62 protein-coding genes (1 of these 62 cut by a window edge) are annotated in these 55,693 nt (G+C 68.9%); 45 read left to right on the plus strand and 17 right to left on the minus strand.

Going from position 1 to position 55,693, the window contains the following annotated elements; all coding sequences use genetic code 11:
* From ACLJRL_RS40335 to ACLJRL_RS40355, 5 genes are all read right to left on the minus strand, one after another.
* On the minus strand, positions 1–676 hold a 676-nt coding region (locus tag ACLJRL_RS40335), incomplete at its 3' end, for a DUF222 domain-containing protein (RefSeq protein WP_410661692.1).
* Positions 677–1,115: 439 nt separating this feature from the next.
* Positions 1,116–1,601: a GNAT family N-acetyltransferase gene (locus tag ACLJRL_RS40340; RefSeq protein WP_410661693.1), complete on the minus strand. Its 486-nt coding sequence runs from the start codon at positions 1,599–1,601 to the stop codon at positions 1,116–1,118.
* Positions 1,602–1,610: 9 nt separating this feature from the next.
* On the minus strand, positions 1,611–2,228 hold the full coding sequence (locus ACLJRL_RS40345) for a DsbA family protein (protein WP_410661694.1): 618 nt from the start codon (positions 2,226–2,228) through the stop codon (positions 1,611–1,613).
* Positions 2,229–2,263: 35 nt separating this feature from the next.
* Positions 2,264–2,746: a MarR family winged helix-turn-helix transcriptional regulator gene (locus ACLJRL_RS40350; protein ID WP_410661695.1), complete on the minus strand. Its 483-nt coding sequence runs from the start codon at positions 2,744–2,746 to the stop codon at positions 2,264–2,266.
* 1 nt (position 2,747) lies between these two features.
* The gene (locus ACLJRL_RS40355; protein WP_410661696.1) at positions 2,748–4,166 is read right to left on the minus strand and encodes a PucR family transcriptional regulator; all 1,419 of its coding nucleotides are present in this window, start codon (positions 4,164–4,166) and stop codon (positions 2,748–2,750) included.
* A 136-nt stretch (positions 4,167–4,302) separates the two neighbouring features.
* On the opposite strand from ACLJRL_RS40355, the gene ACLJRL_RS40360 reads away from it, so the two are divergent.
* The 6 genes from ACLJRL_RS40360 to ACLJRL_RS40385 are packed head-to-tail and all read left to right on the plus strand — an operon-like array spanning position 4,303 to position 11,286.
* The gene (locus ACLJRL_RS40360) at positions 4,303–5,172 is read left to right on the plus strand and encodes an FAD binding domain-containing protein (protein ID WP_410661697.1); all 870 of its coding nucleotides are present in this window, start codon (positions 4,303–4,305) and stop codon (positions 5,170–5,172) included.
* Positions 5,163–5,633: a (2Fe-2S)-binding protein gene (locus ACLJRL_RS40365; RefSeq protein WP_410661698.1), complete on the plus strand. Its 471-nt coding sequence runs from the start codon at positions 5,163–5,165 to the stop codon at positions 5,631–5,633. The genes ACLJRL_RS40360 and ACLJRL_RS40365 overlap by 10 nt, the downstream gene beginning before the upstream one ends.
* A complete protein-coding gene (locus ACLJRL_RS40370; RefSeq protein ID WP_410661699.1) occupies positions 5,630–6,979 on the plus strand; it encodes an 8-oxoguanine deaminase in 1,350 nt (449 codons plus the stop codon). The genes ACLJRL_RS40365 and ACLJRL_RS40370 overlap by 4 nt, the downstream gene beginning before the upstream one ends.
* Positions 6,976–9,273, plus strand: a complete 2,298-nt coding sequence (gene pucD / locus ACLJRL_RS40375) for a xanthine dehydrogenase subunit D (protein WP_410661700.1) — start codon at positions 6,976–6,978, stop codon at positions 9,271–9,273. Before ACLJRL_RS40370 ends, pucD begins: the two co-directional genes overlap by 4 nt.
* Before the next feature lie 36 nt (positions 9,274–9,309).
* Positions 9,310–9,804 carry a nucleoside deaminase gene (locus tag ACLJRL_RS40380; RefSeq protein WP_410661701.1) on the plus strand — a complete coding sequence of 165 codons (495 nt, stop codon included), beginning with the start codon at positions 9,310–9,312 and terminating at the stop codon, positions 9,802–9,804.
* Positions 9,805–9,843: 39 nt separating this feature from the next.
* Positions 9,844–11,286 carry an NCS2 family permease gene (locus ACLJRL_RS40385; RefSeq protein WP_410661702.1) on the plus strand — a complete coding sequence of 481 codons (1,443 nt, stop codon included), beginning with the start codon at positions 9,844–9,846 and terminating at the stop codon, positions 11,284–11,286.
* Between the two features lie 75 nt (positions 11,287–11,361).
* Here the strand turns inward: ACLJRL_RS40385 and ACLJRL_RS40390 are convergent, their stop codons facing one another.
* The gene (locus tag ACLJRL_RS40390) at positions 11,362–11,913 is read right to left on the minus strand and encodes a TetR/AcrR family transcriptional regulator (protein WP_410661752.1); all 552 of its coding nucleotides are present in this window, start codon (positions 11,911–11,913) and stop codon (positions 11,362–11,364) included.
* Between the two features lie 156 nt (positions 11,914–12,069).
* On the opposite strand from ACLJRL_RS40390, the gene ACLJRL_RS40395 reads away from it, so the two are divergent.
* Positions 12,070–13,068: an SGNH/GDSL hydrolase family protein gene (locus tag ACLJRL_RS40395; RefSeq protein ID WP_410661703.1), complete on the plus strand. Its 999-nt coding sequence runs from the start codon at positions 12,070–12,072 to the stop codon at positions 13,066–13,068.
* A gap of 120 nt (positions 13,069–13,188) precedes the next feature.
* Complete coding sequence (locus ACLJRL_RS40400) at positions 13,189–14,730, plus strand: alpha/beta hydrolase (protein ID WP_410661704.1); 1,542 nt, start codon at positions 13,189–13,191, stop codon at positions 14,728–14,730.
* Here ACLJRL_RS40400 and pucL read toward each other — a convergent pair.
* The 4 genes from pucL to ACLJRL_RS40420 form a co-directional block, all read right to left on the minus strand.
* Complete coding sequence (gene pucL / locus ACLJRL_RS40405; protein WP_410661705.1) at positions 14,727–15,605, minus strand: factor-independent urate hydroxylase; 879 nt, start codon at positions 15,603–15,605, stop codon at positions 14,727–14,729. The two genes, ACLJRL_RS40400 and pucL, sit on opposite strands and share 4 nt — an antisense overlap.
* A 6-nt stretch (positions 15,606–15,611) precedes the next feature.
* Complete coding sequence (gene uraH, locus ACLJRL_RS40410; RefSeq protein WP_410661706.1) at positions 15,612–15,929, minus strand: hydroxyisourate hydrolase; 318 nt, start codon at positions 15,927–15,929, stop codon at positions 15,612–15,614.
* On the minus strand, positions 15,926–16,417 hold the full coding sequence (gene uraD / locus ACLJRL_RS40415; RefSeq protein ID WP_410661707.1) for a 2-oxo-4-hydroxy-4-carboxy-5-ureidoimidazoline decarboxylase: 492 nt from the start codon (positions 16,415–16,417) through the stop codon (positions 15,926–15,928). Before uraD ends, uraH begins: the two co-directional genes overlap by 4 nt.
* Positions 16,418–16,486: 69 nt before the next feature.
* Positions 16,487–16,966, minus strand: coding sequence for a helix-turn-helix domain-containing protein (locus ACLJRL_RS40420; RefSeq protein ID WP_410661708.1), 480 nt, complete (start codon positions 16,964–16,966; stop codon positions 16,487–16,489).
* 102 nt (positions 16,967–17,068) lie between these two features.
* Here ACLJRL_RS40420 and allB point away from each other — a divergent pair, with 102 nt between their 5' ends.
* Both allB and alc read left to right on the plus strand, forming a co-directional pair.
* Complete coding sequence (gene allB, locus ACLJRL_RS40425; RefSeq protein WP_410661709.1) at positions 17,069–18,397, plus strand: allantoinase AllB; 1,329 nt, start codon at positions 17,069–17,071, stop codon at positions 18,395–18,397.
* Between the two features lies 1 nt (position 18,398).
* Entirely contained in the window at positions 18,399–19,415 is a 1,017-nt protein-coding gene (gene alc / locus ACLJRL_RS40430) for an allantoicase (protein WP_410661710.1), read from the plus strand.
* Between the two features lie 194 nt (positions 19,416–19,609).
* Here the strand turns inward: alc and ACLJRL_RS40435 are convergent, their stop codons facing one another.
* The 3 genes from ACLJRL_RS40435 to ACLJRL_RS40445 are packed head-to-tail and all read right to left on the minus strand — an operon-like array spanning position 19,610 to position 21,313.
* Positions 19,610–19,786, minus strand: coding sequence for a hypothetical protein (locus ACLJRL_RS40435; RefSeq protein ID WP_410661711.1), 177 nt, complete (start codon positions 19,784–19,786; stop codon positions 19,610–19,612).
* Between the two features lie 49 nt (positions 19,787–19,835).
* Positions 19,836–20,453 carry a (2Fe-2S)-binding protein gene (locus tag ACLJRL_RS40440; RefSeq protein ID WP_410661712.1) on the minus strand — a complete coding sequence of 206 codons (618 nt, stop codon included), beginning with the start codon at positions 20,451–20,453 and terminating at the stop codon, positions 19,836–19,838.
* Positions 20,453–21,313, minus strand: coding sequence for a putative RNA methyltransferase (locus ACLJRL_RS40445; protein ID WP_410661713.1), 861 nt, complete (start codon positions 21,311–21,313; stop codon positions 20,453–20,455). The genes ACLJRL_RS40440 and ACLJRL_RS40445 overlap by 1 nt, the downstream gene beginning before the upstream one ends.
* Before the next feature lie 175 nt (positions 21,314–21,488).
* Between ACLJRL_RS40445 and ACLJRL_RS40450 the strand changes: the two genes are divergently transcribed.
* From ACLJRL_RS40450 to ACLJRL_RS40555, 22 genes are all read left to right on the plus strand, one after another.
* A complete protein-coding gene (locus ACLJRL_RS40450; RefSeq protein ID WP_410661714.1) occupies positions 21,489–22,883 on the plus strand; it encodes an ammonium transporter in 1,395 nt (464 codons plus the stop codon).
* Positions 22,880–23,218 (plus strand): P-II family nitrogen regulator, encoded by a 339-nt coding sequence (locus ACLJRL_RS40455; protein ID WP_410661715.1) that lies wholly within the window; start codon positions 22,880–22,882, stop codon positions 23,216–23,218. Before ACLJRL_RS40450 ends, ACLJRL_RS40455 begins: the two co-directional genes overlap by 4 nt.
* Positions 23,219–23,227: 9 nt before the next feature.
* Positions 23,228–25,543: a [protein-PII] uridylyltransferase gene (locus tag ACLJRL_RS40460; RefSeq protein ID WP_410661716.1), complete on the plus strand. Its 2,316-nt coding sequence runs from the start codon at positions 23,228–23,230 to the stop codon at positions 25,541–25,543.
* 79 nt (positions 25,544–25,622) lie between these two features.
* A complete protein-coding gene (locus ACLJRL_RS40465; protein WP_410661717.1) occupies positions 25,623–26,024 on the plus strand; it encodes a hypothetical protein in 402 nt (133 codons plus the stop codon).
* A gap of 49 nt (positions 26,025–26,073) precedes the next feature.
* Positions 26,074–26,940: a Ku protein gene (locus ACLJRL_RS40470; protein WP_410661718.1), complete on the plus strand. Its 867-nt coding sequence runs from the start codon at positions 26,074–26,076 to the stop codon at positions 26,938–26,940.
* Positions 26,941–27,301: 361 nt separating this feature from the next.
* Positions 27,302–28,852 (plus strand): signal recognition particle protein, encoded by a 1,551-nt coding sequence (gene ffh, locus ACLJRL_RS40475; protein WP_410661719.1) that lies wholly within the window; start codon positions 27,302–27,304, stop codon positions 28,850–28,852.
* Positions 28,853–28,855: 3 nt separating this feature from the next.
* Positions 28,856–29,929: an amidohydrolase family protein gene (locus ACLJRL_RS40480; protein WP_410661720.1), complete on the plus strand. Its 1,074-nt coding sequence runs from the start codon at positions 28,856–28,858 to the stop codon at positions 29,927–29,929.
* A 45-nt stretch (positions 29,930–29,974) separates the two neighbouring features.
* Positions 29,975–30,724 carry a CPBP family intramembrane glutamic endopeptidase gene (locus ACLJRL_RS40485; protein ID WP_410661753.1) on the plus strand — a complete coding sequence of 250 codons (750 nt, stop codon included), beginning with the start codon at positions 29,975–29,977 and terminating at the stop codon, positions 30,722–30,724.
* 57 nt (positions 30,725–30,781) lie between these two features.
* On the plus strand, positions 30,782–31,588 hold the full coding sequence (locus ACLJRL_RS40490) for a CPBP family intramembrane glutamic endopeptidase (RefSeq protein ID WP_410661721.1): 807 nt from the start codon (positions 30,782–30,784) through the stop codon (positions 31,586–31,588).
* Positions 31,589–31,775: 187 nt separating this feature from the next.
* A complete protein-coding gene (gene rpsP / locus ACLJRL_RS40495; protein WP_410661722.1) occupies positions 31,776–32,222 on the plus strand; it encodes a 30S ribosomal protein S16 in 447 nt (148 codons plus the stop codon).
* Positions 32,219–32,458: an RNA-binding protein gene (locus ACLJRL_RS40500; RefSeq protein WP_003103110.1), complete on the plus strand. Its 240-nt coding sequence runs from the start codon at positions 32,219–32,221 to the stop codon at positions 32,456–32,458. Before rpsP ends, ACLJRL_RS40500 begins: the two co-directional genes overlap by 4 nt.
* A gap of 26 nt (positions 32,459–32,484) precedes the next feature.
* A complete protein-coding gene (rimM, locus tag ACLJRL_RS40505; protein WP_410661723.1) occupies positions 32,485–32,997 on the plus strand; it encodes a ribosome maturation factor RimM in 513 nt (170 codons plus the stop codon).
* On the plus strand, positions 32,997–33,761 hold the full coding sequence (trmD, locus tag ACLJRL_RS40510; protein ID WP_410661724.1) for a tRNA (guanosine(37)-N1)-methyltransferase TrmD: 765 nt from the start codon (positions 32,997–32,999) through the stop codon (positions 33,759–33,761). The genes rimM and trmD overlap by 1 nt, the downstream gene beginning before the upstream one ends.
* Positions 33,762–33,943: 182 nt before the next feature.
* On the plus strand, positions 33,944–34,312 hold the full coding sequence (gene rplS, locus ACLJRL_RS40515) for a 50S ribosomal protein L19 (protein WP_410661725.1): 369 nt from the start codon (positions 33,944–33,946) through the stop codon (positions 34,310–34,312).
* 31 nt (positions 34,313–34,343) lie between these two features.
* On the plus strand, positions 34,344–35,273 hold the full coding sequence (gene lepB / locus ACLJRL_RS40520; protein ID WP_410661726.1) for a signal peptidase I: 930 nt from the start codon (positions 34,344–34,346) through the stop codon (positions 35,271–35,273).
* Positions 35,274–35,331: 58 nt separating this feature from the next.
* A complete protein-coding gene (locus ACLJRL_RS40525; protein ID WP_410661754.1) occupies positions 35,332–36,111 on the plus strand; it encodes a ribonuclease HII in 780 nt (259 codons plus the stop codon).
* Positions 36,108–36,431, plus strand: coding sequence for a DUF2469 domain-containing protein (locus tag ACLJRL_RS40530; protein ID WP_378241162.1), 324 nt, complete (start codon positions 36,108–36,110; stop codon positions 36,429–36,431). The genes ACLJRL_RS40525 and ACLJRL_RS40530 overlap by 4 nt, the downstream gene beginning before the upstream one ends.
* A gap of 233 nt (positions 36,432–36,664) precedes the next feature.
* On the plus strand, positions 36,665–37,051 hold the full coding sequence (locus ACLJRL_RS40535) for a YraN family protein (protein WP_410661727.1): 387 nt from the start codon (positions 36,665–36,667) through the stop codon (positions 37,049–37,051).
* A complete protein-coding gene (locus ACLJRL_RS40540; RefSeq protein WP_410661728.1) occupies positions 37,051–38,562 on the plus strand; it encodes a YifB family Mg chelatase-like AAA ATPase in 1,512 nt (503 codons plus the stop codon). The genes ACLJRL_RS40535 and ACLJRL_RS40540 overlap by 1 nt, the downstream gene beginning before the upstream one ends.
* On the plus strand, positions 38,559–39,698 hold the full coding sequence (gene dprA, locus ACLJRL_RS40545; RefSeq protein WP_410661729.1) for a DNA-processing protein DprA: 1,140 nt from the start codon (positions 38,559–38,561) through the stop codon (positions 39,696–39,698). The genes ACLJRL_RS40540 and dprA overlap by 4 nt, the downstream gene beginning before the upstream one ends.
* A gap of 105 nt (positions 39,699–39,803) precedes the next feature.
* Positions 39,804–40,808 (plus strand): tyrosine recombinase XerC, encoded by a 1,005-nt coding sequence (locus ACLJRL_RS40550; RefSeq protein WP_410661730.1) that lies wholly within the window; start codon positions 39,804–39,806, stop codon positions 40,806–40,808.
* Between the two features lie 107 nt (positions 40,809–40,915).
* Positions 40,916–41,770: a FliA/WhiG family RNA polymerase sigma factor gene (locus ACLJRL_RS40555; RefSeq protein WP_410661731.1), complete on the plus strand. Its 855-nt coding sequence runs from the start codon at positions 40,916–40,918 to the stop codon at positions 41,768–41,770.
* A 9-nt stretch (positions 41,771–41,779) separates the two neighbouring features.
* Here the strand turns inward: ACLJRL_RS40555 and ACLJRL_RS40560 are convergent, their stop codons facing one another.
* Complete coding sequence (locus ACLJRL_RS40560; protein WP_410661732.1) at positions 41,780–42,316, minus strand: murein hydrolase activator EnvC family protein; 537 nt, start codon at positions 42,314–42,316, stop codon at positions 41,780–41,782.
* A gap of 377 nt (positions 42,317–42,693) precedes the next feature.
* Here ACLJRL_RS40560 and rpsB point away from each other — a divergent pair, with 377 nt between their 5' ends.
* From rpsB to ACLJRL_RS40590, 6 genes are all read left to right on the plus strand, one after another.
* Entirely contained in the window at positions 42,694–43,596 is a 903-nt protein-coding gene (gene rpsB, locus ACLJRL_RS40565) for a 30S ribosomal protein S2 (RefSeq protein WP_410661733.1), read from the plus strand.
* 90 nt (positions 43,597–43,686) lie between these two features.
* On the plus strand, positions 43,687–44,511 hold the full coding sequence (gene tsf, locus ACLJRL_RS40570; RefSeq protein ID WP_410661734.1) for a translation elongation factor Ts: 825 nt from the start codon (positions 43,687–43,689) through the stop codon (positions 44,509–44,511).
* 93 nt (positions 44,512–44,604) lie between these two features.
* Positions 44,605–45,348 (plus strand): UMP kinase, encoded by a 744-nt coding sequence (pyrH, locus tag ACLJRL_RS40575; RefSeq protein WP_005154669.1) that lies wholly within the window; start codon positions 44,605–44,607, stop codon positions 45,346–45,348.
* Between the two features lie 51 nt (positions 45,349–45,399).
* Positions 45,400–45,957, plus strand: a complete 558-nt coding sequence (frr, locus tag ACLJRL_RS40580) for a ribosome recycling factor (RefSeq protein WP_410661735.1) — start codon at positions 45,400–45,402, stop codon at positions 45,955–45,957.
* The gene (locus ACLJRL_RS40585) at positions 45,957–46,871 is read left to right on the plus strand and encodes a phosphatidate cytidylyltransferase (protein WP_410661736.1); all 915 of its coding nucleotides are present in this window, start codon (positions 45,957–45,959) and stop codon (positions 46,869–46,871) included. Before frr ends, ACLJRL_RS40585 begins: the two co-directional genes overlap by 1 nt.
* Positions 46,872–46,940: 69 nt before the next feature.
* Entirely contained in the window at positions 46,941–48,473 is a 1,533-nt protein-coding gene (locus ACLJRL_RS40590) for a carboxylesterase/lipase family protein (RefSeq protein WP_410661737.1), read from the plus strand.
* A 65-nt stretch (positions 48,474–48,538) separates the two neighbouring features.
* Here the strand turns inward: ACLJRL_RS40590 and ACLJRL_RS40595 are convergent, their stop codons facing one another.
* Positions 48,539–49,384, minus strand: a complete 846-nt coding sequence (locus ACLJRL_RS40595) for a VOC family protein (RefSeq protein WP_410661738.1) — start codon at positions 49,382–49,384, stop codon at positions 48,539–48,541.
* Positions 49,385–49,499: 115 nt separating this feature from the next.
* Here ACLJRL_RS40595 and ACLJRL_RS40600 point away from each other — a divergent pair, with 115 nt between their 5' ends.
* Positions 49,500–50,354, plus strand: coding sequence for a class I SAM-dependent methyltransferase (locus tag ACLJRL_RS40600; RefSeq protein ID WP_410661739.1), 855 nt, complete (start codon positions 49,500–49,502; stop codon positions 50,352–50,354).
* Here the strand turns inward: ACLJRL_RS40600 and ACLJRL_RS40605 are convergent.
* Positions 50,285–50,923: a PadR family transcriptional regulator gene (locus ACLJRL_RS40605; protein ID WP_410661740.1), complete on the minus strand. Its 639-nt coding sequence runs from the start codon at positions 50,921–50,923 to the stop codon at positions 50,285–50,287. The two genes, ACLJRL_RS40600 and ACLJRL_RS40605, sit on opposite strands and share 70 nt — an antisense overlap.
* 150 nt (positions 50,924–51,073) lie before the next feature.
* On the opposite strand from ACLJRL_RS40605, the gene rlmN reads away from it, so the two are divergent.
* Entirely contained in the window at positions 51,074–52,180 is a 1,107-nt protein-coding gene (gene rlmN, locus ACLJRL_RS40610; protein WP_410661741.1) for a 23S rRNA (adenine(2503)-C(2))-methyltransferase RlmN, read from the plus strand.
* A 32-nt stretch (positions 52,181–52,212) separates the two neighbouring features.
* On the plus strand, positions 52,213–52,485 hold the full coding sequence (locus tag ACLJRL_RS40615) for a hypothetical protein (protein ID WP_410661742.1): 273 nt from the start codon (positions 52,213–52,215) through the stop codon (positions 52,483–52,485).
* Here the strand turns inward: ACLJRL_RS40615 and ACLJRL_RS40620 are convergent.
* Positions 52,475–52,960, minus strand: a complete 486-nt coding sequence (locus ACLJRL_RS40620; protein ID WP_410661743.1) for a hypothetical protein — start codon at positions 52,958–52,960, stop codon at positions 52,475–52,477. The genes ACLJRL_RS40615 and ACLJRL_RS40620 overlap by 11 nt on opposite strands.
* 125 nt (positions 52,961–53,085) lie before the next feature.
* Here ACLJRL_RS40620 and ACLJRL_RS40625 point away from each other — a divergent pair, with 125 nt between their 5' ends.
* The 4 genes in view from ACLJRL_RS40625 to ACLJRL_RS40640 are tightly spaced (at most 4 nt apart) and all read left to right on the plus strand, a layout consistent with a single transcriptional unit that may run on beyond the window.
* Entirely contained in the window at positions 53,086–54,735 is a 1,650-nt protein-coding gene (locus tag ACLJRL_RS40625) for a fatty acyl-AMP ligase (RefSeq protein WP_410661744.1), read from the plus strand.
* Complete coding sequence (locus ACLJRL_RS40630) at positions 54,728–54,991, plus strand: acyl carrier protein (protein WP_410661745.1); 264 nt, start codon at positions 54,728–54,730, stop codon at positions 54,989–54,991. Before ACLJRL_RS40625 ends, ACLJRL_RS40630 begins: the two co-directional genes overlap by 8 nt.
* Positions 54,992–54,995: 4 nt before the next feature.
* Entirely contained in the window at positions 54,996–55,307 is a 312-nt protein-coding gene (locus ACLJRL_RS40635; RefSeq protein ID WP_410661746.1) for a hypothetical protein, read from the plus strand.
* Positions 55,307–55,693: the beginning of a WXG100 family type VII secretion target gene (locus ACLJRL_RS40640; RefSeq protein ID WP_410661747.1), read on the plus strand. It continues 2,640 nt past the right edge of the window; 387 of the gene's 3,027 nt are visible here — the first part of the coding sequence; the start codon lies at positions 55,307–55,309; its stop codon lies off the right edge, out of view. Before ACLJRL_RS40635 ends, ACLJRL_RS40640 begins: the two co-directional genes overlap by 1 nt.

The raw sequence follows: 55,693 nt of genomic DNA on the forward strand, positions 1-55,693 counted from the left end.
ATTCGTCGACCGGGCGGGGTTTGGCGTAGGCCTCGATCGCCGCTGCGGTGCGGGCGCCTGCTTCGTCGTCGAGCAGGCCGGTGAGTTTCCAGTACCCGTCTTTACGACGGTGCACTCTCAACTCACGACGCGGCTGGACGGGTTCGGGATCTTTCGGCTCAGCGCCATCCGGGTCCAGCCAGGCGATCAAGCCTTCTTCAGCGGCCGCGATCTGCCCAGGACCCCCATCACGAGCAAGATCGGCGAGAATCTTTTCGGCGGCGTCACGGTTCTCAACCGACACATGCACGGGGATCTTCTTCAGCACTCCGATGATCTGGTCGATGTGCTGTTCCCCGACAGCGCCTTCCGCAGCCGCGACAGCCGTCGCAGGTGCCAACGCTGGAACCTCGGTGCCGTCGAGTGCACGGGTCGGGCTCAACGCTACCGCGCGATCCACGAGCTTCTTCGCCTCAGCCGGAGAAATCCGCGCGACATCAGCAAGCCACATTTTCGTATTGGCATACCCGTACAAGTCTTTCGCGCCCCGAGACTCGATCTCCGCAAGGTACGTGCCCAGCACGGCGGACGCGGCACGCATCAGCGTCAACGCCTCAGTCGCTCCGTGGGCAAGCTCCAGTTTCCCGGCACGCCACAACTCCTGCGGGAACTGAGGAAGAACGGAAGTCTCGGACACCCCTCCACAATACCGCACATTTGTCGAACTCGTGTTCGTAATTATCTGCAACAATGAACCGGCACGGATAACACTAAAGGGCGATCGAAGCACGTGCCCAGATTGTCTGACGGTTAGCGGGAGGAGGACATCGGAAGGGGTGGTCGTGAGTGGCGATTCGGGTTATTCGAGGGGTAGGGCAAACGTGGTGTGGTCTTGTTCTGGGTGGGCCGTCTGCGGTTTCGCGTGACTGGATGGACGACACGTGTCCGGCCGGACGGCACGCGGCCGAAGGCTCGGTGCAGAGATCGCCATCCTTCTGCCGGCGGATGACGTGAGACAAGCAGACCTTGCCTCACCACAGGACCCCGACGCGAAGGGGCCTTTCCCCGCATCTGATACGGCGAAAGACCCCTTCACATCACTCAGCACAGACCACCTGAGACGTCACCATTACCACTCACGACAACGTCTTCACATAACGTTGACAAGGAACGGAAATCGCTCCATCCGGCCCCGAAGCCCGATACTCGAACCCGCCCGCGTCGACCCATTCGCTCCGCTCATAGAATCGCCGCGCCCGCGCGTTTCCCGGCGCCACCGCGAGCCAGGCGAGAGAATGCCCGCCGGCCCCGACAAGCCGTTCGGCCTCCGCGAGCAACACCCCGGCCACGCCGCTGCCACGATGCGCCGAAGACACGTAGACCTGCTCGACTTCATCGCCGACGACCATTACGAACCCTGCCACCTCGCCGTTCACCCAAGCGACAGCCGTGTCACCGACCCGCGCCGCTGCCCGCTCCCAGAATGACTCGCGAGTGCGGACCCGTAAAAGCGCGTCCGGCACGTTGCCGAGGTGGCCGTCCCGCCAGCCGTGATACCAGATCTCGGCGACGGCCCTGGCGTCTTCGGCGACCGCGGGCCGCAAGGTCACATCGTTCGGCATTCGCGGATTCTAGGCGGGAGAACCGCTGGAAACGAGCGTTCCGATCCGCCGCTCCACCTCGTCCGCGCTCGCGTTGCCGGAAACCAGTGTCACCACTCGTTCCCCGTCGTCGGCGAGCAGTGTCGGATATCCCGTGACGCCCAAATCCCGTGCCCGCTGGAAATCGGTGGCCGCGGACACGCGGTCGAGTGCGGCTTCGACGTCGTCGCCGTCGAGTCCTCCTCGCTGCGCGACGATGCGGTAGGTCGAGACTTCGGACAGGCTCAGCCCGTCGAGGTAGAAAGCCTCCTGCAGCAAGGCCGCGAGCCGCACCGCGCGGTCCGGCGCGACTTCTCGCAACGCCGCCATGCCGCACGCGGCGGCTTCGGAATCCATGACGAACGCGCCGTCCGCGATGAGTCGTTCGTAGCTCTCCCCGAACGGTGCGCCCGTGCGCGCGGTGATCTCGGCGTTGGCTCCCTGGACGTAGCCGAACTGCCGGATCGGTACCCGGCGCCCGCCGAGGAACAGGCCGCCCGACACCACCTCGACCAGGAGGTCCGGGTGCCGGTGCGCGACGTCGGCCATCGTGCGGGCGAACCCGTACGACCAGCCGCAGTACGCGTCGAAGACATAGATGAGCTTCATAACGAACCCAACGATGTCTGACCTGTCAGATATTCCTAGCGGAGCCGGGGGAGCGCGTCGCGGGCGAAATGGCTCAGCGTTCGGAGGTCTTGGGTGAGCTGCTTGCGATGATCCGAGGGCAGCGGGTCGAGGAAGAACCGCTGGATGTTCTCGACGTGCACCCGCGCCGCCCGCACGGTCGTCTCCTCGCCCGTCTCGGTCAGCCGCACGAGCTGCACCCGGCGATCGTCGGGGTCGGAGGCGCGGATCACCAGCCCGAGCAGGGTCATCCGGTCGACCAGCCGGGTCGCGCCGCCGGTGGTCAGCACCTGCTCCTGCGCGATCGCGCGCATGCTCATCCCGGCCTCGCCCGACCGGCCGACGATCAGCAGCACCTCGAACATCAGGTGCGAGATCCCGCATTCGGTCTCCAGCGCCCGTCCGAGGAGGTACTCGAGCCGGTTCGCCGCGCCCATCAGCCGCCCGAACGCGACCACACGCGGGTCGTAGGCGGCTTCCTTCGCCGTGGTGATGCCCATTTCAGCTCCCTGCCGACAAGGCCAAATAGACGTCCAGCTGCTCGGTGAACTCGGTCAGATCGGCGCCGAGCAGTTCGCTCGCGCGCCCGATCCGGTACCGCAACGTGTTGACGTGGACGTGCAGCGCCCGCGCCGCTCGCGTCGGCGAGCCGGAACATTCGAGGAAGACGCGCAAGGTGTGCACCAGATCGGTGCCCTGTTCGGCGTCGTAGGTCAGCAGCGGGCCCAGTACCCGTTGCCGCAACGCGGCTCGCAGGGCGTCGGGCGCTCCCGCCAGCAGCAGCCGGTGCATGCCGATCTCGCCGCCGGGGACGACCTCGATCGTGCCCGGCCGTTCCGCCGCCACCGCCAGTGCGTAGCGCGCAACCTGCTTGGCGCCTCGCAGCATCGAAACCGGTGTGCGGTCGCTGATCCCGATCAGCACACGGCGGCAGGGCAGTAGCGATTCCACTCCCGCCAGAGAGGCCGACGTCGCCGCGGTCCAGTCCTCCGGCCACTCGCCGTTGTCCTCGGCGATCGCCCACGTCAGTTCCCCGGCCGGGCCGACGAGCGCGTCCGGAAGGAGTTCGGTCAGGATCGCGCGGGCGCTCGCGGTGCCCTCCGTGCGGGCGACGACGACGCGCAGATCGCCGCGCAGTCCGGTCGCGGTCAGCGCGGCATGCGGATCGCCGCCCTCGTCGAGCGCCGCCAGCAACGGTTCGAGCACGCGGTCGGTGACCGCGCGCACCTCGTCCGTCCGCGTCCGCGCGAGGCCGATCAGGCCGGCCAGTTCTTCGGCGATCTCCGCCTGCGCCGCGGTCAGCGCGCCACCGATCGCGAGCAGCCACGGCACCGCGTTCCTGCCGCCGACCGGCCGGAGCGACACGTCGTCCGCCTCGACCGCGCGTCCGCCCGCGGCGACGAACCGCCGCACCAGGTCGCCCGGCGCGGTGGCGGGAACCACCCAGCAGGGCAGGCCGATCTCGGCCCGCCCCCGCTCCAGGAGCGTTTCCACCGACGCGTCGTCGGTCGCCGCTGAAAGCAAACGCTTGCGCGCGCCTTCCCCGGCGGCGGCCAAGGCCAGCACGACGCGTTCGGTGACGACCGAGAACGAGAGGTCCGCGGGTACTTCCAGCAACGGGATCCCGTGCCGCGTGCAGGCTTCGACGAGGTCGCCGGGAATCCCGTCGGAATCCGCGCCGGACGCCGCCAGTGCCGCCGCCCCCGCCTTCGCCAGCGCGGCGACGAAGGCCTCGGAGTCGCCCGGCCCGCGCCACCACAGCAACCCGCTCAGCACGAGCTCGCCCGCCGACACGTATCGCCCGGGGTCGGGCAGTTCGGTGACGTAGATCCGGGACACCGAACGGTCGAGCAGACCCGTTCCGGCGCGCAGGCGCAAGCGCAACCCGGGAAGCGCCAGCAGAGTTTTCACGGTCGTCATCAGGTTTGTAGGAAACCACAAATCGACCGGCCCGCGCTGGGGAGATTTCATGCTTCGGCACCGTTGCCGCCATACGGGCACGGGGCGTCTACTGAGTCAGCCGTCACAGCCCAATGCCGAACCGAGGAGCCCGAGAGTGGATTTCCTGCGCCCCAGCTCGCTGACCGAGGCGCTCGCCGTCAAGGCCGAGCGGCCTGACGCGGTGCCCATCGCGGGCGGTACGGACATCATGGTGGAGCTGAATTTCGACCACCGCCGTCCGGACGCGCTGCTCGATCTCAACCGCGTCGGCGAACTCGCCGAGTGGTCCGCGGCCGACGGCCGGATCCGGCTCGGGGCGTCCGTGCCCTACGTCCGGGTGATCGCTGAGCTGGGTGAAGTTCTGCCCGCGCTGGCGATGGCCTCGCGCACCGTCGGCTCGCCGCAGATCCGCAACCGGGGCACCGTCGGCGGCAACCTGGGCGCCGCGTCGCCCGCCGGGGACACGCATCCCGTGCTGCTCGTGCTCGGCGCCGAGGTCGAAGTCGCGTCGGTGCGCGGAACGCGGCTGATCCCGGCCGAGGAGTTCTACCTCGGGGTCAAGCGCAACGCCCTCGCCCCGGACGAGCTGATCACCGCCGTGCACCTGCCCGCCGACGCCGGCCCGCAGCAGTTCGCCAAGGTCGGGACGCGCAACGCGATGGTCATCGCGGTCTGCTCGTTCGCCTTGGCGCTGCACCTCGACTCCGGCGAGATCCGCGCCGCCGTCGGTTCGGCCGCGCCGACCCCGCGCCGGGCGACCGCGGCGGAGGAGTTCCTCTCCGCCGAACTTCCCTGGTCCACCAAGGCTTCCATCGCGGATTCGGTCAAACGCCGGTTCGGTGAGCTGGTCTCGCAGGCGTCGTCGCCGATCGACGACGTCCGTGGCAGCGCCGACTACCGCAAGCACGCGTTGTCCGTCCTGGCCCGCCGGACGCTGACCTGGGCGTGGAACGACTTCCAGAAGGGTGAACGCGAGTGCGCGTGAACGTGACGATCAACGGCGAATCCCACCAGGCCGACGACGTCTGGGAAGGCGAGAGCCTGCTCTACGTACTCCGCGAGAGGCTCGGCCTCCCGGGTTCGAAGAACGCCTGTGAACAGGGCGAATGCGGTTCCTGCACGGTCTATCTCGACGAGGTCCCGGTCTGTTCGTGCCTGGTCGCGGCCGGTCAGGTCGAAGGCCGTGAGGTCCGGACGGTCGAGGGACTCGCCGACGGCGACGTGCTCGACCCGGTCCAGCAGTCCTTTGTGGACGCGGGCGCCGTCCAATGTGGCTTCTGCACGCCCGGTCTCGTGGTGGCCGCGCACGATCTGCTCAACCGGGTCGAAAGCCCGAGCGACGAGGAGATCCGCGAAGCGCTGGCGGGGAATCTGTGCCGGTGCACCGGGTACGAGAAGATCCTCGACGCAGTCCGGTTGGCCGCGACCAGGGGAGAGACCGCGTGAAGACCGTCATCGAGAACGCCGCGATCGCCACCGTCGACGGCGCGGGTACCGAGCACGCCTCGGGCCACGTCGTCATCGAGAACGAGCGCATCACGGCTGTCGGCGAGGGCCGGGCTCCCCGGGACGACTACGACGAGCGGATCGACGGCGCGGGTCACCTCGTCACTCCCGGGCTGATCAACACGCATCACCACCTTTACCAGTGGGCCACCCGCGGGCTGGCCGCCGACCACACGCTCTTCGAATGGCTGGTCGCGCTCTACCCGATCTGGGGCAGGCTCGACGCCGAGATCACGCACACCGCGGCCACGGCCGGGCTCGCGCGGCTCGCGACCACCGGGTGCACCACCGTCGCTGATCACCACTACGTCTTCCCGCGCGACGGCGGCGACCAGGTCGAAGCCCTGGCCGCCGCCCGGATCCGGATCGGCGTGCGGCTGCACGTCGTCCGCGGCTCGATGGACCGCGGCGAGTCCCAGGGCGGGCTCCCGCCGGACAACCTGGTCGAGGAGACCGAGGCCGCGCTGCTCGGCACGGAGGCCGCGATCGACCGGTTCCACGACGACGCCGCGGGCGCGCATCTGCAGATCGCGGCCGGACCGTGCTCGCCGTTCTCGGTGAGCGAGCGGCTGATGACCGGCGCCGCGGACCTCGCGCGCCGCAAGGGAGTCCGGCTCCACACGCATCTCGCCGAGACGATCGATGAGGAGAAGCAGTGCCTCGCCGAGGCGGGCTGCACCCCGGCCGAGTACGCCGACAAACTCGGCTGGCTCGGCGACGACGTCTGGCTCGCGCACTCCATCCACCTCGCTCCGGAAGCGATCCGGCGCATGGGCGCCACGGGAACCGGCGCGGCGCACTGCCCGACGTCGAACGGGCGGATCGGCGCCGGGATCGCCCCGGTGCGGCAACTGCTCGACGCCGGCGCGCCGGTCGGGCTGGGGGTCGACGGGGCGGCGTCCAACGAATCCGGTGGCCTGGGGGAGGAACTGCACCAGTCGCTGCTGCAGGCTCGTCAGCGCGGCGGCCCTCGTGCGCTGACCACGCGTGAGGCGTTGTGGATGGGCACGATGGGCGGCGCGCGCTGCCTCGGCCGGGAGAAGGACCTGGGCTCGATCGAGGTCGGCAAGCTCGCCGACCTCGCGGTCTGGAACCTGAACGGCCTGAACTACGCGGGGATCACCGATCCGGTCGCCGCGCTGGTGCTCGGTGCGACCCCGCCGATCGCGCGCCTGTTCGTCGGCGGCGCGACCGTGGTGACCGGCGGGGCGCTGCGCGAGGAATCCGAAGACGAGATCGCCCGTGAGCTGGCCGTGGCCAGTGCCCGGCTGAGGGAGACGGTATGACCACCACCGAGACCTCCGAGCAGACGACCGCCGCGACCGGGACCACCAATGGCGTGGGTGCGAGCCCCCGCCGTCCCGACGGCATTGTCAAGGTGCGCGGCGAATTCGCCTACTCCTCGGACCTGTGGCACGAGGACATGCTGTGGGGCGCGACGCTGCGCAGCCCGCATCCGTACGCGCGGATCACCGGTATCGACATCACCGACGCCCTCGCCGTGCAAGGGGTCTACGCGGTGCTGACCCACGAAGACGTGCCGGGCGTGAACAAGTACGGCCTGGAACACACCGACCAGCCGGTGCTCGCCGTCGACGTCGTGCGTTATGAGGGCGAACCGGTCGCGCTCGTCGCCGCGGATCACCCCGAGACGGCGCGCCGCGCGATGAAACGGATCAAGGTCGCCTACGAAGTCCTCGAACCCGTGACGGATTCCGAAAAGGCCGTCGCCGGCGAGGGCGCCGAACTGCATCCCGGCGGGAACGTGGTGCGGCACGCCAAGATCCGTCACGGCGACCAGTCGGTCAAGGCCGACGTCGTCGTGTCCGGGGTCTACGAAGTCGGCATGCAGGACCAGGCGTTCCTCGGTCCCGAGTCGGGGATGGCCATCCCCGACACCGAGGGTGGTGTCGACCTTTACGTTGCCACGCAATGGCTTCACGTCGACCAGCAGCAGATCATCGCCGCGCTGGGCCTGCCGAAGGACAAGGTGCGGCTGACCCTCGGCGGCGTCGGCGGCGCGTTCGGCGGCCGCGAAGACCTCTCGATCCAGGTCCACGCGTGTTTGCTCGCGCTGCACACCGGCAAGCCGATCAAGATGGTCTACAACCGCGAGGAATCGTTCTACGGGCACGTGCATCGCCACCCGGCGAAGATGTACTACGAGCACGGGGCCGACAAGGACGGCCGCCTGGTCTACGTCAAGGCGAAGCTGTACCTGGACGGCGGCGCGTACGCCTCGTCGACCGGCGCCGTGGTCGCGAACGCCGCCACGCTCGGTGTCGGTCCGTACAATGTGGACAGTGCTTCGATCGACTGCTGGGGCGTGTACACCAACAACCCGCCGTGCGGCGCGATGCGCGGATTCGGTGCGGTGCAGGCGGGATTCGCCTACGAATCCCAAATGGACAAACTCGCCGAGGCCTGCGGCGTCGACCCGGTGGATATCCGGATCCGCAACGCGATGGCCGAAGGCAGCCTCATGCCGACCGGCCAGGTGGTCGATTCCGCCGCCCCGGTCGCGGAACTGCTGGAACGCCTGCGCGCCAAGCCGTTGCCCGTCGCCCACGAGGAGCTGGACCTGCGCCGGATGCCCGGCGGCGTCTCCAACACCACGCACGGCGAGGGTGTCGTCCGCGGGGTCGGCTTCGCGGTCGGCATCAAGAACATCTGTTTCTCCGAGGGCTTCGACGACTACTCGACCGCCCGCGTGCGGCTGCAGCTCGTCGGCGGCGAACCCGCGGCGACCGTGCACACCGCGGCCTGCGAGGTCGGCCAGGGCCTGGTCACGATCATGCAGCAGATCGTGCGGACCGAACTCGGCATCGAGCAGGTGACGATCCTGCCGATGGACACCAACATCGGCAACGGCGGTTCGACGTCCGCGTCGCGCCAGAGCTACGTCACCGGCGGTGCCGTCCAGGCCGCGTGCGTCGCGGTGAGATCCGGGCTGCACAAGCATTTGGCGGGCACGCTCGCCGCGGACGGCCGGCTCAAGGTCGTCGGAGGCAAGGTCGTCGCGGCCGACGGCAGTGTGCTCGCCGACCTCGTCGACGTGCTCGGTGACGAGGTCTTCGACGAGACCGTGGAATGGCGCCACCGTCCGACGACGCCCATCGATCCCGAGACAGGGCAAGGGAACGCGCACGTCCAATATGGATTCGCGGCCCACCGCGCCGTCGTCGACGTCGATGTCGAACTCGGGTTGATCAAGGTAGTGGCGCTCGACTGCGCGCAGGACGTCGGCAAGGCGCTCAACCCGCAGGCGGTGCTCGGCCAGATCCAGGGCGGTTCCGCGCAGGGACTCGGGCTCGCGGTGATGGAGGAGATCCAGACCGTCGACGGCAAGATCCGCAACCCGTCGTTCACCGACTACCTGATCCCGACCGTGCTGGACATGCCGCCGATGGACATCGACGTCCTGGAACGGCCCGACCCCAACGCGCCCTATGGTCTGCGCGGGGTCGGCGAACCGCCGACGATCTCGGCCACCCCGGCGATCGTCGCGGCCATCCGTGCGGCCACCGGGCTCGCTCTTCCCCGCGTCCCGGTGCGCCCCGAACACCTCACCGGCACCTGAGAATCACCCGTACTTTTTCGAGCTAGGAGTCCATTCGTGGGTACCCGTTTGTCCATTTCGGAGTTCGACGAGCAGAAATGGCTCGCCGAGGCAGTGAAACTGGCCACCGCGAACGTCGAGCGCGGCGGCGGCCCGTTCGGCGCGCTGATCGTGCGGGACGGTTCGGTGCTCGCCACCGGGACCAACCAGGTGACGCCGTCACTGGACCCGACGGCGCACGCTGAAGTGGTCGCCATCCGCGCGGCCTGCCAGGCGATCGGCGACTACAAACTCGACGGCTGTGTCCTCGTGACCTCCTGCGAACCCTGCCCGCTCTGCCTTTCCGCCGCCCTCTGGGCGCGTGTCGGCAAGGTCGTCTACGCCGCGGACCGCCACGACGCGGCCAAGGCGGGCTTCGACGACCGCGAGTTCTACGACCTCTTTTCCCGCCCGCGCGAGACCTGGCCGCTACCCGTCGGCCATCTGTCCCTTCCGGACTCTTTCGCGCCTTTCGAGGCCTGGCTGTCGAAACCCGACAAGAAGGCCTACTGAGCAAGGATTCTTCCCGCGCCACAACGTTGTGGAGTAGGCATGACCCAATTAGGTACCGAGCGTCCCCACCTGCCCGCGCCCGAACCGAGGCGGCTGTCCGGGCTCGACCGCTGGTTCAAGATCTCCCTTCGTGGCAGCACGATCGGCCGGGAGGTACGCGGCGGGATCACCACCTTCGTCGCGATGTGCTACATCGTTCTGCTCAACCCGCTCATCCTCGGCGCGTCGGCCGACATCACCGGCGCCCGGCTGAGCACCGAGGCGATCACCACCGCGACCGCGCTGGCCGCGGGGGTCACCACGATCCTGATGGGACTCGTGGGCAACGCGCCGCTGGCGCTCGCGGCGGGCCTCGGCGTCAACGGCGTCGTCGCGTTCCAGATGGCGCCCACCATGACGTGGGCGCAGGCCTTCGGGCTCGTCGTCCTCGAAGGCGTCTGCATCGTGTTCATGGCCGTTTCCGGGATCCGGGAACGGATCATCAACGCGATCCCGATGCCGCTCAAGGTCGCGATCACCGTCGGTATCGGGCTCTACATCGCGCTGGTCGGCCTGGTCAGCGCCGGTTTCGTCACCCGCACCCCGGACGCCGCGCAGTCGACGGTGCCGGTGCGGATGGGCATCGCCGGCCATCTCGAAGGCTGGCCGATCGCGATCTTCTGCCTCGGCCTGCTGCTGATGATCGTGCTCGTGAGCCGCGGGGTTCCCGGCGCGGTGCTGATCAGCATCGCCGTCGCGACCGGGCTCGCGGTGCTGGTCAACAGCGTGCTCGAGGTCGACGGCTGGGGGCTGGTCGAGCCCAAGGTGCCCGATCAGGTCGTGGCACATCCCGACTTCAGCCTGCTGGGGGACATCGATCTCTTCGGCGGGTTCGCGTCGGCGGGCGCGGTGACCGCGGCGGTTTTCCTGTTCACACTGGTGCTTTCCGGGTTCTTCGACGCGATGGGCACGATCACCAGCGTCTCGGAGGAGGCGGGGCTGGTCAAAGACGGCAAGGTCGAGGGAATGGGCCGGATCCTGCTGGTCGACGGCGCCGGCGCACTCGCCGGTGGTGTCACCGGTTCGGCGCCCAACACGGTGTTCCTCGAATCGGCGGCCGGTGTCGGTGAAGGCGCGCGGACCGGCCTGGCGAGCCTCGTCACCGGTGGCCTGTTCACCGCGACGCTGTTCCTGACCCCGATCGCGGCCGTCGTCCCGGCGCAGGCCGCGGCGCCCGCGCTGGTGGTCATCGGCGGGATGATGATGGCGCAGTGCGCGCGGATTCCCTGGCGGGACATGGATTTCGCGATCCCGGTGTTCCTGACCATCGCGCTGATCCCGTTCACCTACTCGATCACGAACGGGATCGGCGCCGGCCTGGTCGCCTACGTGCTGATCAAGATCTGCAAGGGCAAGATCCGCGAGATCGGCTGGATCCTCGGGATTCTCGCGGCCGTGTTCGGGCTGTACTTCGGGATCGAGGGAATCATGTCCTGGTTCTGAGGTCTCGCGTGATCAGACGCGGAACTCGCGTGATTGGAGGCGTAACTCACGTGATCACGTGAGTTACGCCTCCAATCACGCTGGGGGCAGCAGGGTGCGCGCCAGCGCGACCGACGAAGCCCCGGCGACGTCGAGCGCCTCGGTGTTCCGCAGCGACCGGCTCAGCACGAAAGCTCCTTCGAGACTGTTGACCAGCGCGATCGTCAGCTGCCGCGCGGCCGCGGGCGCCAGGTCGTACTTGCCCAGTTTCTCGGTCCCGGTCTCGATCCAGGCCGTGAAGACGTCGGCCGTCGCGACCCGCAGCTTCTCGTTGGTGCTGGCGACCTCTAGCGCGACCGTCGCGATCGGGCAGGCGTCGGCGTAGTCGGTCGCGCGGAGGGTGTCGGCGGCACTGGCGAAGCAGGCCTCGATCCCGTGGATCAGGTCCGGCTCGTCGGCGAAGAAGATCTCGAACAGCGCGAGGTACAGCATCCCGGAAGTGCGGATGACCTCCTCGCCGAGCTGCTCCTTGCCGCCGGGGAAGAAGTGGTACAGCGAGCCGAACGGCGCGTTCGCGGCCTCGACGATCTGCTTCACCCCGGTGCCGGTGTAGCCGTTCCGCCGGAGCAGTTCGGCGCCGGCGGTCACGATGCGTTCCCTCGTCCCAGTCACGCCTCCATGATAGAGCGTTCTATCAAGTGCCCTCTCACCCCTGAAACGTGAAAGATACTCACTTCTATTGTGGACAGAGGTGGGTTGTTGTCAGGATCGGCCCGTAGTCCAACGACGGATCACGAGGTCGACATGCGCCGTACTGCCCGGTTCGCCATCGCCACGCTCCTGGCGGTCCTCTCGCTAGCGAGTCTCGGGACTCCGGCGAGTGCCGCCGAGCCCCCGACTTTCCGCAAATACGTCGCCCTCGGCGATTCGTACACCGCGGGGCCGCTGATCCCCTGGCAGCAGGCCAGCTGGTGCTTCCGGTCGAACAACAACTATCCGGCCTGGCTGGCCACCAAGCTGGGGCTCTACTACAAGTCCGGCGCCTTCACCGACGTCAGCTGCTCGTCGGCGGACAGCACGAACATGACCAGCCCCCAGACGGTGCCTTCGCCGAGCCTGGCGCTGGGCAGCGTGCCGGCGCAGTTCGACGCGCTGACCCTGGACACCGACCTGGTGACCGTCGGCATCGGCGGGAACGACTACAGCGTCTTCGGCAGCCTCATCTACACCTGCCCGACTCTGCGGGACGGCGATCCGACCGGTTCGCCCTGCAAGGACCACTTCACGATCAACGGGACCGACACGTTGCTCGCGGCGATCGCGAACACGCAGCGGAACCTCGAACGTGTCGTCAAGGGCGTCCGTGAGCGCTCGCCCGGCGCCACCATCGTGCTGGTCGGCTACCCGCGCATCGTGCCGTCGAAGGGGTACTGCCCCAGCGTGGTCCCGTTCGCCGACGGCGACTACGCCTGGGCCGACCTTGTCGAGCGCGCGCTCAACAAGGCCATCTCGACCGCCGCCCGCAAACAGGGTGCCCGGTACGTCGACACCTATGGCCCCAGCCGCGGGCACGACGCCTGTTCCGGTGACGCGGCCTGGGTCAGCGGCAAGGACACCAACCTCTTCCGTGCGGTGGCCTACCACCCGTACGCGGCGGGGATGAAGGCCGAAGCCGACCTGATCTTCAAGGCGCTGGGCGGTACCACCGCGGCGACCACGAAGGCGCCGGACGCCCGGAACGCGACCACGCCGGACGAACTCCAGCGCAAGGCCGCCGCGGCCGGGCTGGTGCCGCGCTCCTGATCTGTCGTCCTTCTTATCCCTTGGTTCACCTCGGGGCGCTACCTGCGGTCGATGTTCGCGCGGTATGCCCGGTTCTAGCGTCAGGAACCGTTGGGAATCCAAGGAAGAAGGGGGCAGCAGATGAAGCGGCTACTGGCCGTCGGGGTGATCCCGGCGGTCGTGGGCGGACTGCTCGCCGGAGCCGTACCGGCTTCGGCGAGCACGCTGAACACGACGAACATCCCGGCTCACTACGCGGGCCAGATACTGGATTGGCATCCCTGCGCGGCGGAGGAACTGCTCACGTTGCCGCCGGGCACCGACATCAGCGGGCTCGAATGCGCGACCTACCGCACGCCCCGTGACTGGGATCGCGCGGGGGAGCGGCAGGACCTGACCATCGCGGTCAGCCGGCTGAAGTCCACCGGGCCGTCGACGGCGTCCCTGCTCACCAACCCGGGTGGGCCGGGCGGGCCCGGCCGCTGGCAGCCGACGATGTTCCGCGGGCAGGACAAGCTGCGCGAACACCAGGACATCATCGGCATCGACGTCCGCGGGACCGGCAAGAGCACCAACGTCACCTGCCGGGGCGCCGCCGACGTCATCCGGCAGCTGGACCCGCGGGACCGCGACCCGCGCAACCTGAACCAGATCCTGGCCAACGCCGAGCATGTCGCCAAGTCCTGCCAGACCGCCGGTGGTGAACTCGGGCCGCTGATCACCACCTACCAGACGATCAAGGACTTCGACCTGCTCCGTGCGCTGCTCGGCCGGGAGAAGATCAACTGGGTCGGCTATTCGGGCGGCACCTGGCTGGGGGCGCACTACGCGCAGCAGTTCCCCCAGCGGACCGGGCGGTTCGTGCTGGACTCCTCGACGGAGTTCACCACGACCTGGCAGAACTCGTTCAACCGGCAGCCGGTCGGTTTCGAACGGCGCTGGCGGCAGGACTTCCTGCCGTGGATGGCACGGTACGACGCCAAGTACCACTTCGGCACCAGTGGCGAGGAGGTGCGGCAAACCTACGAGCGGGTCCGGTACGCCTTGTCGCGTAACCCGATCGACGGGAACGGGCCGATGCAGCTCGAGTACTCGCTGGTGTACATGCTCTACAAGAAGGTGACCTTCCCGGCGCTGGCCGATCTGCTGGTCAAGGTCCGGGCGGCGACCGAGAACGGGGCACTGGAGCAGGCCAAGGCCGACGCTCGTGCCGCGGTCAAGGACGTCAAGGACGCGGGTGACGCCTCCGACGCGCAGGACGCCACCTTCTGGAACACCCTCTGCGGTGAAGGACGTTTCGCCGGCACTCGTGAATCGTTGATCCGCGACTCGCAGCGGAACCTCGACCGCGGTCTGCTCATCTCCGGCGGTGGCGTGCTGAACGCCGCGGTCTGCCTGTTCTGGGACAAGGAACCCCGGCCGCTGCCGAAGCTGGACGGCAAGGGCGTCCCGCCGGTGCTGATCGTCCAGTCCGAGCACGACCCGGCCACACCGATCGAGGGCGCGAAGCGGGCGCACGCCGCGTTCGCGAACTCCCGGATGCTGACCGTGACCGGCGAGGGTGATCACGGCCTCTACGCGGACGGCAACGCCGCCGTGGACAAGATCGTGAACGCCTACCTGGTCGACGGCGTCGTCCCCGCCGACCAGAGCGTCCCCGGGATGCCGCTGCCCGTGCCTTAGAAAGCGGCGAGGGTGTGCCAAGCCAGGCCAGGGTCCTCCGCGTCGTCGCGGAGGACCACACCCTCGATCAGGCCGTACGGACGGTCGGCGGCGTAGAAGACCTCGTTGTCGTTCTTCAGGCCGAACGGCGACAGGTCCACCAGGAAGTGGTGCTTGTTCGGCAGCGAAAGCCGGACTTCGGCGACCTCTTCGCGTTCCTTGAGCACAGCCTCTCCCATCGCGTACAGCGTTTGCTGCAGGGAGAGGCTGTGCTTGTCCGCGAACGTCTCCAGCAGGATCCGCCGGACCTCGCCGTGGCTCGCCGCCCAGTCGATCCCGTCGCCCTGATAGCGCCAGCGCGCGGTCACCGCGGTCGCGAGGATCCGGTCGGTCGTCTCGGACAGCGTCGTGTACTTGTCGCGCGGGAAACCGTGGAATTCCGAACCGGTGGACTTGAGCAGCACGAGATCGTCCAAACCGGACACCACCCACGCCTTGCCGTCTCCGACGGTGACCGCGGTCGTGCGTTTTTCGCTGCCCGCCTGGGAAAAGGCGTGGTCGTGGCCGGAGATGCGGTTCCAGCCGTGCTCGTCGATCAGGATCCGGGCGCCGGAGATGTGCTCGAAGGATTCGACGAAATGCCGTCCGAGGCGGAGCGCGAAGTCCTCGATCTCGCCGACCGGGGATTCCTTGGCGAACGCGTACACGGTGTTCTTCTGGGTGTCGGTCGCGACGACGTCGGCGTTGTCGCCGGTGAGGTGGGTGGCCGCGAGTTCGCCGCGCAGCGACGTCGAAACGGTGAGGTCCTTGAGGTGGTGCACGCTGTCGTCGCGCTGCACCGTGACAAGCCGGACTTCGGCCTTGCCGTACTGGTTGGGGCCCAGGGTGATGGCCACGGGCGATCAGCTCCCTCGATAGGTGGAATAGGCGAACGGGCTCAGGAGCAGCGGCACGTGGTGATGCTCGGTCCCGTCGGCGATGCGGAAGGTCAAGATGACTTCGGGAAAGAAGGAGTCCGGGCCGAGATAGGCGCCGGTGTCGAAGACCAGCCGGTACACCCCGGGTTCCAGGGTTTCCGGGCCGAGGTCGCGGATCCGGCCGTCGGCGTCGGTCCGCCCGGCGGCGACGGGTCCGCCCGCGCCGGTTTCGAGCCGGACCGCGACGTCGCCCGCCGGGCGCCCCGCGGAGGTGTCGAGGATGTGGGTCGTCACGAGACTCACGCCGTCACCGCCTTTTCCAGCCGCAGCGCGGCGATCTCGGCCAGCTCTCGGCCGGCCACCTCGAGTTCGGTCTCCGCGTCGTTCGACAACCGTGAGCGGAGGTTCTCCAGCAGTTCGGCGCCGCTCCGGCCGCTCGCGCAGACCAGGAAGACATGCCCGAACAACGCCTCGTACTCGGCGTTGGCCGCGGCGAACTCGCGCGCGGCGGAAACGTCCACACCGGACTGTTCCGAGCGCGACCAGCTCGCTTCGGTGCTCTTGCCGTCCGCTTTCTCCCCGATCCGGGGATGGGCGGCCATGGCACGCCGGACTTCTTCGGGGCGCAGCGGGGTCAGCGCCTCCGACAGGGCGAGCAGGGCGGCCAGGTCCGCGTACGGGCGCCTGGCCAGCAGGGTTTCCACCCAGCGGGGGACATCGAGGCAGGCTGTCAGCGCCGGCCGGACGTCCTGTGCGGGTGCCTGGTTGAACTCTCGAATGGTGAGCGGCACGGGAACAGACGGTACGGCGACGATTCCGTCGCCGTCAACATTTTGTTGAAATAGTGTGGTAGGAATGTCTCAGCAATCCTGGTCCCGGTTGAGGTAGTTGTAGACCGTGAACCTCGTGACCCCCAGCGCCTCGGCGACCGTCGACACCGACTTGCGGAGCCCGAACGCGCCGCGCTCCTTGAGCAGCCGCACCGCGCGCTGCTTGGCGGCGCGATCGAGCGTGTCGAGCTTGCCGCCGAGTTCGCGTTCGACGTCGCCGATGAGCCGGGCGAGTGCGCTGTGCAACTCGACGGCGGGCTCGGCCGAGTCGTCGCCGACCTGCCGGAGCTGGAGTGTCACGCGGGTCGCGCCGCCGTTCAGCGCCGCTCGGGCGATGGCCGGGAGCGCGTCGAGCAGGGCGTCGGCGTCGCCGCGGACGAGGGTGCCGAGCGGGCCGAAGTCGGTGCTGAGGCCCGCGCCTTCCGCCGTATCGCGGGCTTTGACGGCATGCTCGGGTGGCGGACCCTCGCCATGGAACGGTTCGCTGGTGAACTCGGCTTCTAACTGCACCCAGCGAAGGTAGCGCCGCTCGGGCTCATTGACGAGCACGGTGGCCAGAGTTAATGTCGGAGTGTGAAACTTCGATTCCACTAAGTGGAAATTGGAGGGTTGATGGAGCTGGTGATCAAGGCCGCCAGGGCGATTACCGCGGCCGGTGAAGTACCGGCGACGGTCGGTATCGAAGGCGGCCGCATCGTCGCGGTGGAACCCGCCGGAGCCGCCCTGGACGGCGATCAGGTTCTCGAACTCGGCGAGGACGTCGTCCTCCTGCCGGGGCTCGTGGACACCCACGTGCACGTCAACGATCCGGGCCGGGCCGAATGGGAGGGCTTCGCTTCGGCGACCCGCGCGGCCGCGGCCGGTGGGGTGACCACGATCGTGGATATGCCGCTGAACAGCCTGCCGCCCACGGTCGACGTCGCGGCGCTGGAGGTGAAGCGCAAGACCGCCGAAGGTCGCGTCCATGTCGACGTCGGTTTCTGGGGCGGTGCGATCCCGGGCAATCTGGCGGATCTGCGCGGCCTGCACGAGGCCGGGGTGTTCGGCTTCAAGTCCTTCCTGCTGCATTCCGGCGTCGACGAATTCCCGCCGCTGGACGCGCGCGGGCTCGAAGACGCGATGACGGAACTGCGGACCTTCGACGCCATGATCATCGTGCACGCGGAGGACTCCGACGCGATCGATCACGCGCCCGACCCGCACGGCGAGCGGTACGACGACTTCCTGCGTTCCCGCCCGCGCGGCGCGGAGAACGTGGCGATCGCGCAGGTCATCGAACTCGCCAGGAAGACCGGTGTCCGCGCGCACATCCTGCACCTGTCCTCTTCGGACGCGCTGCCGATGGTGGAGAGCGCGCGGCGCGAGGGCGTCCGGCTGACGGCCGAGACCTGCCCTCACTACCTGAGCTTCACCGCGGAGGAGATCGGCGACGGCGCCACGCAGTTCAAGTGCTGCCCGCCGATCCGCGAGGCCGGGAACCGTGAACTGCTGTGGCAAGGGCTGGCGGACGGTGTCATCGACTGTGTGGTGACCGACCATTCGCCGTGCACACCGGAGCTGAAACGCTTCGACAGCGGCGATTTCGGGCTCGCCTGGGGCGGGATCGCCGGGCTGCAGCTCGGCCTGCCCGCGGTGTGGACGCAGGCGCGGCAGCGCGGCTTCGGGCTCACCGACGTCGTCCGCTGGATGGCCGAACACCCGGCCGCGCAGGCGGGAATGCGCCGCAAGGGGCATCTCGCGCCCGGCTACGACGCTGATTTCAGTGTGTTCGCACCCGACGACGCGTTCGTCGTCGACGTCGCGAAGTTGAAGCACCGCAATCCCGTCAGTGCCTACCACGGCCGTCCGCTCGCCGGCGTCGTGCGGAGCACTTGGTTGCGGGGCAAGGAGATCACCGGTGACGACCCGGCGGGCACCCTGCTGACCCGGGGTGACTGCTGAGATGGAGGAGACCTTGACCGACCGTCCTGAATGGACCGCCCTGCCCGATCTGGCCTCGCGCAAGTTCGGCGGGACCGTGATGTGGGCGACGGACGAGTTGTTCGCCGAGAAAGAGAACCTCGTCAATCCGTGGACGCCCGCCCACCGCGCGGAGACGTTCGGTCCCAAGGGGCAGGTCTACGACGGCTGGGAGACCCGGCGGCACCGCGAGCCCGGTGACGACCAGGCCGTCGTCCGGCTCGGCCTGGCGGGCGCGATCACCGGCGTCGTCGTGGACACCGCGTTCTTCAAGGGCAACTATCCGCCGTTCGTCTCGGTCGAGGCCTGCGCGGTCGACGGCTATCCGAGCGCCGCCGAACTGTCCCAAGTGGACTGGGATGTGGTGGTCGAACGCGGCGCGGCCAAAGGACACGCGGAGAACTTCTTCGAAATCGGCGGGAGCAAGCGCTACACGCACGTCCGGCTGACCATGCACCCGGACGGCGGCGTGGCCCGGCTGCGGGTGCACGGCACGCCGATCCCGGATCCGCGCCTGCTGGACCCCGGCGCGCTCGACCTCGCGGCCCTGGAGAACGGCGCCGCGGTCACCGGCTGCAGCAACATGTTCTATTCCTCGCCCAACAACCTGTTCTCGCCGGGGCTCGCGGCGCACCAGGCCGAGGGCTGGGAGACGGCGAGGCGCCGCGACGACGGGAACGACTGGGTCACCGTGCGGCTCGCCGGGGCGGGCGTCGTCCGGTTCGCCGAACTGGACAACAGCAACCTGAAGGGCAACGCGCCGGGCTGGGCCGCGCTGAGCGGGCGGGACGGCGACGGCGAATGGGCCGAGTTGCTGCCGAAGACACGGCTGCAGCCGGACACACGGCACCGGTTCGCGCTCGCCGAGGGCCCGGAGGTGACCGAAGTGCGCCTCGACGTCTATCCCGATGGCGGCATGGCGCGCCTACGCCTTTTCGGCTCGCTCACCGAGCGGGGCCGCTCCGAGGTCAAGTCCCGCTTCGACGGCTCTCACCCCTGACGCGACAGGCCAAGTTGCCGTGTCGTCCGTCTGATCACGCGAGTCGTCCTGCTGATCACGCGAGTTCGCCGTCTGATCACGGGTGTTCGCCTTTCCCGCACGGACGGCATCCGTGCGTGGATGGATGACACACGTGATCAGATGGACGACACGTGTGACCAGGCGGACGACACACGTGATCGGGCATTGCGGGATTAAGGCCGGGCGCTCGGCCGGTTCAGGTACGCGGAGAACGACGAAAGGACGATCCCGACCGAGAAGACGGCGGTGAGCCACCACGCGCCGCCGATGGACAGGTTCCACACCAGGGCGCCCGCCATGAGCAGCGCCATGACGATGTTCCTGATCTGCAACGGCGTCGGTTTGGCCATGCCGCCACCTTCTCACGGGTGCCGTCGGCCGTGGTCAGGGGGCGGACGGCTAGCCGAGCGACGCGCGGAGCCGGCGGTCTCGTTCCTCCGGGGTCTGCCGGGGGCAGCTGGTGCACTTCGGGTTCCCCGCCTCGTAGATGAGACAGCAGGAAGCCCGGCGCACCACGGTGTTCCGCCCGACGCGGGCGAACCGCGGCTCCGGCATGCCGAGCCCGATCGCGGCCACGAGCGGCCCCGCCAGCGCGACCGCCCGGTCCGTGTCGCCGGTCCACAGCAGGCGATTGCCGATCGAATCCGTCGCGATCGCGCCCAGCGCGCGCGGGTTGGCGCCGGTGACTTCGGCGATCGTGCCGATCGCGGTGTCCAGCGTCCCGGCGAACGCCTTGCCCAGTTCGGCCAGGCCGCCGGGCAGGACCCGCGACGAGTGCGCGCCCCGGAAACGGCCGTCGGGGACGAGGTCGATGGTGACGGCGTCGAGCGACGGGTCCAGCGGTTCGCCGTCGCGCACGAACGACTCCAGCGACGGCGCGACGAGCACCGACGACAGCGAGTACCACCAGATCGTGCCGAGCACCTCGGGCCGCGAACAGCCGTAGAGCTTCGCGGCGCCGCCGATCCGGGCGCGGACCCAGCCGGCGTCGGCGAGCAGGGTCGCGGACGCTTCCATCAGGGCACCGGCCGGTACAGCGTGACGCTGAACGAGGTGGTGACGTCCACCGACGCGGTGATCCCGTCGAGCCGCTCACGACGTCCCTCGCGGTGGAGGTGGTGCGCGCTGGGACCCATCTCGACGACCTGGCGGATCTGTGACGGCGACAGCTTCACCTGCTGGGTCACTTCGCGCCGCTCCACCCGGCTGAAGTGTTCGCCGAGGGTTTCCTCCAGCCGCGTGTCCTTGCTCTCGTCCACGGAGATCACCAGATCGCCCAGTTCCCGCAGATGCCCGGGATTCGGCGTCGCGACGACCAGGAGCCCGTCCGCGGTCAGGACCCGGTGGAACTGCGGCGCGTTGCGCGGCGCGAAGACGTTGAGGATCAGCGACGCGCTCCGATCCGCCACCGGCCAGGGCTCCCACAGATTCCACACGGCCGCGCTCGCGCGCGGGTGCGCGCGAGCGGCCCGGCGAAGGGCGACGGCGGAGACGTCGAGTGCCAGCCCGTGCGCGCCGGGGGCGGCGTCGAGCACGTGCGCGAGGTAGTAACCGGTACCCGCGCCGGCGTCGACGATCAGCCCCTCCTGAACGTGCTCCGAGGCGACCTTCGCGAGTTCGTCGGCGAGAGGCAGATACGCGCCCGAAGCGAGGAGGTCGACGCGGGCCGCGACCATCGGCGCGGTGTCCGCCGTGCCGGCCGGGATACGCGCGTGCAGAAGATTGACGTAACCCTGCTTCGCTACGTCGAACGAGTGACCCCGCTCGCAACGCACCGTGCGCCCGGCTGACCCGACCGGGTCACCGCAGACCGAGCACCGCAGGGACCGGACGATCTCCGGTGGCAGTGGGTCATCGCCGTGCTCGTGCGCGTTCATGGGCATATTCGACCACGACGTTTCGCAACCGGACAGAACGCACCAGGTCCCCGGAAACCTGGACGTAACAACGCCGCACCGACAGTTCACGCGGGTGAAACCTGAATCGCCGCCCGAGGAAACACCGCGGCCCAAAAATTCCTGCGCAGTACACCCCAGGCACGGGAGGAAGATTGTGCTGAACGCAGGAGACACCGCATGGGTACTGGCCAGCGCCGCGCTGGTCATGCTCATGACCCCAGGATTGGCGTTCTTCTACGGCGGCATGGTCCGCGCGAAGAGCGTCTTGAACATGTTGATGATGAACTTCATCGCCCTGGCCGTCGTCGGAGTCCTTTGGACGCTGTACGGCTTCACGATGGCGTTCGGAAACGACTTGGGCGGCGGGCTGCTAGGCGGCTTCGACTTCGCCGGTCTCTCCGACATCTCCGGCAAACTCGCCGGTTTCGCCACGGCCGCGACCGACACCGCTCCCGAGGTCGCCTGGCCCGGCGCGGACGGGCTGCCGCTCTTCGCCTTCGTGATGTTCCAGCTGATGTTCGCGATCATCACGCCCGCACTGATCTCCGGTGCCATCGCCGACCGCGCCAAGTTCTGGGGCTGGACGCTGTTCGTCGCCGTCTGGGTGACGATCGTGTACTTCCCGGTGGCGCACTGGGTGTTCTCGTTCAACGGCTTCATCGGCCCGGACGCGGTCGGCGGCTGGATCGCCAACCAGCTCAAGGCACTCGACTTCGCCGGTGGTACCGCGGTCCACATCAACGCCGGCGCGGCGGGGCTCGCCTTGGCGATCGTGCTCGGTAAGCGCAAGGGCTGGCCGAAGAACACCGGACGTCCGCACAACGTGCCGTTCGTCCTGCTGGGTGCCTCGCTGCTGTGGTTCGGCTGGTACGGCTTCAACGCCGGTTCGGCGCTGGCCGCCAACGACCTCGCCGCCGTGGCGTTCACCAACACCACCGTCGCGACCGCGGCCGCGGTGCTCGGCTGGCTGATCGTCGAACAGATCAAGGTCGGCAAGCCGACGACCCTCGGTGCCGCTTCGGGCGCCGTCGCCGGTCTCGTCGCGATCACCCCGGCGGCCGGTTTCGTCAGCCCGCTGGGTGCCATCGCCATCGGTCTCATCGCCGGTGTCCTGTGCGCCCTGGCGATCAGCCTCAAGTTCCGCTTCGGTCTCGACGACTCCCTCGACGTCGTCGGCGTCCACCTCGTCGGTGGTCTCGTGGGTACGCTGCTCATCGGCTTCTTCGGCACCACCAGCGTCAACTCGCTCGGCGTCGACGGTCTCCTCTACGGCGGTGGGTTCGGCCAGCTCGGTATCCAGGCCGCCGCGGCCGGTGCCGTGCTCGCCTACTCGTTCGTGCTCACCTTCATCATCGGCTGGGTGATCAAGAAGCTCGGCGGGTTCCGCGTCAGCGCGGAGGACGAGGTCAGTGGTATCGATGAGGCCCAGCACGCGGAGAGCGCGTACGACTTCTCCGGATCGGGTGGCGGCCTCGGCCAGCCGACCACGATCCCGGTCAAGGCGCCCACCGGCAAGGCGGCCACGAAACTCGAGGAGAGCAAGGCATGAAGCTGATCACCGCGATCGTCAAGCCGTTCACGCTCGACGACGTCCGCTCCTCGCTGGAACAGCTGGGCGTGCTCGGCATGACGGTCAGCGAAGTGCAGGGCTACGGCAGGCAGAAGGGCCACACCGAGGTCTACCGGGGTGCCGAGTACTCCGTGGACTTCGTGGCGAAGCTGAGGCTGGAGGTCGTCACCGACGACGCCAACGTCGAGAAGGTCCTCGACGCGATCACCACGGCCGCCCACACCGGCAAGATCGGTGACGGAAAGATCTGGGTGACGTCGGTGGAGACGGTGATCCGGGTACGGACCGGCGAACGCGGCTCGGACGCCCTATAGGCGTCACGGATGGCCGACGGGGGTGAGCTGGTCAAGGCCACCGAGCGACTGCTCGAGGGCAGGCACGGGAGGCTGGGGGCGTCCGCGTTGCGGGCGGCACTGGTCGACCTCTACGAATTCTGGTTGGGCAAGGGCGCCGCGGCGGCCGGCGTCGACACCGCTGAACCCGGTGTCGCGCTGGCCGCCGTGGGCGGCCTCGGGCGCAGCGAACTGGTGCCCTTCTCCGACCTCGACCTGTTGTTGCTGCACAACGGCAACTCCCGGGTCGGCGAGATCGCCGACGCGATCTGGTACCCGTTGTGGGACGCCAAGATCGGCCTCGACCACTCGGTCCGCACGCCGGGTGAGGCGCTGAAGGTGGCGTCCGAGGATCTGCGGACCGCGATGGGGCTGCTCGACCTCCGGCATATCGCCGGGGACGCCGAGATCACCGGCAGGCTGGCGGCCGCGGCGCGGGACCAGTGGCGGCGCACGGCCCGCAAGCGGGTCGGCGAGGTGTCGGACTCGGTGCGTCAGCGCTGGGCCCGCAGCGGTGAGATCGCGCAGTCCGCCGAGCCGGATCTCAAACACGGCCGGGGCGGGCTCCGTGACTTCGCCGTCCTGGAAGCGATGGCGGCGGCACAGCTGACCGCCAGGCCGGGCGAAGAACTCCTGGCCGCCAAGGGTCTGCTGCTCGACGTCCGGACGGAACTGCGGCGGGAACTGCGTCGCGAGCGTGACATCCTCAGTGCTCCGGAAGCCGAGACGGTCGCGGGCGAGCTCGGATTCGGTGACCGGTTCACCTTGGCGCGCAAGCTTTCCGGGGTCGGGCGGACGATCGCCTACGCGGTCGACGTCGCGCTGCGGTCCACTGTGGAACCGCCGAAGGCGCGGTTCGGGCGGCGGCCGGTGCGGACGCCGCTCGACGAGGGCGTCGTCCTGCACGGGAACGAGGTCGCGCTGGCGCGGGACGCGGTGCCGGCCAAGGATCCGGCGCTGCTGCTGCGGGTGGCCGCGGCGTCGGCCCGGATCCGGAAGCCCATCTCGCACGGGACCTTGCGGGCACTCGCCGAGACGGCGCCGGAACTGCGGGCGCCGTGGCCACCGGACGCGTTGAAGGCGCTGGTGGAACTGCTCGGCGCGGGTGACGGCCTGGTCGACGCAGTCGAGGCGCTCGACCGGACGGGCCTGTGGGCGCGGCTGTTCCCCGAATGGGGTGCGGTGCGCGATCTCCCGCCGAGGTCGCCGGTGCATTCGTGGACCGTCGACAGGCATCTGGTGCAGGCCGCGGTGGAGGCGTCGAAACTGACGACCACGGTTTCACGGCCGGACCTGCTGCTGATCGGCGCGCTGCTGCACGACATCGGGAAGGGCCGCGACGCGGACCATTCCGAACTCGGCGCGAAGATCAGCGCGCAGGTGGCGGCCCGGCTCGGGCTGACGGTGGCGGATGCCGCGCTGGTCTCGTCGATGGTGCGGCATCACCTGCTGCTGCCGCATACCGCGACCCGGCGGGACATCAGCGACCCGGCCACGATCCTGCGGGTGATGAAGACCCTCGACGAGGATCTGGTCCTGCTCGAACTGCTGCACGCCCTGACGGCGGCCGATTCGCTGGCCACCGGACCGGGCGTGTGGACGGACTGGAAGGCCCGGCTGCTCGCCGAACTCGTGTCCGGTTGTGAGGAAGCCTTACACGGCAAGGGTTTCGTCCCGCCGGAGCCGATGGGCGCCGAGCAACGGGAACTCGTCGCCGAAGCCGTCGCGTCCGGTCGTGGCGAAGTGCGGATCACCGCCGCGGGCAAGGTCGTCACGGTGGTGCTCGCGGTTCCGGCTCGCGCCGAACTGCTGGCGCCGGCGGCGGGCGTGCTCGCGCTCAACTCCCTGGAGGTCCACGCCGCGGTGCTGCGCGGGCACGACGGGGGACGGGCGGGAGTCTTCACCGCGTCGCCCAAGTTCGGCTCGCTGCCGGACGTCACGTTGCTGCGGGAGCAGTTCGCGCGGGCGGTGGCGGGGACGCTGCCGCTCACCCAGCGGCTCGCGGCGAAGGAACGGGACTACGGCGGCGGCGCGGCACCGGCGGCCGGGGCGAAGGTGGTCTGGTTCGACGACGAGACCAGCGGCCGGGACACGGTCGTGGTCGAACTCCGCGCCGCGGACCGGATCGGGCTGCTGTACCGGGTCGCGGGCGCGCTGCGGCGGTGCGAGGCCGAAGTGCGCTGGGCGAAGGTGGCCACGCTCGGTGGCGCCGTCGTCGACTCATTCGCCGTCGCGCCGAGGACCGGGCGGATCGACCAGGAGTGGCGGTCGAAGATCGAGGCCGCCCTGCTGGCCGCGGCCTCCTGACACCCGCCCCGGGCGAGAGCAAAGGTCCCTTGCTCTCGTCCGGGGTGTCGTGTGGGTGGCGGAGCGTGGCGGTGGCAGGATGTGCGCCGTGCTTGGGCGCGAGCAGAACCCACCCGGACCGCAGCGGCTCACGCTGCCGCCGACCGTCGTCGCCTCCCACCTGCGGAGCTGCGCGGACGACCTCGCCACGTCACTGACCGCGTCCGGCACCGCCGCGACCGTTCCCGAACTGCTCCAGGTGGTCGAACAGCTCGTCGCGGGCCAGCAGGCCTTGGCCGTCGCGCTGGAAGGTCTGGCCCACCGCGTCGAAGGCGGGGGCGGGAACGCCTTGGCCGCCGCGCCCGAGACCGACGTCGAGGTGGTCTCGGAAGTACTCCGAGCGGCCGCCACCGCTGTCGGCTGTTCGGCCGACGCACTGGCCGAAGCCGGCCCGTCCTTCGAATGTGTGAGCGAATCAGTCGCACCGAATACCCGTTTGTAGCTGTCCCGCCGCTCCGGCGCGTGGAACGCTGACCAAGCGGAGGTGGGCCATGCGCGCGGTGTGGAAAGGCACGATCGGTTTCGGGACCTACGCCATCCCGGTGAAGGCGTACAGCGCGACCGAAGAGCACAACGTTCCGCTCCACCAGGTGCACGAGCCGGACGGCGGCCGGGTACGGGTGAAGTGGGTCTGCGAGGTCGACGGTGCCGAGGTGCCCGCCGCCGAGATCGCCAAGGGACATCCCGTCCCGGGCGGCGACGTCGTTCTGCTGACCGGCCGGGACTTCGCGTCGCTGCTGGCGCCGACCACCCAGTCGATGGACGTCCTCGGCTTCACCCCGGCCGAGCAGGTCGACTCGATGTACTTCGCCCGCAGCTACTACCTCGAACCGGAACCGGCGGGCACCAAGCCCTACGTGCTCCTGAGCGAGGCGCTGCAGCAGTCCGGGCGCATCGCGATCGTGAAGGTGACCCTGCGGCAGCGTGAGGCGCTTGGCGCGTTGCGCGTGCGGGACCAGGTGATCCTGCTCGAGACGATGCTGTGGCCCGACGAGATCCGGCGGCCCGACTTCCCGTTCCTGCACGAGGACGTCGACCTGCGGCGCGGTGAGCTGCGGAACGCGGTCTCGCTGATCGAGGACCTCACCCAGGACTTCGAGCCCGCCCGCTACACCGATCACTACCGGGAAGCGCTGGAAGCGCTCATCCAGGCCAAACTCGACGGCGACGACGTCCTCCAGCCGACCGCCGCCGAACAGGCCGAAGGCGTGACGCGGCTACTGGCGGCTTTGCAGCAGAGCGCCGTCGAGGCCGACGATGCCGCCGCCGGCCGCGCGAAGACGGCTACGGGCAAGGCGCGAGAGGCGCGTACGCGAGCGAAGAAGGCTTCGGCCAAGTCACGCGCCAAGACCAGTTGAGTAGTTCTACTCAGGGATAGTTGAGGGTCTTCACGCTGCCGTGACCCCACGGTGACCGGGCAAGGTTATGCCATCGCGCGGAGAGAGCGTGGGAAGCGAATCGCCTGGTACTGGGGGTCCGGCGAAACGAAATCCCGCGACGCTCGCCAAGTGTGCTTACGGTCGGCTCGCGGGGAGGCGAGTCTTCCGTAGGGGCTCCGATACCGGCTTGCGAGGGGCGGCCGGTCTCGGAGCCCTGTTTTCTTTTGCGCTCCCGGCCGTCCGCAACCGTCTCGAACGCCGACTCCGAACACCGACTACCCTGGGAAGCCGCCGGTCCGCACCGGCTCGCCACAACGACCCAGCTGGAGCGTGCACACCCGTGTTCGACACCCTCTCCGATCGGCTCACGTCCGCCCTGCAGACCCTGTCTCGCAAGGGCAGGCTCTCCGACGCCGACATCGACGCCACCGCGCGTGAGATCCGTATCGCGCTGCTCGAAGCGGATGTCGCGCTCGCCGTGGTCAAGGACTTCATCGCCAAGATCAAGGAACGCGCCAAGGGCGCCGAGGTGCACGGCGCGCTGAACCCGGCGCAGCAGGTCATCAAGATCGTCAACGAGGAACTCGTCACCATCCTCGGCGGCGAGACCAGGCGGCTCACGTTCGCGAAGAACCCGCCGACGGTGATCATGCTCGCGGGTCTGCAGGGTGCCGGTAAGACCACTCTCGCCGGCAAGCTCGCGATGTGGCTGAAGAAGCAGGGCCACGCGCCGATGCTGGTCGCCTGTGACCTCCAGCGCCCCAACGCCGTCACGCAGCTGCAGGTCGTCGGTGAGCGGGCCGGGGTCGCGGTCTTCGCCCCCGAGCCGGGTAACGGCGTCGGCGACCCGGTCGACGTCGCCCGCCGCGCCATCGAAGAGGCCAAGCGCGCCCAGCACGACATCGTCCTGGTCGACACCGCCGGCCGTCTCGGTGTCGACGAAGAGCTGATGAAGCAGGCCGCGGACATCCGCGACGCCGTGTCGCCGGACGAGACGCTGTTCGTCGTCGACGCGATGATCGGTCAGGACGCGGTCACCACGGCCGAGGCCTTCCGCGACGGGGTCGGCTTCTCCGGCGTCGTGCTCACCAAGCTCGACGGTGACGCCCGCGGTGGTGCCGCGCTGTCGGTCCGCCAGGTCACCGGCCAGCCGATCCTGTTCGCCTCCAACGGTGAGAAGCTCGAAGACTTCGACCTCTTCCACCCGGACCGGATGGCCAGCCGGATCCTCGGCATGGGCGACATGCTCAGCCTCATCGAGCAGGCCGAGCAGCATTTCGACCAGGAGAAGGCCGAGCAGACCGCCGCCAAGCTCGGCAGCGGCCAGCTCACCCTCGAAGACTTCCTCGAGCAGATGCTCGCGGTCCGCAAGATGGGCCCGATCGGCAACCTGCTCGGCATGCTGCCCGGCGCCGGGCAGATGAAGGACCAGCTCGCGCAGGTCGACGACAAGCAGCTCGACAAGCTGCAGGCGATCATCCGCGGGATGACCCCCGCCGAGCGCGACGACCCGAAGATCATCAACGCCTCCCGCCGGATCCGGATCTCGAAGGGCTCGGGCGTCGCCATCCGCGACGTCAACGACCTGGTCAACCGGTTCTTCGAAGCGCGCAAGATGATGGCGCAGATGGCGGGCCGGTTCGGCTTCGGCGGCGCTGGAGGCGGCGGCAGCAAGAACCGTAAGGGCAAGAAGGGGAAGAAGGGCAAGGGGCGCGGCCCGACGCAGCCCAAGGTCCGCGGCGGCTTCCCCGGTGGCATGCCGATGCTGCCCCCGGGCGGGATGCCCGGCGGCGGCGGCGGTGGCGGGATGCCCGATCTCTCGCAGCTCGGCGGAATGAACGACGTACCCGGTTTCGACCCGACGAAGTTCAAGTTCCCGAAGGACAAGTAAGCGGTGGAGGCCCTGCACCTCGCGGGTGTCGTGCTGCCCGAAGGCGAGCACCGTGAGCTGTGGATCACCGGCGGCCGGATCTCCACCGAACCGGTCGCCGGAGCGGAAACCGTTGTCCGGGAAGGCTTTCTCGTCCCCGGGCTGGTCGACGCGCACTGTCATCCCGGGATCGGGGTCGGCGGCGCGGTCACCCTCGAAGAGGCGACCGAACAGGCGATCACCGACCGAGACGCCGGCACGCTGCTGATCCGCGACTGCGGTCTGCCGATCGACGTCCGGCCCCTGCAGGAGCGGGCCGACCTGCCGCGGATCATCCGCGCGGGACGGCATATCGCCCTGCGCAAGCGCTACATCCCCGGTCTCGGCATCGAACTCGAAGACCCCGCCGAACTGCCGAAGGCGGTGGCGGAACAGGCCCGCGACGGCGACGGCTGGGTGAAGCTCGTCGGCGACTGGATCGACCGCGGCGTCGGGGATCTCGCGCCGCTGTGGCCCGACGACGTCCTCGCCGAGGCCATCGCGGTCGCGCACGCCGAGGGCGCGCGGGTGACCGCCCATGTCTTCGGCCAAGCCGCTTTGCCCGGTTTGATCGCCGCGGGGATCGACTGTCTCGAACACGGCACGGAACTGTCGCCGGATCAGCTGGGCGTCCTCGCCGAACGCGGCGTGGCCCTTGTGCCGACGCTGATCAACATCGAGAACTTCCCCGGGATCGCGGACAAGGCGGGCAAGTACCCGGCCTACGCCGAGCACATGCGGGCCCTGCACGCGGGTGTCGGGGAGATGGTCTCGACGGCGATCGAGGCAGGCGTGCCGGTGTACGCGGGCAGCGACGCGGGCGGTATGGTCGAGCACGGCAGGCTCGTCGACGAGATCGAAGCCCTGCACAAGGCCGGTATGTCCGCCGAACGGGCGCTGGGCTCGGCGTCGTGGACGGCCCGGGAGTGGCTGGGTGTGCCGGGGATCGCCGACGGCGCCTCCGCCGATCTGCTCGTCTACCCGTCCGACCCGCGCGAAGACCTCGCCGTGCTGCGGCACCCGAGTCACATCGTCCTGCGAGGCCGGATCTACGCCTGACCCGCCTCCGACCGTGACCGTGGTGGCACTTAGCGTGGGGGAGTGGTGGACGACGGGCAGGCCCGCGAGCGTCTCGTACTCGGAGCGCACTGGGGATTCGTAGCGTTCTTCGCGGGCATCGCCGGGTATCACCTCGTCACGCTCGTCATGAGCTTCGTGCTGTCGGGACGCTTCGGCGGTTACGACCCGCTCGAACTCCGTGACGTCGGCCCGCTGCTGATCCTCGCGTTCCTCCCGACCCTCGTTCTCGGCCTGGGTCCCGCGCTCGGCTCACGGGTCTGGGGCGAGGGGCTCCGTGCGGACTTCGGCCTGCGGCCCACCTGGCGCGACGTCCGGATCGGGCTCGCCTGCGGAGCGGCCGCGCTCGGGGCCGGCTACCTGCTGAACCTGCTCCTGCTCGCCGTCTACGGGACCGACAGCGACGACACCGGCGTCGCCGAATTCTCGAACAGCCCGATCACCGAACTGTCCGGGACCACCGAAGGCGACACCGTCTGGCTGGTACTGGCCGCCGTCATCGTCGTCTTCGCCGCCCCGGTCACCGAAGAACTGCTGTTCCGCGGCACGCTCTGGAACGCGATGGGCTTCCACCGCCTGCCCTCGTGGGTGATCCTCCTGGTCACCGCGCTGGTGTTCGCCCAGCTGCACGGCGAAGCCGCGCGGACCATCGCGCTGTTCGGGCAGGGGATCGCGATCGGTCTCGCGCGGTATCTTTCCGGCCGGGTGAGTGCGGCCGTCATCGCGCACGCGGCGAACAACCTCCCACCGGCTGTATTGCTCTTCGTGGCGAGGTGATCGACGCTCCGGGCGGTTAGAGTCTGTGGGTAACCGAACGATCACCGGAGGATCGGCGTGACCGTATCTCAGCCCAGGGAGCCGATCCCCGAGGCCGCGCCGCCGGAGGAACTCGCTCCCGGAGGTGCGGTGACCGTGCCCGGTACGCCACTGCCGCATCGCTGGGGATTCGGAGCCTTCCTGCTGGTGGAGGCCGTCCTGCTCGCGTCCGCGGCGTTCATCAGCGTCCTGCTGGGCGACGTCCAGCCAGGTCAGCCGCTGCCGATGCGGATGGTGCTGCTCGGCACGATGGTGCCGACGATGATCGCCGCCGGGGTCGCGCTGCTGATCACCCGGCTCCGCGGCAACGGCCCGTTCGCCGACCTGCGGATCGGCTGGAGCTGGGCCGACGTCAAGATCGGCCTCAAACTCGGCGTGCTCGGCCTCGGGTTCACCTCGCTCGCCGCCTACGTCTGGACGCAGCTCGTCGGCGACGCGAACGCGACGTCCGCGATCAGCGCGCTCGTCGAGGACCGGCGGATGTCGGTGTCGGCGGCCTTGGTGATGTTCTTCTACCTGTGGCTGGTCGGGCCGATCTGCGAGGAGATCATCTACCGCGGCGTCCTGTGGGGCGCCGTCGAACGGCTGCAGTGGCGCACCGAGCGCTGGGGGAGGATCGCGGCGTTCCTGGTCTCCACCGCCATCTTCGCGGCGAGCCATCTCGAACCGCTGCGCACCACGTTGCTGCTGGTGATCGCGGTGCCGATCGGACTGGCGAGGGTGTTCACCGGGCGCCTGCTCGGCAGCGTCGTCGCGCACCAGGTCAACAACTTCCTCCCGGCCGTGACGATCCTGCTCGCGTCACTCGGGATCGCGACCTTCTGACAGTCAGTCGGCGCCAGGTCGGTTGAGGCCGGGCTGAACCCGTCTGGCAGAATGTACGCTTGCCTGCTTTGGCCGGACCCTCTCACCGCGCCCGAGCTCCGGACATTCGGGTGTGCGCAGCCGTTCCCCACTCGGCTCTCGTACGCCTTCCACATGCATCAGAGAGAACTGAGGAGTACCCACACCCGTGGCCGTCAAGATCAAGCTTCAGCGTCTCGGCAAGATCCGTGCGCCGTACTACCGCATCATCGTCGCCGACGCGCGCACCCGCCGTGATGGCAAGGCCATCGAGACGATCGGCAAGTACCACCCGAAGGAAGAGCCGAGCTTCATCGAGGTCGACACCGAGCGGGCCCAGCACTGGCTGTCCGTCGGCGCCCAGCCGACCGAGCCGGTCCTGAACCTGCTCAAGATCACCGGTGACTGGCAGAAGTTCAAGGGCCTGCCGGGCGCCGAGGGCACCCTCCGGGTCGCCGAGCCGAAGCCGTCGAAGCAGGACCTGTTCAACGCCGCGCTCGCCGCCGCCGGTGACTCGACCTCCGCCGAGGCCACCACGCCGAAGAAGAAGTCCGCCCCGAAGAAGGCCGAAGCCGACAAGGCGGCCGCCGCCGAGGGTGACAAGGCCGAGGCGTGAGCTTCCTCGCTGACTCCCTCGAACACCTGGTGCGCGGGATCGTCGACAACCCGGACGAGGTCCGGGTCGAGCTGCTGACCACACGTCGTGGCCGCACGCTCGAGGTGCACGTGCACCCCGACGATCTCGGCAAGGTGATCGGCCGGGGCGGTCGTACCGCGACCGCTCTGCGCACCGTCATGGGCGGCATCGGTGGCCGCGGCGTCCGTGTGGACGTCGTCGACACCGATCGCTGACCACGGACACAACGGGACACATCGAGATGGACGTCGTAGTCGGCCGGATCGCCAAGGCGCACGGAATCCGCGGGGAACTCGCGGTGGACGTGCGCACGGACTCGCCGGAACAGCGGTTCGCCGTCGGTTCGGCCGTCATGACGAAGCTGCGCGACGGCAGCAGCAGAAATCTCACCATCGCAGCCGCCCGCGAACACAGCGGGCGGCTGCTGGTGCGTTTCGAAGAGGTGCCGACCAGGGATGTCGCGGAAACACTCCGCGGCGCCCTGCTGATCGCCGACACCGCTTCGCTGCCGCCGACGGACGACCCCGACGAGTTCTACGACCACGAGCTGGAAGGCCTGCGGGCCGAACTCGCGGACGGCACGCTCGTCGGCAAGGTGCTCGAAATCGTGCACTCCGCGGCGGGAGAACTGCTGTCGATCGAGCACGACGGACGCGAGGTACTCGTGCCGTTCGTGAAGGCGATCGTCCCGGCGGTCGACGTCCCGGGCGGCCGCGTGGTCCTCGACCCGCCGGAAGGCCTGCTGGACGCCTGATGCGCCTCGACGTCGTCACGATCTTCCCCGAATACCTCGACCCGCTGCGCGCCGCGCTGCTCGGGCGCGCCATCGACCGCGGCCTCATCGAGGTCGGGGTACACGACCTGCGGAACTGGACGGCGGACGTCCACCGCGCCGTCGACGACGCCCCGTACGGCGGCGGACCCGGCATGGTGATGAAACCGCAGATCTGGGGCCCCGCCCTCGACGAGGTCTGCGGCGACACCACCCGGCTCGTCGTCCCGACCCCCGCCGGCCGCCCCTTCACCCAGGCCATGGCCCACCAGTACGCCGCCGAGGAACACCTGGTCTTCGCGTGCGGCCGCTACGAGGGCATCGACCAGCGGGTGATCGACGACGCCGCACGACGCATGCCCGTCGACGAGGTCTCGATCGGCGACTACGTCCTCGTCGGCGGCGAAGCGGCGGTACTGGTGATGGTCGAGGCCGTCGTCCGGCTGCTGCCCGGCGTCCTCGGGAACTCACGCTCCGCCGAGGAGGACTCCTTCTCCGACGGCCTGCTCGAAGGCCCCAGCTACACCCGGCCGGAGGTCTGGCGAGACCTGGCCGTACCCGACGTCCTGCGCTCGGGCAACCACGCCCTGATCGACCGCTGGCGCCGCGACCAAGCACTCGAACGCACGGTCCGGCGCAGGCCGGAACTCATCGACCGGCTGCCGGAAGGTAGTCTCGACAAGCACGACCTCGGGGTCCTTGAACGACAGGACGAGGACGCCGACCAGGCCGGGTCAAACACCTGAGTCCTGGTCTGCAATACTTGACAGGTTGGCGAGAGCAGACGCGCGAATTTTTACGCCTGACAGCTGTCGGGGTGGAAGACGCGAGGTCCGCCGGAACGCCATCAGCCCCCGGGTAGGTCGCAGTGCCGACACTGCGCGCCCAAGCTGCACGTAAGCCATACGAAGACGAGGACGGACCACCGATGAACACCCTGGACGCGCTGGACGCGCAGTCACTGCGTTCCGACATCCCGGACTTCCGACCGGGCGACACGCTCAAGGTTCACGTCCGCGTCATCGAGGGCAACCGCGAGCGTAACCAGATCTTCCAGGGCGTCGTTCTGCGTCGCCAGGGCGGCGGCATCAGCGAGACCTTCACGGTCCGCAAGGTGTCGTTCGGCATCGGCGTCGAGCGCACCTTCCCGGTGCACACGCCGAACATCGCGCAGATCGAGGTCTTCAAGCGCGGCGACGTCCGCCGCGCGAAGCTGTACTACCTCCGTGAGCTTCGCGGCAAGGCCGCCAAGATCAAGGAACGCCGCGAAAACCGCGAGACGACCTCGGCTAACTGAGTAGCCACGCGGTTACCGGTAGCCTGGCGTCGTGGTCGAACCCGTGTCCCAGAACACCTCCGAAGACGAGCCCGATCGCCCCGACGAGGAGCGCCCCACCCGGGCCTCCCGACGGGGTCGATCCGGCTCCAAGAAATTCGGCAAGGTCAATAAAAAGCGGTCGTTCTGGAAAGAACTGCCCATCCTGATCGTCGTCGCACTCGTGCTGACGATCTTGATCCAGCAGTTCCTCGCCAAGGTCTACATGATCCCCTCGGGATCCATGGAGACCACACTCCACGGCTGCAGTGGGTGCACGGGCGACCGGATCCTGGTCGACCGGATCACGTACGACTTCACCGATCCCGGCCCGGGCGACGTGGTGGTCTTCAAGGGACCGCCGGCCTGGGCGGGCGAGATCGAGGCGCCGGAGTCGAGCAACGTCTTCGTCACCGGATTCCGCGCGCTGGGTTCCCTGATCGGCTTCGCGCCGCCGGACGAGCGGGACTTCGTCAAGCGGATCATCGCGGTCGGCGGCCAGACAGTGCAGTGCTGCGACCAGAATCGTGTGGTCGTGGACGGCAAGGCACTCGACGAGCCGTACATCCACTGGGAAGAGGGCATGGAGCCCACCCAGAAGTCGTTCGAGCCGGTCAAGGTGCCCGCCGGATACGTCTGGGTGATGGGCGACAACCGCAACAACTCCAGCGACTCCCGGTTCCAGGGCGGCGGTGGGGTCAACGGCGCGGTCCCGGTCGACAACATCATCGGCAAGGCGCGTGTCATCGTGCTCCCGCCGGGCCGCTGGGGTGGCGTTTCGGACCACAACCCGCAGGCGAACGCGCAGCCGCTGGCGCTGGGTGCGTCGGCATGGCAGCAGGGGCTTCCCCTGGGCGTCGGCATCGCCGCGGCGTGGCCCGTGGTCTTCTTCGGCAGGCGGATGTCGGCGGGCGTGCGCAAGGCGGTCGACCGGAGGCAGTAGGGCCTTGAGAGTTCCAGTACCGCTCACACCGGCCGAACCGCTTCGGCCGCCGAGGGCAGTGGTGCGCGGCGACCTCTTCTGGGGGTTGCAGGGCGCGCTGGACCGGAGGGGCCTCGGGCCTGTCGCCGGTGTCGACGAGGCTGGGCGCGGTGCTTGCGCCGGCCCGCTCGTCGTGGCCGCGTGCGTCCTGCGTTCCGGTGACGCGGCGCGGCTGCCCGAGCTCACCGATTCGAAGGTCCTCACGGCCAAGGCCCGCGACCGGGTGTACGACCGGGTCGTCCAGCGTGCGCTGGACTACGCCGTCATCGTCATCCCGGCCGCCGAGGTCGACCTGTTCGGCATCCACGTCATGAACCTCGAAGGCATGCGCCGCGCGGTCTGCGCCCTGCGGAACACACCCGGCTATGTCCTGACCGACGGTTTCCGCGTGTCCGGACTGCCCGCTCCGAGCGTGCCGGTGATCAAGGGGGACAAGGCCGTCGCGTGCGTGGCAGCGGCGTCCGTGCTGGCCAAGGTCACCCGGGACCGGATCATGAGCGATCTGCACAACGTCCACCCGCACTACGGTTTCGACGTGCACAAGGGGTACAGCACCACCGAGCACAGCGCGGCGCTGACCGAGCACGGCCCGAGCCCGGTGCACCGCTGGTCGTACACGAATGTCGCCACTTCGGCGGCCGCACACGGTGCGCGACCGCCTCACCCGGTGGTGCTGACCGTCGCGGCACTGGAAAACCCGAGCGTGCCGATACGTGCCCTCGGCCCGTACGTGGGTAACAATGAACGCTTCGCCGCTGGAGCAGCAGCAGAATCGCGAGGAGGGGCGCGGATTTCATGAGCGCAGAGGATCTCGAGAAGTACGAGACCGAGATGGAGCTCTCGCTTTACCGCGAGTATCGCGACATAGTCGGCCAGTTTTCGTACGTGGTGGAGACCGAGCGGCGGTTCTATCTGGCCAACGCCGTCGACGTGCAGGTGCGCGACGGCGGTGGCGAGGTGTACTTCGAGGTCCGCATGTCCGACGCGTGGGTGTGGGACATGTACCGGCCTGCCAGGTTCGTCAAGCACGTCCGCGTCATCACGTTCAAGGACGTCAACGTCGAAGAACTCGACAAACCGGATCTCCGGCTGCCGGAGGAAGGCCCGTTCTCGGGCTGACCGGCCGGTTTCCGGAAACCCCGCCTCCATTTCGGCACCGCCGGCCTAGCACTGCTAGGTCGGCGGCTTAGCATGGGCCACCGACGATTTTCGCGCCGCGAGTTCTCGCTGTGCGCGTTTTATCCACAACACCCCAGTTGTCCACAGGCCGCCGAATCGAGCCTGTCCGTCTCCTGATCACCCTGGCAGCGTTGGTCGCACACGAACTGTGACGATCGCTGAGGGGGATCGAGATGATGAGCACGGACGAACGCCCGTCCGCCGGTGCATCACGTATCGAGCTGGGGCGCTGGGGCGAGGAACTCGCGGCCAGGCATCTGGAAAGCGCGGGCTACGTCGTCCTGAGCCGCAACTGGCATTGCCGCGAGGGCGAACTGGATCTTGTCGCGACCGACAGGGAACGCCTGATCTTCTGCGAAGTGAAGACGCGGACCGGTCTGGGCTTCGGCACTCCGGCCGAGGCGGTGACGCCGGACAAGGCGGACCGCATCCGCCGTCTCGCGCACCACTGGCAACGCGCGTTCATGCTCCGCTGGTGCCCGGTCCGCTACGACATCATCGCGATCGTCGCCCGGCCCGGTGCCCGCCCGACGGTGCGGCATATCAAGGCGGCGTTCTGATGGCCTTGGCGAAATCGTGGTCCGTCGCCCTGCTCGGCGTCGAGGGCAAGATGATCGAGATCGAGGCCGATATCGGTGGCGGCGCCCCGAAGGTGACGATGGTGGGGCTGCCCGACGCCGGTTTGAAGGAGGCCAAGGACAGGGTCCGGTCCGCCGTGCGGAACTCGCAGCAGGCCTGGCCGGACGAGAGGGTGATCCTCGGCCTGTCCCCGGCGAACCTGCCGAAGGTCGGGTCCGGGTACGACCTCGGCATCGCCGCGGCCGTCCTCGCCGCCACCGGGTCGGTTCCGGCCACGAAGCTCCTGGACACCGTGCTGCTCGGCGAACTCGCCTTGGACGGCCGGGTGCGGGCCGTCCGCGGCGTCCTGCCGGGGCTGCTGGCGGCGCGTAATGCCGGCTACCGGCGGGCCGTGGTACCCGCGGAGTCGTTGTTCGAAGCCGCCCTCGTGGACGGTCTGGAGGTCGGCGGGGTAGCCCGGCTGAGCGATTTCGTGGCCTGGCTCAAGGGTGAAGGCGAGCTGGAGCGGCCCGGCCCGGCCGTGCTCACGGATCAGCCGCAGGTGCCCGACCTCGCCGACGTCGTGGGACAGCCGGAAGCCCGCTGGGCGCTGGAAGTCGCCGCGGCCGGCGGTCATCACCTGCTCATGACCGGGCCACCGGGGGTAGGCAAGACGATGCTCGCCAAACGCCTTCCCGGCCTTCTCCCGCGGCTGACCGCCGAAGAGTCGTTGCAGGTCACCGCCGTCCACTCGATCGACGGTTCGCTGTCACGGGCCGCGCCGCTGGTCACCGTGCCGCCGTTCGTCGCCCCGCACCATTCGATCAGCGTGCCCGCGCTGATCGGCGGCGGCAGCGGCCTCGCCGCGCCCGGCGCCATCAGCCGGGCACATCGGGGCATTTTGTTCCTCGACGAAGTCTGCGAATTCGGCCCGGAAAGGCTGGAGTCGCTCCGCACGGTGCTCGAAGACGGTGAGGTGCGGATCGCCAGGGTCAAGGGCTCCGTGTGCTATCCGGCGCGCTTTCAGCTGATCCTCGCCACGAATCCGTGCCCTTGTGCCCCGGCCAAAGACGCCGACTGCATCTGCTCGGCGACCGCCCGGCGGCGATATTGGGGCCGGCTGTCCGGGCCTTTACTCGATCGGGTGGATCTGAGGGTCCGGCTACGCCCGCTTTCCGTGCTCATCGCCCAACGGGGAGAGCTGCCCGAAACCTCGGCGGCCGTCCGGGAACGGGTCCTGGAGGCTCGGGAGCGAGCCGTCAAACGGTGGGCCGACCACGGCTGGCCGACGAACGCCGAGGTTCCCGGCCCGGTGCTGCGTCGCGAGTTCGCCCTTCCCGTGCAGGTCACGGCCTTGCTGGATCGCGCGCTCGAACGGGGAGCGCTCACCGCCCGCGGCGCGGACAGGTGTCTTCGCATCGCCTGGACACTCGCCGATCTGAAAGGCGCCGATCAACCGGACTCGGACGAGGTCGCCGCCGCGCTCAACTTCCGGGAGAGGTCATTCGGATGAGTGAATTCGAAGCAGAGCGGATCGCGCGTTCCTATCTCCTGCGCGTGGCCGAGCCACCGGCGCCGGCCCTGGTCGATTTCGTCGCGGAACACGGCCCGGTCGTCGCCGCGGAACGGGTGCGGCGTGCGGACTGCCCGCCGAAGGTGCGCGACGAGACGGCGGCGCGGCGGGCGCACGGCTCCGCGGAGCGGGATCTGGAACGAGCGTCCGCCGTCGAGACCCGGCTCGTCATCCCCGAGGACGACGAATGGCCTGCTTGGCCCCTGCTTTCGCTGTCCGTCGCACGAGGGCGGGGCGTTTCCGGGACGGCACCTCCGCTCGCGTTGTGGGTACGCGGCCCGGCCCGGCTCGACGAGGCGGTGGACCAGGCGATCGCCATCGTCGGCGCTCGCGCGGCGACGGGGTACGGAGAGCACAACGCCGCCGAACTGGGCTGGGGCCTGGCGAGTCGGGGGATCCCGGTGTTTTCGGGTGCCGCCTACGGTATCGACGGCGCGGCCCATCGAGGCGCGCTCGGCGCGTCGGGCACCACGGTCGCCCTGCTCGGCTGCGGAATCGACGCCGGATACCCCGCCCAGCACACGACCTTGCTCCGCAGTATCGGGAGCACCGGCGCGGTGGTCAGCGAGTACCCGCCCGGCACGCCGCCGGCGAGGCACCGGTTCCTCGTCCGCAACAGGCTCATCGCGGCGCTCACCGAGGGGACCGTCGTGGTCGAAGCGGGCAGGCGCAGTGGTGCGCGGAACACCGCCGGGACCGCGGGGACGCTGGGCAAGGTCGTGATGGCGATGCCGGGACCGGTGTCGTCGGGGATGTCCGCCGGCTGCCACGAGCTGATCCGCGAAGGCCGGGCCACGCTGGTGACCTCGGTCGACGAGATCCTCGAGACCGCCGGACGGCTCGGGCAGGTGAGCGCGGACCCGGAGAAACCCCGCCGCCGCACCGACCGGCTGGGGCCGGAGGCGTCGCGCGTGCACGACGCGCTGGCCGAACGTTCGGCGAAACCTGAAGAACGGATCGCGGCCGAATCCGGGATCCCGGTCGAGCGGATCCGGTCCCTGCTGCCCGAACTCGAACTGGACGGTTTCGCGGAAAGAGGTGACTCAGGGTGGCGAAGACGGACCGCCAAGACCTGACTGGCCTACACCCGAGACGCCATCCCGGCACGATCCGACCACGGACACCGCAACAGGGTGCGGCGATACTTGACCATCCGCCGTACATCGCGCAGCGTGATCGGCATGCCGCCGACCGAAGGTCCCCCCGGCACGGGAAAACGCGCGCGCAGACCGGATCTGCGCGCCGCCCGTGCCGCGCTGCCGGAACGCGTCCGGAAGCTGATCGACGACTACGACCGGCACCTGACCCTGGAGCGCGGGCTGTCCGCGCATACGGTGCGCGCCTACCTCGGCGACGTGGTCGCGCTGCTCGGCTTCGTGGAAGAGAGCGGCGGCAGGTTCTCCGACCTCGACATCTCGGTGCTGCGGGGCTGGCTCGCCCGCCAGCTCGCGGAAGGAGCCAGCCGCACGACGCTGGCCAGGCGGGCGGCGGCGGCCCGCACCTTCACCGCGTGGGCCCACCGCGGTGGCGCGCTCGCGACCGATCCGGGGGGACGGCTGGTGGCGCCGCGCGCGCACCGCAAGCTTCCCGGGGTCCTCCGCGCGGACCAGGCGAGCGAGGTCATGCGCTTCTCAGCCGCCGGTGCCGAACAGCGTGACCCGGTGGCTTTGCGGGACAGTGCCATCGTGGAACTGCTCTACGCGACCGGTGTCCGGGTCTCCGAACTGTGCGGGCTCGACGTGGGCGACGTCGATTTCTCCCGCCGGGTCGTGCTCGTGCTGGGCAAGGGCGGCAAGGAACGGGTCGTCCCGTTCGGCGTCCCCGCCGAAAAGGCGCTGCGAGCCTGGCTGGACGAGGGCCGCGGAAAACTCGCCGTTCCGGCCGAGAGCGCCCAAGGCAAGGTCGAGACCGCGGTCTTCCTCGGCGCGCGCGGCGGCAGGCTCGATCCGCGGGCCGCTCGCCGGGTGGTCCACGACGCCGTCGGTTCGGTACCGGGCGCGAGCGACATGGGCCCGCACGGCCTGAGGCATTCGGCGGCCACTCATCTGCTCGAAGGCGGTGCCGATCTTCGGAGCGTTCAGGAACTGCTTGGTCACGCTACGCTGGCCACAACGCAGCTCTACACTCATGTGACCGTCGATCGGCTGAAGGCGATCCACGACCGCGCACATCCCCGGGCTCGCTGATGCAGGGGAGAACTCGGCCGGGGACCCGGTGGCACGCACCGGCGGCGCACGCGCATCCGCACGAGCACGGAGACCATCCTGAGTCGCATGCTGAGAACGGCGGTCCGGTGACCGCCGAACCACATGTCACCGAATCCGCCGGGAAGCACCGTCCCGGCGGGGACGGTCCTGCCGTCGAGCCCGAAGCGCGGACGGGCTACCAGGTGGACGCCGGGATCCAGTTGCTGTGGCGGCAGTTCACCGAGTCACCGGACCAGGTCCTGCGCGACCGGCTCGTGCTGCACTACGCCCCGCTGGTCAAATACGTCGCCGGCCGGGTCGGCACCGGCCTGCCGACCCACGTCGACGTCGGCGACCTGATCCAGTCCGGGATCTTCGGCCTGGTCGACGCGATCGAGAAGTTCGAGCCCGCGCGCGGCCTGCGGTTCGAGACCTACGCGATGCAGCGGATCCGGGGCGCGATCCTCGACGACCTCCGCTCGCAGGACTGGGTGCCCCGGGCGGTGCGCAGCAAGGCCCGCGAGGCCGAGCGCGCGCTGGAACGCCTCGGTGCCCGGCTGAACCGCACCCCGACCGACTCCGAACTGGCGGCCGAGCTCGAGATCGGCGTCGACGACCTGCGCGAGTTCTACGGCCAGCTGCAGCTCACCAGCGTCATCGCGCTGGAAGACCTGGTGGCCGCGGGCAAGGACAGCGGTTCGCTCGTCGACACCCTGCCCGACGACGGCGCCGTCGACCCGGTGGCCGTCCTGGTCGACCAGGACAACCGCCGTCAGCTGGCGCAGGCGATCGCGCAGCTCACCGAACGCGACCGGATCGTGGTCGGCCTCTACTACTTCGAAAGCCTGACCCTCGCCGAGATCGGCAAGGTCCTCGGCGTCACCGAGTCCCGCGTCAGCCAGTTGCACACCCGCGCCGTCATGCGCCTGCGCGCGAAACTGGTCGAGCAGCCCGGTTCCTAGGCGCTGCGCCTAGAGGCCTTCCCAGGGTTTGAGGCGGATCTCGGACGGTTCGCCGATCAGCGAGAGCGGATCGACGTACTCCTCCCCGCGCCGGACGCCGAAATGCAGGCACGCCGGCTCGGGGCAACCCGGATGTCTCGCCACCAGCGTCCCGAGCACCTGGCCCCGGTGCACCTGATCACCCGCGGTGACGGCCGGCGCCACGGGTTGGTAGGTGGTGCGCAGGCCTCCGTCGTGGTCGATCGAGATCACCCCGCGCCCGGCCACCTGACCGGCGAACATCACCACCCCCTCGGCGGCCGCCAGCACGTTCGCGCCCGGTGCGGCGGCGAGGTCGATGCCCCGGTGGCCGGGACCGTAGGGCGTCGCCGGTGGTTCGAAATACCTGGTGACGTCGGGTGCTGGTGAGACCGGCCAAGAGAGCCGTCCCTGCGGCAGGGGAGCCCCTCCGGCCGTCCCCGGGGTGGCCGACGAGGCCACGATCGCGAGGACGGCCGCGAGGATCGCGACCCTGGTGACAGGGCGGGAACAGGTCGTCATGGTCATGTGTTCCAGCCTCGGCGCCCGGCGTGGCGAGCGGGGCGCGCCGACGGAATCTGTGGATAACCGAGCGGCTTGTGGACAACCGCTCTCATCAGGGGCTGCCGGTGGGATAGGCGATCACGACAGGGAGTAGACTCTTTTGCGCGGTCCGCTTTGGCGGACTGACTTCGCGTGCACGTGCGCGCTCCTGCTGGCCGATCTCCTCACGGAGGGTCAGGACAAGCGGGAGTACACGGTCCGGCGGTCCTGGAACTTCGCTCCCGGGTCCGGGCTTTGAGCACCTGCACCAGGGCGATCGGCCACCCGGCCGAAAGCGAAAACCGAGCAAGCGCGACCGGCCGAGCCGGGCGCGCACGACACAGAAGAGGTTGATTCCGGCAATGGCCGTCGTCACCATGAAGCAGCTGCTCGACAGCGGTGTGCACTTCGGACACCAGACTCGTCGGTGGAACCCGAAGATGAAGCGCTACATCTTCACCGAGCGCAATGGCATCTACATCATCGACCTGCAGCAGACGCTGACCTACATCGACCGTGCGTTCGAGTTCATCAAGGAAACCGTCGCGCACGGCGGCACCATCATGTTCGTCGGTACGAAGAAGCAGGCTCAGGAAGCCATCGCGGCGGAAGCCTCCCGCGTGGGCATGCCCTACGTGAACCAGCGCTGGCTGGGCGGCATGCTGACCAACTTCCAGACCGTGCACAAGCGTCTCCTCCGCCTCAAGGAGCTCGAGTCGCAGGAGCAGACCGGTGGGTTCGCCGGCCTCAACAAGCGTGAGATCCTGACGCTGACCCGCGAGAAGGACAAGCTCGAGAAGACCCTCGGCGGTATCCGCGACATGGCCAAGGTGCCGAGCATCGTGTGGATCGTCGACACGAAGAAGGAGCACATCGCCGTCGGCGAGGCTCGCAAGCTGAACATCCCGGTCGTCGCGATCCTCGACACCAACTGCGACCCGGACGAGGTCGACTACCCGATTCCGGGTAACGACGACGCCATCCGTTCGGCCGCGCTGCTGACCAAGGTGGTGGCCGAGGCCGCCGCCGCCGGTCTGATGGCCCGCTCCAGCCGCAACGGTGCCTCCGCCGACACCAAGCCCGAGCCGGGCGTGGCGGCGGACGAGCCGCTGGCCGAGTGGGAGAAGGAGCTGCTCGCCGGCTCCGAGACCGCCGCCGCGGACGCCAAGGAAGCCGTTGTCGCGACCGAGGCCGCCACGGAGCAGGCCGCCGAGCCCGCCGCCGAGAAGGCCGCGGAGCCCGAGCAGGCCACCGCCTCCTCCTGATCCACCCGCTCGTGGGGCCGCCGGACGGCGGCCCCACGAGTACCTCTTTCCCAAGACTTTCTCGTACCTGAAAAGGACGGACAACGCACGATGGCGAATTACACCGCCGCAGATGTGAAGCGCCTCCGCGAACTGACCGGCGCCGGCATGATGAACTGCAAGAAGGCGCTGGAGGAGAACGACGGCGACTTCGACAAGGCCGTCGAGTTCCTGCGCATCAAGGGCGCCAAGGACGTCGGTAAGCGCGCCGAGCGCGCCACCGCCGAGGGCCTCGTCGCCGGTGAAGGCGGCGTGCTGATCGAGCTCGACTCCGAGACCGACTTCGTCGCGAAGAACGAGGACTTCCAGAGCCTCGCCGCGAAGATCGTCGAGGTCGCGAAGGCCGAGAAGACCAACGATGTCGAGAAGCTGAAGGCCGCCTCGCTCGACGGCAAGACCGTCCAGGAGAACGTCCTGGAGCTGGCCGTGCGTATCGGCGAGAAGCTCGAGCTTCGCCGCGTCGCCGCCTTCGAGGGCACCACCGCCACCTACCTGCACCGTCGCGGTGCGGACCTGCCGCCCGCCGTCGGCGTGCTCATCGAGTACACCGGTGAGGGCGACGCCGCCGCGGAGGCCGCTCGTGGCGCCGCCATGCAGGTCGCCGCGCTCAAGGCCAAGTACCTCACGCGTGACGAGGTGCCCGCCGAGATCGTCGAGAACGAGCGCACCATCGCGGAGAAGACCGCTCGTGAAGAGGGCAAGCCCGAGCAGGCCCTCACGAAGATCATCGAGGGCAAGGTCAACGCTTACTACAAGGACACCGTCCTGCTCGAGCAGCCTTCGGTCAAGGACAACAAGAAGACCGTCAAGGCCCTGCTCGACGAGGCAGGCGTGACCGTGAGCCGGTTCTCCCGGTTCGAGGTCGGCCAAGCCTGATCCAGGCGCGGAACGCAAGAAGTCAGTACTGTGCCCCGTCTCCGTCCAACGGGGACGGGGCACAGTCGGGTCCAGAGCATTAGGGAGGGCGACATGGGTGTCCGGGTCGAGGGCGGATACCGCCGGGTGCTGCTGAAGCTGGGCGGTGAAATGTTCGGCGGCGGTTCCATCGGGGTTGATCCGGATGTGGTGCACTCGGTCGCCCAGCAGATCGCCGACGTGGCGCGGACCGGTGTCCAGATCGCCGTCGTCATCGGCGGTGGCAACTACTTCCGCGGCGCGGAACTTTCGCAGCGCGGCATGGACCGCGACCGCGCGGACTACATGGCGATGCTCGGCACCGTGATGAACTGCCTGGCGCTGCAGGACTTCCTGGAGAAGGAAGGGCTGCCCACGCGCGTCCAGACCGCCATCACGATGGGCCAGGTCGCCGAGCCGTACATCCCGCGCCGTGCCGAGCGGCACCTGGAGAAGGGCCGCGTCGTCATCTTCGGCGCCGGGGTCGGCATGCCGTACTTCTCCACGGACACCGCGGCCGCGCAGCGCGCGCTCGAACTCGGCTGCGAAGCCGTGCTGATGGCGAAGGCCGTCGACGGCGTCTACACAGCGGACCCGAAGAGCGACCCGACCGCCGAGATGTTCCACGAGATCAGCCACCGTGAGGTGCTGGAGCGGGACCTCAAGGTCGCCGACGCCACGGCGTTCAGCCTCTGCATGGACAACAACATGCCGATCATCGTGTTCAATCTCCTCACCGAGGGGAACATCGCCCGCGCGGTCAGTGGTGAGAGGATCGGCACCCTGGTCGACACCCCCGCCGACGGGGTACCCGCGTAGTCCTGCTCTGATCTTCGCAACCGGTACGAATACACAACAACGGGAGTTGCCGTGATCGACGAGACCCTCCTCGATGCCGAGGAGAAGATGGAAAAAGCGGTGTCCGTCGCCAAGGAGGATCTGTCGTCGGTGCGCACCGGCCGGGCCCACCCGGGGATGTTCTCGCGCATTGTCGTCGACTACTACGGCGCGCCGACCCCGCTGAACCAGCTGGCGGGCGTCAACGTGCCCGAGGCTCGGATGGCGTTGATCAAGCCTTACGACCAGACCTCGCTCAACGCCATCGAGAAGGCGATCCGCGAGTCGGACCTCGGCGTCAACCCGAGCAACGACGGCAACGTGATCCGCATCGTCATCCCGCAGCTCACCGAAGAGCGCCGCAAGGAGATGGTGAAGGTCGCCAAGGGCAAAGGTGAGGACGCCCGCGTCTCGATCCGCAGCGTCCGCCGCAAGGCCAAGGAAGAGCTGGACCGCATCAAGAAGGACGGCGAGGCCGGCGAGGACGAGGTCGTCCACGCCGAGAAGGAACTCCAGAACCTCACCGACTCGTACACCCACAAGGTCGACGAGCTGGTGAAACACAAGGAAGCCGAGTTGCTCGAGGTCTGATGAGCCAGGTGAGCGAGGAACGCGAGGACCGGGTGGACGCCCCGGAACCGGTTCCGGCAGCGATGCCGGAACCAGAAACGGTGCCGGAACCGGCACAGAAGGTTTCCCGTGCCGGCCGCAATCTGCCCGCCGCGATCGGGGTCGCATTGCTGCTGGGGGCGGCGATCGTCACGTCCCTGCTCACCGTGCGCTATCTGTTCATCGGCATCATCGCGATCGCCATCGCGGTCGGCACGATCGAGCTGGCCGGGGCGCTGAAGCGCGCGGCCGGTATCCGGATCGCGCTGGTCCCGGTGCTCGTCGGTGGCCAGGCGATGATCTGGCTCGCCTGGCCGTTCGGCCGTGAAGGCGCGCTGACGGCGTTCGTGCTGACGGTGCTGGTCTGCCTGTTGTGGCGGCTGCCCGGCGGCGCCGACGGTTACCTGCGTGACATCAGCGCGTCCGTCTTCGCCGCCGCGTACCTCCCGCTCTTCGGCGCTTTCGCCGCGATGCTCGTCCCGCCCGCGGACGGTGTCGGCCGGGTGCTGGCGTTCATGATCGGTGTCGTCGCCTCGGACACCGGCGGCTACATCGCCGGTGTGCTGGGCGGCAAGCATCCGATGGCGCCCAGCATCAGCCCGAAGAAGACCTGGGAAGGGTTCGCCGGTTCGCTGGTGGCCGGCGTGGTCGCCGGTGCGCTGACGCTGAGCCTGCTGCTCGACGGGCACGCCTGGCAGGGGGTGCTGTTCGGGGCGGCGATCGTCTGCACCGCGACGCTGGGTGACCTCGTCGAGTCGCTGATCAAACGGGACCTCGGCGTCAAGGACATGGGGAACATGCTGCCCGGGCACGGCGGCCTGATGGACCGGCTCGACTCGCTGCTCCCGTCGGCCGTCGTCTCCTGGCTCCTGCTGTCGGCGTTCATCCCCCTCTGACCACTTTTGTGAAACTCCTGTGACAGGCCGGGGCGACTAGGCCAAGGTCGAAGTATGCGGACTCAAAGGATGAGTAAGCGACTTCTGACCCTGGCCCTGAGCGTCTTGACGCTCGGTGCCCTGACGACAGCCGTGGCGGAGGCGGGCGAAAGCCCGGTCGTCCGCACGGATTCCGGACCCGTTCGCGGGGTGATCACCAGCGAATACCGGAGTTTCCAAGGCATTCCGTTCGCCGCTCCGCCGGTCGGTGATCTGCGGTGGCGGCCGCCTCGGAGACCTGCGCCGTGGACCGCGGTGCGGGACGCGACCAAGCCCGGCCCTCGCTGCGCACAGGCCGCAGGGCTCGGTTCGGCTCCGAGTGACACCGAGGATTGCCTCTATCTCAACGTGATCGGCCCGGCCCGGCCGGCGCACAAGCCGCGTCCGGTGATGGTCTGGGTGCACGGCGGCGGTTTCACCGGCGGTGCCGGCAGCGACTACGACCTGAAGCGTCTCGCCCTCGGCGGCGACGTCGTCGTGGTGAGCGTGAACTACCGCCTGGGGGCGTTCGGCTTCTTCGGGCACCCCGAACTCGGCCGCGATTCCGGTGCCTTCGGGCTCGAAGACCAGCAGGCCGCCCTTCGCTGGGTGCAGCGCAACGCACGCGCGTTCGGCGGGGATCCCCGCAACGTCACGTTGTTCGGCGAGTCCGCGGGCGGGATGAGCACCTGCGCGCAGCTGACCTCGCCGTCGGCGGCGGGGCTGTTCCACCGCGCGATCATCCAGAGCGGCCCGTGCACCTTGAGCTGGCCTGACGGCGGGTTCTTCCCCGGTGTGCCCGCGGGGACGCCCTACCGCCCCCGCGCGGACGTCGAGAAGGACGGGGCCGCGGCGGCGGCGAAGCTGGGTTGTGCCGATGTCGCCTGCCTTCGGCGGCTCCCGGTGAAGGACCTGGTTAACGAGCAACTCGCGTCGCCCGCGTTCGACACCGCCGTGCTGCCGGAGGACCCGGCGGCCGCGTTGCGGGCGGGGCGGTTCACGCGCGTTCCCGTGCTGACCGGGGTCACCAGGGACGAGGCGAGACTGTTCGTCGCCTTGTTCCCGGGCCACCCGTTCACCGAGGAGCACTACCAGGAGCTGCTGCGGAGCGGCTTCGGGGACAAGGCGCCGCTCGTCGCCGCCGAGTACCCGTCGGCGAAACACGGCGGCCCGGCGATGGCGTTCGCGGACGCCATGACCGACCGGATCTGGGGCTGTCCCGAGGTCGAGGCCCAGAAATTGCTGAGCGCGCGAACCCGGACCTTCGGTTACGAGTTCGCCGATCGGGACGCTCCCGCGCTTTTCCCGCCGCCGGCCGGAATGCGATCAGGCGCTTCTCATGGGTCTGAATTGGCTTATTTGTCCGACTTGGTCGGTGTTCCCGTCGAATTGAAACCCGCGCAGCAAAAGCTCGCGGCGCAAATGATCCAGTATTGGACCCGGTTCGCGCGGACCGGTAATCCGAACGCCGAGGGCCTGCCGAAGTGGCACTCCACGCCGAAGGTGCAGTCGCTCGCACCCGGCAAGATCGCCCCGGTCGACCTCGCGGCCGTGCACAAGTGCGGTTTCTGGGCCGGTCTCTGACGAAAGAGCCGGGGTGATGCAGCCCGCATCACCCCGGCTCGATCGGCTCAGCCGTCTCAGCCGTCTCAGTCGTCGTAGGGATCGTCGACTTCAGCGCGTCCCCAGCCTTCGATGGCACGGGAGTGGTCGATGACGGCGAACACCGAACCGTCCGGGTCGGCGAGGATCGCCATCCGGCCGTACGGGGTGTCGTACGGCTGCACCACGACGGTCCCGCCGAGCATCAAGGCCTGTCCCGCCGCGGCGTCCGCGCCCCGCGCCGGATCCAGTTCGATGTAGACCATCCAGTGCGGGGGAGTGTCCGGCCGGTATTCCGTGCCCATCTGGTACCGGTACAGCACCGGTTCGTGCTCGATGAGCCATTCGGCGTAGTCGAGCGAGACGCCGTCGCCGATCTGGTGGCTCGTGTAGTTGAAGAGGCGGCAGTAGAAGTGATCCGCCGCCGGACCGTCATGGGTGTTGAGATCCGCGCCGCTGAAGGTGTTGGGCACGCCGGTGGCGAACTCCCAGGTAGCGGGCGGTTCCCAGAACACGACGTGCGCGCCGCACGCGTCGACGGCGTGGACGATGTTGCCGCGCTGGGGAATCGCCACCGGCCCGAGGGTGACCCGGCCACCGAGACTCTCGACCCATTCGGCGGCCGCGGCCGCCTGGGAGACGGAGAGGTGGATGCTCCATCCGGTGGGCCCGTTCGCGCCCGCGCGGTACATGCCCCCTGCCGCGGCACCGTTCAAGGTCGCGATCGAATAGCGGCCGGTCGGCGTCGCCGGATCACGCAGGACGGCGTACTCCCAGTCGAAAAGCCCGCTGTAGAAGGCTTGTGTGGCCGCTTCATCTCTGCAGGCGAGTTCGATCCAGCACGGGATTCCCGAAGGTATGACGGAAGTGGGGGCGGCCGAGCCAAGCGACATGCGGTTCTCCCTTACCTGTGGGAGTAAAGTCTAGTCGCTATCTGCATTGTTTCCGTTAAAGATTCGGCCCGGATGAGGCTGGAACCCGGCCTGGCATCGCATCGTTGGAGTATCCGTGCGCTGGTTTCCCCGAGCTGTCTCCTCCTTCCGCGATGGCGGCAAGGACGTCCTGCCGAGTCCGAACATCTGGTACTACCAAAAGGCTTATGAGGTCGAGAATCGCGCGCAGGACGTCGACGACGAGATCTGGCGTGTACTCGGTGAGCACCGCGACTGGGCCGGTGCCGACGTGCTCGACATCGGCTGTGGTGACGGTTTCCATTTGCCGCGCTTCGCCGCGACGGCGCGATCGGTGCTCGGGGTGGAACCCCATGAGCCGCTGGTCCGGGACGCGCGGCGGCGGATCGACGGGCTGCCGAACGTCGAGGTGCGGCAAGGCCGTGCGCAGCGGCTTCCGGTGCCGGACGCGGCTTTCGACGTCGTCCACGCGCGGACCGCGTACTTCTTCGGCCCTGGTTGCGAGCCCGGTCTTCGCGAGGCTGAGCGGGTGCTCAGACCCGGCGGGACGCTGATGATCGTCGATCTCGATGTCGCGAGTGAGCCCTACGGTCGCTGGATGCGGCAGGATCTGCCGGATTACGACCCGCCCGGCGTCGAGAAGTTCTTCGCCCGCCAGGGGTTCGGCTGTCGCAACGTGATGACGCGCTGGCTGTTCGAGAACGCCGCGGCGATGGAAGCGGTGCTGAAGATCGAGTTCAGCGCTCCGGTCTCGGCGAAGGCGATCGCGGAGGTCGGGCGTCTCAACGAGATTTCTTCAAACGCGGAGGAGAAGCCGGTGACGCTGCCGGTGGGCTATCGCGTGCATACCCGCGTCAAGCCCACCGGCCTCGTCGTGCCAGGTCACTCCGTGTCCTCGGGGGACGCCTCGTCCGGAGCGGTGCCGTCCTCGGTCTCGCCGAGGATGCCGTAGATCGTCCGGCGTGCCTCGTTGAGCACGTCGACGGTGCGAGCCTGCTGGGTCTCACTGCCGGCGTGCATCACCTGGGCGACCGCCGCGGCCAGCGTCGCGGCCGCCTTGCGCAGGTTCACCTCGACCGGGTCGACGTCGTGGGCGATGTGCTCCCACGGCGGTACGGCGTCCTGCTGCTCGGCCGCGGCGCGGCCGGTTTCGGTGAGTTCGAACAGCTTCTTGCCGCTCTCGTCCTTGCTGATCACCAGGCCTTCGTCGGCCAGCATCTGCAGCGTCGGGTAGACCGAGCCGGGGCTCGGCTTCCAGAAGCCGCCGCTGCGCTCGCCGATCTCGCGGATGATCTCGTAACCGTGCCTCGGCTGCTCGGAAAGCAGCGCGAGGATCGCGGCGCGGACGTCACCGCGCTTGCCGCGGCGCCCACCGGGGCCACCACGACGGCCGCCGCGGTGCCGGTGGCCGGGTCCGCCCGGGCCACCGAAGCCCGGAGGCATTTCGCCGAAGCCGCCGCGAGCCCAGGGCCCGAAGGCGGGTCGGCCGTGTTCTGGAGGGAAGGGTCGTCGTCCTCGCATGATGTAAATCCTTTCGCGTAATGTTTCGACACGTTCACGATATATCGGAAACAGTCGGAAGGCAACCTGCTCTCGGAGACGTGACCTGGGGAACAGTGATCCGGGGCGGCGCGGGCGGCACGGAAGTGGACATGGGAGACTAGTTGAGCTATGACTGCCCTCCCTCTCGTCTTCGACGCGCCCAAGCGCGGCCTCCCGCCGCGCCATCTCGCCGACCTCACCGCCGCCGAGCGGGCCGAGGCCGTCGCCGAGCTGGGTGAGAAGCCGTTCCGCGCGAAGCAGCTGTCGAACCACTACTTCTCGCGGCTCACGGTCGACCCGGGGGAGATGACGGACATCCCGGCGGCGTCGCGCGAGAAGCTGGTCGGCGATCTGATGCCGACGCTGCTCACCGAGATCAAGGCTCTCGCCTGCGACGACGGCTCCACGCGCAAGACCTTGTGGCGCGCGCACGACGGCACGCTGCTGGAGAGCGTGCTGATGCGCTACCCGGACCGCGCGACCCTCTGCATCTCGAGCCAGGCCGGCTGCGGCATGGCGTGCCCGTTCTGCGCGACCGGCCAGGGCGGCCTCGACCGGAACCTCTCGACGGCGGAGATCGTCGACCAGGTCCGCTCGGCCGCCGCCGTGATGCGCGACGGCGGCATGGCCGGTGGCCCCGGCCGCCTGTCGAACATCGTCTTCATGGGCATGGGCGAGCCGCTGGCGAACTACAAGCGGGTGGTGGCGGCGGTGCGGCGGATCACGGATCCGGCGCCTGAAGGTCTGGGGATTTCGCAGCGTTCGGTGACGGTGTCGACGGTGGGTCTCGCGCCCGCGATTCGTAAGCTGGCGGACGAGAAGATGCAGGTTCGCCTCGCGGTTTCGTTGCACACGCCCGACGATGAGCTGCGGGACACGCTGGTGCCGGTGAACGAGCGTTGGTCGGTGGACGAGGTTCTGTCCGCTGCCCGGTATTACGCGGATACGTCCGGTCGGCGGGTGTCCATCGAGTACGCGTTGATCCGGGATATCAATGATCAGCCTTGGCGTGCGGAGCTGCTCGCGAAGGTGCTGCGTAAGCACCTGGGGCATCTGGTGCACGTGAACGTGATCCCGTTGAACCCGACGCCGGGTTCGAAGTGGGACGCGTCGCCGAAGCCGGTCGAGCGCGAGTTCGTCCGGCTGGTCAACGCCGGTGGTGTGGCCTGCACGGTGCGGGACACCCGCGGCCAGGAAATCGCCGCGGCCTGCGGTCAGCTCGCCGCCGAGAACTGAGTTTTCGTTCCAGTGATGGAGATTTTGTCGTGATGTATGCCCCCAGCCTGCTGGATCCGGCTGCGGAGGAGCTGAAGCTCGCGGACGTCGTCGGTCGCGGTGCGACCGAGATGGCGCGCGAGGCTCGGACGCTGCTCGGTGATCGCTTCAGCTCGGTGACGTTCATGTATGTGCTGATGCGGGCGTTCGAGGTGGAGTACACGGCGGCGTGTGATGCTTCGCGGTGGCACGAGTTCCACGGCGGACCCCGTGCGTTGTCGGACGCCGATCTCGAGGCGTTGCTCGCCCCCTGGCTCAACCGCTGACCATCGGCCTGTCCGGCTGAGAGGGCTGTCCGTCGGACTTCATGCCCGCCGCGAACGCCGCCACGGTCGCCGTCAGAACGCCGAAAGCGGAAGCCAGGAACACGGCGACGCCGTTGCTCTTCTCGAATCCGAAGATGAAAGCCAAGTGGGCACCGACATCCGCGCCCCTCATCAGCGGCGAGAGGAAGGTCGCCGCGGTGAAAAAGGCGCCGAGGAAGCACAACGTCCAGGCGCCCCCGATCTTGCGTGCGAACGTGAACCCCGCCGCGACCAGCAGGAACAAAGCGGAGAGAACGCTGCCCACGACGTTCACCCACTCGAGACCTGTCCAGTGTTCTCTCGAACTGGCGACCTCGATGTTGTAGAGCGCGAACCAGACGTGCATTCCGGCGGCGATCACGGCGAGGACGCCGGCGATCGGCGACGCCACGGCGTGGGCCTTCGGACGCCGGTAGAGCGGATTGTGCGTTCGCATCCAGATTCCTCGCATAGTCGGCGGCGAAGCCGAGAGTAAAAGGCTTCGATGAAATTCTGGTGAAACGCCTCCGGGCGGACACCTGGTTCACGTCGAGCGGGCACCGTTCCAGTAGGTTGCCGGGCATGACCGCGTCGCCGGTGGATGTTCCGGAGCAGGTGCTGCGCACCTCGATCGTCGAGCGGTTGTTCGCTCGCGCGGACGACCCACGCCCGCTGTTCACCTATCAGGACTTCGGCGCCGGTGCGGAAAAAACCGTCACCTGGACGGAATTCGTCTCACGGGTGCGGGAGGTCACGGGGACACTGCGCCGGGTCGCGCGGCCGGGTGACCGCGTCGCCGTGCTCGTCGGCCAGGACCTGAACTACCCGCTCGCGTTCTTCGGGGCACTCGCCGCCGGCCTGGTGGCCGTGCCGTTGATGTCGTCGGGTAACCCGACCCAGCGAGGCAGGCTCGCCGGAGTGCTGGAGGACTGCGGCGCGCGGGTCTGGCTGACGTCCTCGGCCGCCGCCGCGAAGACGCGCGAAGCCGGGACGCCCGAACATCTCGTCGTGGTCGACGAGCTTTCCGGGCCGGGCGCCGACCCGGTTCCGGTCAGCCCCGAGGACCCCGCCTACCTGCAGTACACCTCCGGGTCGACGCGGGAGCCCGCCGGCGCGGTGATCCCGCATCGGGCGGTCGCCGCGGCCTGCTGGCAGGCGAGTCAGGCCTACGCCGTCGACGAGGGCACGACCTGTGCCGGCTGGATCCCGTTCTTCCACGACATGGGCCTCATCCAGCTTCTGTGCCTGCCGGTCTTCGCCGGCGGACGATCGGTCTTCATGGCGCCCGCCGAATTCGTGCGCCGGCCCGCGAGGTGGCTGCGCCAGCTCTCGGACCATCCCGCCGTGTTCACCGCCGCGCCGAATTTCGCGTTCGACCTGGCCGCCGACGCCGCGGGAGAGGCCGGAGACGACCTGGACCTCTCCGACGTGCGCGTCGCGCTCAACGGCAGCGAGCCGGTGCGGCCGGCCACGATCGCGCGGTTCCAGGAGGTCTTCGGCCCGCGGGGGTTCCGGCCCGAAGCCCACCGCCCGTCGTACGGTCTGGCCGAGGCGACCGTGTACGTCGCGAGCGCGGGCGCGGAGGGACCGCGGGGCGCGGCGTTCGACCGGGAAGCCCTCGCGCAGGGCCGCGCGATCGAGGTGCCGGACGGCCAGGAACTCGTGTCGGTCGGCCGTCCCCTCGGGCAGCGGGTCCGGATCGTCCGCGACGGCGTCGCGCTGCCCGAAGGTCTCGTCGGTGAGATCTGGCTCCACGGCCCGAACGTCGCGGCCGGTTACTGGGGCCGCGGCGACGCGACCGTGTTCGGCGCCGAGCTCGACGGCGTCCGCGGCTGGCTGCGCACCGGCGACCTCGGCGTGTTCCACCGCGGCGACCTCTACATCACCGGCAGGCTCAAGGACCTCATCGTCATCGACGGCCGCAACTTCCATCCGCAGGACATCGAACTGGCGGCGGGTGAAGCGCATCCCGCGATACGCCGGGATCGGGTCGCGGCCTTCGGAATTTCGGACGAGACGGGCGAAGGGGCAATGGTGGCCGTCGAATGGGCAGACAACGGCGGAACCGATGCCAAAGACGTCACGAGAGCGGTACTGCGTGCCGTGTCACGGGAATTCGAACTCACCTTGAGATCGGTGCGTCTTGTGCCGCCAGGGGAACTTCCACGCACCTCTAGTGGCAAGGTCGCCCGGTCCGTCGCGAAATCACGTTATAGTCGGCCTCGTGGATGATCACCACGCAGCGGTCGCGAAGGTCGTCAGCGAAACATTCATGCTGGACCTCGCCGGCATCGAGCCCGACGCACCTCTCGAGGAGCTGGGTATCGACTCCAAGGGACGGATAAAACTCCTGTCCGCGCTGGAGATCTACCACGACGTGAGAATTGATCTGGACGAGCTCGACCGGTTCACCGACGTCGCGTCGGTGGCCGAAGTACTCGCCGAGGCACTCGGCGGTAAGTCCGACGGATCCGACGAGAGGCGCTGAACAAATGAGCGGGGGCTTTACCGCCGAGACCGAGGCGCTTTCATCGGCGTCGAAGAACATCGGAAAGCTGACGGAACAGTTGTTGGAGGACAACCCTGATCTGTCGAGCACACCGGTGAACGCGGCCGGATTCGGCCAGGCGCACGGCGATCATTCCAAGAAGTACACCGACGGCGTGGCGGCGTTGTGGGCCTCCGTCAACGGCTATAGCACCACCCTCGGCACTTTCGGCACCAATCTCGGTACCGCGGGCACCGCCTATGGCACCAACGAGGACGAGCAGCAGGACAAGATCACCAAGACGGGGATGCGCTAGTGGCCGCCACCTGGACCGACGTCAAAGCCGTCCTCGACGACCCGAGCGTGCCGGCCAAGCAGAAGACCCAGCTCATCAGCACCTGGATGCGGACCCATCCGGCGCCGCCGCCGTGGGCGGAGCAGGAGCCGGAGGAGATCAAGCAGAAGCGCAAGGAAGCCGAGAAGTACGCGGAGTCCTACAACGCCCTGCCGTTCCTGGCCTCCGACGATCTCGACAGCGTCTACAAGGGCGCGAAGGATGCCGGAGATCAGGCGAGCTTCAACCAGCGCGAAGAGTCGAAGGCCGTCAAGGACGGCAACAAGAAGCTGGACGAGTCGAAGGCGCCCAGCGCGGAGGGCGCCGGGACCAAGACGTCGGACGAGCTGTTCGACGCCGCCGCGCCG

It is taken from the genome of Amycolatopsis sp. lyj-112 (genome assembly GCF_046549055.1).
Classification (GTDB): domain Bacteria; phylum Actinomycetota; class Actinomycetes; order Mycobacteriales; family Pseudonocardiaceae; genus Amycolatopsis.

Bases quoted from the DNA above. Each gene is read 5' to 3' on its own strand.
- ACLJRL_RS40340 (WP_410661693.1), bottom strand. From the start codon at position 1,601: ATGCCGAACGATGTGACCTTGCGGCCCGCGGTCGCCGAAGACGCCAGG.
- ACLJRL_RS40345 (WP_410661694.1), bottom strand. From the start codon at position 2,228: ATGAAGCTCATCTATGTCTTCGACGCGTACTGCGGCTGGTCGTACGGG.
- ACLJRL_RS40350 (WP_410661695.1), bottom strand. From the start codon at position 2,746: ATGGGCATCACCACGGCGAAGGAAGCCGCCTACGACCCGCGTGTGGTC.
- ACLJRL_RS40355 (WP_410661696.1), bottom strand. From the start codon at position 4,166: ATGACGACCGTGAAAACTCTGCTGGCGCTTCCCGGGTTGCGCTTGCGC.
- pucD (WP_410661700.1), top strand. From the start codon at position 6,976: ATGACCACCACCGAGACCTCCGAGCAGACGACCGCCGCGACCGGGACC.
- ACLJRL_RS40385 (WP_410661702.1), top strand. From the start codon at position 9,844: ATGACCCAATTAGGTACCGAGCGTCCCCACCTGCCCGCGCCCGAACCG.
- ACLJRL_RS40395 (WP_410661703.1), top strand. From the start codon at position 12,070: ATGCGCCGTACTGCCCGGTTCGCCATCGCCACGCTCCTGGCGGTCCTC.
- ACLJRL_RS40400 (WP_410661704.1), top strand. From the start codon at position 13,189: ATGAAGCGGCTACTGGCCGTCGGGGTGATCCCGGCGGTCGTGGGCGGA.
- allB (WP_410661709.1), top strand. From the start codon at position 17,069: ATGGAGCTGGTGATCAAGGCCGCCAGGGCGATTACCGCGGCCGGTGAA.
- alc (WP_410661710.1), top strand. From the start codon at position 18,399: ATGGAGGAGACCTTGACCGACCGTCCTGAATGGACCGCCCTGCCCGAT.
- ACLJRL_RS40435 (WP_410661711.1), bottom strand. From the start codon at position 19,786: ATGGCCAAACCGACGCCGTTGCAGATCAGGAACATCGTCATGGCGCTG.
- ACLJRL_RS40440 (WP_410661712.1), bottom strand. From the start codon at position 20,453: ATGGAAGCGTCCGCGACCCTGCTCGCCGACGCCGGCTGGGTCCGCGCC.
- ACLJRL_RS40445 (WP_410661713.1), bottom strand. From the start codon at position 21,313: ATGAACGCGCACGAGCACGGCGATGACCCACTGCCACCGGAGATCGTC.
- ACLJRL_RS40455 (WP_410661715.1), top strand. From the start codon at position 22,880: ATGAAGCTGATCACCGCGATCGTCAAGCCGTTCACGCTCGACGACGTC.
- ACLJRL_RS40460 (WP_410661716.1), top strand. From the start codon at position 23,228: ATGGCCGACGGGGGTGAGCTGGTCAAGGCCACCGAGCGACTGCTCGAG.
- ACLJRL_RS40465 (WP_410661717.1), top strand. From the start codon at position 25,623: ATGTGCGCCGTGCTTGGGCGCGAGCAGAACCCACCCGGACCGCAGCGG.
- ACLJRL_RS40470 (WP_410661718.1), top strand. From the start codon at position 26,074: ATGCGCGCGGTGTGGAAAGGCACGATCGGTTTCGGGACCTACGCCATC.
- rimM (WP_410661723.1), top strand. From the start codon at position 32,485: ATGGACGTCGTAGTCGGCCGGATCGCCAAGGCGCACGGAATCCGCGGG.
- trmD (WP_410661724.1), top strand. From the start codon at position 32,997: ATGCGCCTCGACGTCGTCACGATCTTCCCCGAATACCTCGACCCGCTG.
- rplS (WP_410661725.1), top strand. From the start codon at position 33,944: ATGAACACCCTGGACGCGCTGGACGCGCAGTCACTGCGTTCCGACATC.
- ACLJRL_RS40530 (WP_378241162.1), top strand. From the start codon at position 36,108: ATGAGCGCAGAGGATCTCGAGAAGTACGAGACCGAGATGGAGCTCTCG.
- ACLJRL_RS40535 (WP_410661727.1), top strand. From the start codon at position 36,665: ATGATGAGCACGGACGAACGCCCGTCCGCCGGTGCATCACGTATCGAG.
- ACLJRL_RS40540 (WP_410661728.1), top strand. From the start codon at position 37,051: ATGGCCTTGGCGAAATCGTGGTCCGTCGCCCTGCTCGGCGTCGAGGGC.
- dprA (WP_410661729.1), top strand. From the start codon at position 38,559: ATGAGTGAATTCGAAGCAGAGCGGATCGCGCGTTCCTATCTCCTGCGC.
- ACLJRL_RS40550 (WP_410661730.1), top strand. From the start codon at position 39,804: ATGCCGCCGACCGAAGGTCCCCCCGGCACGGGAAAACGCGCGCGCAGA.
- ACLJRL_RS40560 (WP_410661732.1), bottom strand. From the start codon at position 42,316: ATGACCATGACGACCTGTTCCCGCCCTGTCACCAGGGTCGCGATCCTC.
- rpsB (WP_410661733.1), top strand. From the start codon at position 42,694: ATGGCCGTCGTCACCATGAAGCAGCTGCTCGACAGCGGTGTGCACTTC.
- tsf (WP_410661734.1), top strand. From the start codon at position 43,687: ATGGCGAATTACACCGCCGCAGATGTGAAGCGCCTCCGCGAACTGACC.
- pyrH (WP_005154669.1), top strand. From the start codon at position 44,605: ATGGGTGTCCGGGTCGAGGGCGGATACCGCCGGGTGCTGCTGAAGCTG.
- ACLJRL_RS40585 (WP_410661736.1), top strand. From the start codon at position 45,957: ATGAGCCAGGTGAGCGAGGAACGCGAGGACCGGGTGGACGCCCCGGAA.
- ACLJRL_RS40590 (WP_410661737.1), top strand. From the start codon at position 46,941: ATGAGTAAGCGACTTCTGACCCTGGCCCTGAGCGTCTTGACGCTCGGT.
- ACLJRL_RS40595 (WP_410661738.1), bottom strand. From the start codon at position 49,384: ATGTCGCTTGGCTCGGCCGCCCCCACTTCCGTCATACCTTCGGGAATC.
- ACLJRL_RS40605 (WP_410661740.1), bottom strand. From the start codon at position 50,923: ATGCGAGGACGACGACCCTTCCCTCCAGAACACGGCCGACCCGCCTTC.
- rlmN (WP_410661741.1), top strand. From the start codon at position 51,074: ATGACTGCCCTCCCTCTCGTCTTCGACGCGCCCAAGCGCGGCCTCCCG.
- ACLJRL_RS40615 (WP_410661742.1), top strand. From the start codon at position 52,213: ATGTATGCCCCCAGCCTGCTGGATCCGGCTGCGGAGGAGCTGAAGCTC.
- ACLJRL_RS40620 (WP_410661743.1), bottom strand. From the start codon at position 52,960: ATGCGAACGCACAATCCGCTCTACCGGCGTCCGAAGGCCCACGCCGTG.
- ACLJRL_RS40625 (WP_410661744.1), top strand. From the start codon at position 53,086: ATGACCGCGTCGCCGGTGGATGTTCCGGAGCAGGTGCTGCGCACCTCG.
- ACLJRL_RS40635 (WP_410661746.1), top strand. From the start codon at position 54,996: ATGAGCGGGGGCTTTACCGCCGAGACCGAGGCGCTTTCATCGGCGTCG.